Here is a 56,826-nt window from a genome sequence, read left to right as displayed (position 1 = left end):
TCGGTGACAGCTTCGGTGAAGCCTTCGCCAAGGCCCAGATGGGAGCCAGCGAAGTGCTGCCGACCGGCGGTACCGCGTTCATCAGCGTGCGTGACGACGACAAGCCGCAAGTGGCTGGCGTTGCCCGCGACCTGATCGCCCTGGGCTTCGAAGTGGTTGCAACTGCCGGCACTGCCAAGGTTATCGAGGCGGCCGGCTTGAAAGTGCGCCGTGTGAACAAGGTGACCGAAGGTCGCCCGCACGTGGTCGACATGATCAAGAACGACGAAGTGTCGCTGATCATCAACACTACCGAAGGCCGCCAGTCGATCGCCGATTCCTACTCGATTCGTCGCAATGCGCTGCAGCACAAGATTTACTGCACCACTACCATTGCGGCCGGTGAAGCCATCTGCGAGGCGCTGAAATTTGGTCCGGAAAAGACCGTTCGCCGCCTGCAGGATCTGCACGCAGGATTGAAAGCATGAGCATTACCAAGTACCCGATGACCGTCCAGGGCGCTCGCGCCCTGGAAGAGGAGCTGCTGTTCCTGAGCAAGACCGAGCGTCCGCGCCTGAGCCAGGCTATTGGCGAAGCGCGCGAACTGGGTGACCTGAAGGAAAACGCCGAATACCACGCTGCTCGTGAAGAGCAGGGCATGGTCGAGGCGCGTATCCGCGATATCGAAGGTCGCCTGCAGAACTCGGTGGTGATCGACGTGACCACCATCGCTCACACCGGCAAGGTGATTTTTGGCACTACCGTGGTGCTGGCGAACACCGAAACCGATGATGAAGTGACCTATCAGATCGTTGGCGAAGATGAAGCCGATGTGAAGAAAGGCAAGCTGTCGAGCAGCGCGCCGATCGCCCGTGCCATCATTGGCAAGGAAGAAGGGGATACCGTTGTCGTGAAGACGCCAAACGGTACGGTCGAGTACGAGATTGTCGAAGTCAAACACATCTGACCGGCGCCTGCGGGCGCCATCCCTCGAGGGGATCCTCTGGCAGCTGGCCCAGGTTTTCTGGGTCGGTGGCCTGTGGGTGTTCCACGTGGGGCTGGTGCCTGCGCTCAAGGTCAGTGGCCTGGCACCGCTTCTGGTACAGGACATCGCCGGGCAGATCGACCGCTGGTTGATCGGTGTGGCGATGCTTGGCTTGCTTATCCAGTTGGTCGTGCTGGCCAAAGTGGACGGCCTGCCGGCCTGGTGGCGGCAGTTCCGGGGGCAGATGCTATTGCTCGGCCTTGGCGCCTGCGTGGGGTATTACACCTTGCGCTACGGTATTTCCGTGGGCGAGCGCTGGCAGATGTTCTGCTTTCTGGTACTGGGCTTTTCCGGCATCGTGCTGGTGGCCCAGCCGGTTCCGGTCAGGGCCCGTCGCTAGCCCAGGCGGCCGCATTCCTTGTGGGAGCGGCCTTGTGTCGCGAAAGGGCTGCAAAGCAGCCCCAGCAATATCTGCCAAATGCTGATATCCGGGGCCGCTTTGCGGCCCAATCGCGACACAAGGCCGCTCCCACAAGTGCCGGCATCAGGCTGAAAGCCCGGGCCGTTACTTGTAACGGTGGATGTTGGACAGCTGCTTGTTCGGCTGTGGGTTCTTGCGGTAGATCAGGGCTTTCTTGCCGATGGTCTGCACCAGCTCGGCACGGCCGGCCTTGCACAGTTCGGCAATGGTCTCGGCGCGCTCTTCGCGGTCTTCCGAGCGAATTTCGACCTTGATCAGCTCATGGTCGACCAGAGCACGCTCCAGTTCGGCGATGACGCCTTCATTCAAACCGTTGCCAGCAACGATCAGGACCGGCTTCAGGTCATGACCAATGGACTTGTATTGCTTCTTCTGCTCGTTATTGAGCGGCATAATCTGACCCTTTCCGTCTGATTCTGTAAAATTGACCGGCATTTTACCCGAGGGCCACCGGCTCCGCCCAGTCAATCACGACGCATATCATCGAGGTGCCCCGTGGTACAACGTTCCAAAAGCAGCGCAAACTGGCTGCGAGAGCATTTCAACGATCCTTTTGTGAAACAGGCGCAAAAGGATGGCTACCGCTCGCGTGCGAGCTACAAATTGCTGGAGATCCAGGAAAAGGACCGGCTGATCCGCCCAGGCATGAGCGTGATCGACCTCGGCGCGGCTCCTGGGGGCTGGTCGCAGGTGACCAGTCGTCTGATTGGTGGCCAGGGCCGCCTGATCGCGTCGGACATCCTGGAGATGGACTCGATCCCCGATGTGACGTTCATCCAGGGCGATTTCACCCATGATGAAGTGCTGCAGCGCATTCTCGAGGCGGTCGGCGATTCGCACGTAGACCTTGTGATTTCCGACATGGCCCCCAATATGAGTGGTACGCCTGCGGTGGACATGCCGCGGGCCATGTTCCTCTGCGAGCTGGCGCTCGATCTGGCAACCCGCGTGCTTAAGCCCGGCGGCGATTTCCTGATCAAGATTTTCCAGGGCGAAGGTTTTGACGTGTACCTCAAGGACGTGCGCAGCAAGTTCGACAAGGTACAGATGCGCAAGCCATCGTCGTCGCGTGACCGTTCCCGCGAGCAGTACCTGCTGGGCAGGGGTTTCAAAGGGGCATGAAAGGCGTGAAGCGTGGTGGACGATAGTTATTTCCAATCGGCCGCTGCGTCAGGATCGTCCGAACTTCGTGTAGTCTACCTTTCACAAAGGGTTACAGACGGTGCCTGCGGCTGCGTAGGTAATGTAGTAAGTTAGGGCGATGAATATCATGCGAGGAACGGCTGCGTCGTGCGCCGGCCTCAGAGGGTAGCGAATTGAACGACATGGCAAAGAATCTGATCCTGTGGTTGATCATCGCAGCTGTCCTGGTGACAGTGATGAACAACTTCTCCAGCCCTAACGAGCCGCAGACCCTCAACTATTCCGACTTCATCCAGCAGGTCAAGGATGGCAAGGTCGAGCGTGTGACTGTCGACGGCTACATCATTACCGGCAAGCGCGCCGACGGCGACAATTTCAAAACCGTTCGCCCGGCCATTACCGACAACGGCCTGATCGGCGACCTGGTCGATAACCACGTCATCATCGAAGGCAAGCAGCCCGAGCAGCAGAGCATCTGGACCCAGTTGCTGGTGGCGAGCTTCCCGATCCTGGTGATCATCGCCGTGTTCATGTTCTTCATGCGCCAGATGCAGGGCGGTGCGGGCGGCAAGGGCGGGCCGATGAGCTTCGGCAAGAGCAAGGCGCGCCTGCTGTCCGAAGACCAGGTCAAGACGACCCTGGCTGACGTCGCCGGTTGCGACGAGGCCAAGGAAGAGGTTGGCGAGCTGGTCGAGTTCCTGCGCGATCCGGGCAAGTTCCAGCGCCTGGGTGGTCGTATCCCGCGTGGCGTGCTGATGGTCGGCCCGCCTGGTACCGGTAAGACCCTGCTGGCCAAGGCCATCGCCGGTGAGGCGAAAGTGCCGTTCTTCACCATTTCCGGCTCGGACTTCGTGGAAATGTTCGTCGGTGTTGGCGCCAGCCGTGTGCGTGACATGTTCGAGCAGGCCAAGAAGCACGCCCCATGCATCATCTTCATCGACGAGATCGACGCCGTTGGTCGCCACCGTGGCGCTGGCATGGGCGGTGGTCACGACGAACGTGAGCAAACCCTCAACCAGTTGCTGGTGGAGATGGATGGCTTCGAGATGAATGACGGCATCATCGTCATCGCCGCTACCAACCGTCCGGACGTGCTCGACCCGGCGCTGCTGCGTCCCGGCCGCTTCGACCGCCAGGTGGTGGTCGGCCTGCCGGACATTCGTGGTCGCGAACAGATTCTCAAGGTGCACATGCGCAAGGTGCCGGTCGGCGAGAACGTCAATCCGGCGGTCATCGCCCGTGGTACCCCCGGCTTCTCCGGTGCCGACCTGGCCAACCTGGTCAACGAAGCCTCGTTGTTTGCTGCGCGCTCCAACAAACGCCTGGTCGAAATGAAAGAGTTCGAACTGGCCAAGGACAAGATCATGATGGGTGCCGAGCGCAAGACCATGGTCATGTCCGAGAAAGAAAAGCAGAACACCGCTTATCACGAAGCTGGCCACGCCATTGTCGGCCGCCTGGTGCCAGAGCACGATCCGGTCTACAAGGTTTCGATCATTCCGCGTGGCCGTGCCTTGGGCGTGACCATGTTCCTGCCGGAAGAAGACCGCTACAGCCTGTCCAAGCGCGCACTGATCAGCCAGATCTGCTCGCTGTACGGCGGTCGTATCGCCGAAGAAATGACCCTGGGCTTCGACGGCGTCACTACCGGCGCGTCCAACGACATCATGCGTGCCAGCCAGATCGCCCGTAACATGGTGACCAAGTGGGGCCTTTCGGAAAAACTTGGCCCGCTGATGTACGCCGAGGAAGAAGGCGAGGTGTTCCTGGGCCGCAGTGCTGCCAGCCAGCACGCCAGCGTTTCCGGCGAAACCGCCAAGCTGATCGACTCGGAAGTGCGCAGCATCATCGACCAGTGCTACGCCACAGCCAAGCAGCTGCTCACCGATAACCGTGACAAGCTCGATGCCATGGCCGAAGCGCTGATGAAGTACGAGACCATCGACGCCGAGCAGATTGACGATATCATGGCCGGCCGTACCCCCCGCGAACCGCGCGACTGGGATGATGACTCGGCTTCGGGCAAGCCTGCTGCCCAGGGTGATCGCCCGGAATCGCCGATCGGCGGTCCAGCGGCTCAACACTAAGGGCATCTATGAGCTCAGTGCAGTACCCGACCCGGTTGCCTTGCGGCAACCGGGTTCTTGATTTGTCGCGTACCCATGTCATGGGTATTCTCAATATCACTCCTGATTCCTTCTCCGATGGCGGGCGCTTCAATCAGCGCGACGAGGCGTTGCGTCATGCCGAAGCGATGGTTGCCGCAGGCGCCACGCTTGTCGACATCGGCGGCGAGTCCACGCGGCCGGGGGCGCGCGCGGTATCGGTGACCGAGGAGCTGGAGCGGGTGGCCCCCATGGTCGAGGCCATCAACAGCCGCCTCGATGTGGTCATCTCCGTCGATACCTCCACGCCAGCGGTCATGCGTGAAGCGGCGCGCCTCGGTGCAGGGCTGATCAACGACGTGCGTGCCCTGGAGCGCGATGGCGCGCTGGATGCCGCCGCGGATACCGGCTTGCCGGTGTGTCTCATGCACATGCGCGGCGAGCCGGGTAACATGCAGGACGACCCGCATTACGAAGATGTGACCGCAGACGTTACGCGTTATCTTGAACAGCGAATGGCCGCCTGTGCTGCGGCGGGCATCGATGAAAGCAGAATCATCCTTGATCCGGGCTTCGGCTTCGCCAAGACACTGGCGCACAACCTGAGCCTGTTCAAGCACATGGAAGCGCTCTATCGCCTTGGGCGCCCGCTGCTGGTGGGTGTTTCACGCAAGAGCATGATCGGCCTGACGCTGGAACGTCCGGTCGGCGAGCGGTTGTACGGCAGCCTTGCGCTGGCGGCGTTGGCCATGACCAAGGGGGCGAGCATCCTTCGTGTCCATGACGTGGCCGAAACCGTTGATGTGGTGCGCATGATCGCTGCGGTGCAAAGCGCCGAATAAGAACATTGGAGTCCCTATGAGCAGAAAATACTTTGGTACCGACGGCATTCGTGGCCGCGTCGGCGAATACCCGATCACGCCGGACTTCATGCTGAAGCTTGGCTGGGCGGCCGGCATGGCCTTCCGCAAGCAGGGCCACTGCCGGGTGCTGGTTGGCAAGGACACGCGTATCTCCGGTTACATGTTCGAGTCCGCACTCGAAGCCGGCCTGTCCGCAGCAGGTGCCGATGTGATGCTGCTCGGGCCAATGCCTACGCCGGCCATCGCCTACCTGACGCGTACCTTCCACGCCGAAGCCGGCATTGTCATCAGTGCCTCGCACAACCCGCACGATGACAACGGCATCAAGTTCTTCTCGGGCCAGGGGACCAAGCTGCCGGACGAAGTCGAGCTGATGATCGAGGAATTGCTCGACCAGCCGATGACTGTCGTCGAATCGGGCAAGCTGGGCAAGGTATCGCGCATCAATGATGCTGCCGGCCGCTACATCGAGTTCTGCAAGAGCAGCGTGCCGAGCAGCACCAGCTTCGACGGCCTCAAGCTGGTTGTCGATTGCGCCCACGGTGCCACCTACAAGGTCGCGCCAAGCGTGTTCCGCGAGCTGGGCGCCGATGTGACCGTGCTGCATGCCCAACCCGACGGGTTGAACATCAACGAAGGCTGCGGCTCGACACACATCGAATCGCTGCAGGCTGCCGTGCTGGTCGGTCATGCCGATCTGGGTATCGCCTTCGACGGTGACGGCGACCGCGTGCTGATGGTCGACCACACCGGCGCCATCGTCGACGGTGACGAACTGCTGTTCATCATCGCTCGCGACCTCCAGGAACGAGGCAAGCTGCAGGGTGGGGTAGTGGGCACGCTGATGAGCAACCTTGGCCTGGAGCTTGCGCTGAAGGACCTGGATATTCCGTTCGTGCGGGCCAAGGTCGGTGACCGTTACGTCATGGCAGAACTGCAGGAGCGTGAGTGGCTGGTCGGTGGTGAAAACTCCGGTCACGTCGTGTGCTGCAACCACACCACCACGGGTGACGCGATCATCGCTGCGCTGCAGGTGCTGATGGCGCTCAAGCGTCGTGGCGAAACCCTGGCGCAGGCCCGTCAGGCCCTGCGCAAGTGCCCGCAGGTGCTGATCAACGTGCGCTATGGCGCCAGCAAGGTCGACCCGCTGGAGCACCCGGCGGTCAAGGAGGCCAGCGCCAAGGTGACCGATGCCTTGGCCGGCCGCGGTCGCGTGCTGCTGCGCAAATCCGGTACCGAGCCGTTGGTGCGTGTGATGGTCGAGGGCGAGGACGAAAGCCAGGTGCGCATGCACGCAGAAGCGCTGGCCAAACTGGTTGGCGAAGTTTGTGTCTGATGGCGCTTGCCAGCGCAGATAGGGTTGGGTACTATCTGCGCCCACTTTGACCGACGAGGTAAAGCATGCGTCGCCCTATGGTAGCTGGTAACTGGAAGATGCACGGTACCCGCGCTAGCGTCGCTGAGCTTACCGAAGGCTTGAGAAATCTGGCCTTGCCGAGCGGAGTGGAAGTCGCTGTGTTTCCACCGGCCTTGTTCATCAATCAAGTGATCGATGGCCTGGCAGGTAAGGAAATTACTGTCGGCGCACAGAATTCTGCAGTACAGCCCGAACAGGGTGCGCTGACCGGAGAAGTTGCTCCGGAACAGCTGGTTGAAGCAGGTTGCAAGTTCGTATTGATTGGCCATTCGGAGCGTCGCCAGATCATTGGTGAAACCGACGAAGTGCTTAATCGAAAGTTTGCAGCGGCCCAGGCCAAAGGTTTGAAGCCAGTGCTTTGCATAGGGGAAACCCTGGAAGAGCGCGAGGCCGGCAAAACGCTCGAAGTTGTCGGGCGTCAACTAAGCAGTATCATCGAAGCATTCGGTGTTAAGGCTTTTGCCAATGCAGTAATTGCCTATGAGCCTGTATGGGCCATCGGCACTGGCCTTACGGCCACGCCACAGCAGGCTCAGGATGTGCATGCAGCCATCCGCAGCCAGCTGGCGGCAGAAGATGCTGAAGTGGCTGCGAAGGTGCAGCTGCTCTACGGCGGCAGCGTGAAGGCGGCCAATGCGGCCGAACTGTTCGGCATGCCGGATATCGATGGGGGGCTCATTGGTGGAGCTTCCCTGAACGCAGACGAATTCGGTGCAATTTGTCGCGCCGCAGGAAACTGAACAAATGCTGGAAACAGTCATCGTTGTTTTTCATCTGTTGGCAGCGCTGTCGCTTGTAGTGCTGGTTCTGTTGCAACAGGGTAAAGGTGCTGAAGCAGGTGCATCTTTCGGCGCGGGTGCTTCAAATACCGTGTTCGGAAGCCAGGGCTCTGCAACGTTCCTGAGTAAATTAACTGCTATACTCGCTGCCACTTTCTTTTTGACAGCACTTGGGTTAGGATACTTCGCGAAGCAACAAGCTCACCAGCTTAGCCAAGCAGGTCTTCCAGATCCAGCAGTGCTAGAAGTGAAAGAGCCGCAGAAACCGGCAGTTAATGATGATGTACCGGTGCTCCAGCAGCAGAAGAGCGAAACCACTCCGAATACGGGTGATGTACCTCCTCCGGCACAAGAGCAGAAGTAACGGGTTTCAAGTAGTAGTATTGCCGAGGTGGTGGAATTGGTAGACACGCAACCTTGAGGTGGTTGTGCCCATAGGGTGTAGGGGTTCGAGTCCCCTTCTCGGTACCAATTAAAGCTTGAGAGCCCGCTTTAGCGGGCTTTCTTGCAGGTGAAGGTTCGGATTTGACCCTCGTGAGGGTTCGGTCTTATACTTTTGCCCCAGCTTTGTCGCGGGGTGGAGCAGCTTGGTAGCTCGTCGGGCTCATAACCCGAAGGTCGTTGGTTCAAATCCAGCCCCCGCAACCAGCTTCAGCGGAGCCCCTTTTCAGGGGCTTTTTGCTAACCGAACAGTTTTCGGCGTCGTTGTCCAACGGCGCTTTCAGGGATGGGCGCTTCGCCCATTTTTTATTTGCACAGCATGCACGAGGGGGTTCAGGTGTCGAGCAAGCTAGAACAGTTGCAGGCCTTGTTGGCCCCGGTTGTCGAGGGTCTGGGCTATCAGTGCTGGGGGATCGAATACGTTTCCCAGGGTAAGCATTCGGTACTGCGCATCTACATCGACAAGGAAGGCGGCATCCTGGTGGACGACTGCGAAGCAGTCAGCCGTCAGGCCAGCGCAATCCTCGATGTGGAAGATCCGATCAGCAGTGAGTACACCCTCGAGGTGTCTTCTCCAGGCATGGATCGCCCACTGTTCACTTTGGAACAGTTTGCCTCGCATGCCGGCGAACAAGTGAAGATCAAGCTGCGCTCACCCTTCGAGGGTCGTCGTAACTTCCAGGGCCTTCTCCGCGGTGTGGAGGAGCAGGATGTGGTGGTCCAGGTGGACAATCAAGAGTTCCTGTTGCCGATCGACTCGATCGACAAGGCCAATATTATTCCCAGTTTTGACTGAGACGTGCCGGGCCCGGCGGACTATCCGGGCCCAATGGCTTGCGCAAGGCGAGGCGTACGATGAGCAAAGAAGTACTGCTGGTTGTTGAATCGGTATCCAACGAAAAAGGTGTACCGCCCGGCGTCATTTTCGAAGCGCTGGAAGTGGCTCTGGCCACTGCAACCAAAAAACGTTTTGAAGACGAAGTCGACCTGCGTGTGGAAATCAACCGCCACACCGGTAGCTACGAGACCTTCCGTCGCTGGACCGTGGTCGATGAAGCCGATCTTGATGATCCGGCGATCGAGACCTGGCTCGACAAGATCAAGGACACCCACCCTGAAGCCAAGGTAGGTGACGTGATCGAAGAGAAGATCGAGTCCATCGAGTTCGGTCGTATCGCCGCCCAGACCGCCAAGCAGGTCATCGTGCAGAAGGTCCGTGAGGCCGAGCGTGCCCAGGTGGTCGATGCCTACCGCGAACGCGTCGGTGAGATCATTTCCGGTACCGTGAAAAAGGTTACCCGCGACAACGTCATCGTTGACCTGGGCAACAACGCCGAGGCCTTGCTGGCCCGCGAAGACATCATTCCGCGCGAAACCTTCCGTGTCGGCGTGCGCCTGCGTGCGCTGCTGAAGGAAATTCGCACTGAAAACCGTGGCCCACAGCTGATTCTGTCGCGCACCGCGCCGCAGATGCTGATCGAGCTTTTCCGCATCGAAGTGCCGGAAATTGCCGAGGGCCTGATCGAAGTCATGGCCGCTTCCCGTGATCCGGGTTCGCGAGCCAAGATCGCCGTCCGCTCCAAGGACAAGCGTATCGACCCGCAAGGCGCCTGCATCGGCATGCGTGGTTCGCGCGTCCAGGCCGTATCCGGGGAGCTGGGTGGTGAGCGTGTGGATATCGTCCTGTGGGACGATAACCCGGCGCAGTTCGTCATCAACGCCATGTCGCCGGCTGAAGTCGCGGCGATCATCGTTGATGAAGATGCCCATGCCATGGACATCGCCGTCGCCGAGGACAACCTGGCCCAGGCCATTGGCCGTGGCGGTCAGAACGTTCGCCTGGCCAGTCAGCTGACCGGCTGGACCCTGAACGTGATGACCGAGAAGGACATCCAGGCCAAGCAACAGGCCGAAACCGGTGACATCCTGCGCAATTTCATCGATGAACTGGAAGTCGACGAGGAGCTGGCCCAAGTGCTGGTCGACGAAGGCTTCACCAGCCTCGAAGAAATTGCCTACGTACCGTTGGAAGAAATGCTCAACATCGATGGCTTTGACGAGGATATCGTCAATGAGCTCCGCGCTCGAGCCAAGGACCGTTTGTTGACCAAGGCCATCGCTACCGAAGAAAAACTGGCAGACGCCCACCCGGCCGAAGACCTGCTCTCCCTCGAGGGCATGGACAAGGACCTGGCGGCTGAACTGGCGGTGCGCGGCGTGGTTAACCGCGAAGACCTGGCCGAGCAGTCGATCGACGATCTGCTCGACATCGACGGCATCGACGAAGAGCGTGCCGGCAAGTTGATCATGGCCGCCCGAGCCCACTGGTTCGAGTAATTAGGCGCGGCCTGAGGAGAGAAGTGCATGACGCAAGTCACGGTGAAAGAACTGGCCCAAGAGGTCGAGGCACCGGTAGAGCGCCTGCTGCAGCAGATGCGTGAGGCAGGTCTGCCGCACACCGACGCCGGTCAGGTAGTGACCGACAATGAGAAGCAGACCCTGCTGACTCATTTGAAGAGCAGCCACAAGAGCAAGGCGGAAGAACCGCGCAAGATTACCTTGCAGCGCAAAACCACCAGCACCCTGCGTGTCGCCGGTAGCAAGAGCATCAGCGTAGAAGTACGCAAGAAGAAAGTATTCGTGCAGCGCAGCCCGGAAGAAATCCAGGCTGAGCAGAAGCGTGAGCTGGAAGAGCGCCGCGCGGCTGAAAACGCCGCTCGCGACAAGGTCGACGCTGAAGTTCGCCAGCGCAACGAGGAGCAGGCTCGCCGTCAGGCCGCCGAAGCCCCGGCTGCCGCCCCTGCGCCTGCTGCCAAGCCTGAGGCGGCACCTGCTGCTGCCCCGGCCCCGGTAGTTGCCGACGCTCCGGCGTCCGAAGACGCCGCAGCCCGTGCTGCCGAGCGCAAGAAGGACGAAGCCCGTCGCAACGAAGGTCGCACCCGTGACGAAGACCGTCGCCGTGGCGAGGCCCCGCGCGTGTCGATCAAGGTCAAGGTCAAGGAGAAGGAAAAGGCTCCGACTCCTCGTGCCGCGCCGCGCACCACCGATGAAGAAAGCGATGGCGTACGCCGTGGCCGCGGTGGCAAGAGCAAGCTGAAGAAACGCAACCAGCACGGCTTCCAGAACCCGACCGGTCCAGTCATTCGTGACGTGACCATCGGCGAGACCATCACTGTCTCGGAGCTGGCCCAGCAGATGTCGGTCAAGGCCGCTGAAGTGGTCAAGTTCATGTTCAAGCTGGGTACCCCGGTCACCATCAACCAGGTGCTCGACCAGGAAACCGCTCAGCTGGTCGCCGAAGAACTGGGCCACAAGGTGACCCTGGTCAGCGATACCGCCCTGGAAGACTCCCTGGCCGAATCGCTGAAGTTCGAAGGTGAAGTCGAATCGCGTGCGCCGGTCGTTACCGTCATGGGTCACGTTGACCACGGCAAGACCTCGCTGCTCGACTACATCCGTCGTGCCAAGGTTGCCGCTGGCGAAGCCGGTGGTATCACCCAGCACATCGGTGCCTACCACGTGGAAACCGACCGCGGCATGGTCACCTTCCTCGACACCCCTGGCCACGCTGCGTTCACCGCAATGCGTGCCCGTGGTGCCAAGGCCACCGACATCGTCATCCTGGTGGTGGCGGCGGACGACGGCGTGATGCCGCAAACCCGCGAAGCCGTTCAGCATGCCAAGGCAGCTGGCGTTCCGCTGGTGGTCGCGGTGAACAAGATCGACAAGCCGGGTGCCGACCTCGACCGCATCCGCAACGAGCTGGCCGTCGAAGGCGTGACCTCCGAGGACTGGGGTGGTGATACTCCGTTCGTCAAGGTTTCGGCGAAGATGGGTACCGGCGTCGACGAGCTGCTCGAAGCTGTCCTGCTGCAGGCCGAGATTCTCGAGCTGACCGCTACCCCGACCGCCCCAGGTCGTGGTGTGGTCGTCGAATCGCGCCTGGACAAGGGCCGTGGCCCGGTGGCGACCATCCTGGTTCAGGACGGTACCCTGCGTCAGGGCGACATGGTCCTGTGCGGTTCCAACTATGGCCGCGTGCGCGCCATGCTCGACGAGAACGGCAAGCCTGTGAAGGAAGCCGGCCCGTCGATCCCGGTCGAAATCCTCGGCCTGGACGGTACCCCGGAAGCCGGTGACGAGCTGTCCGTGGTTGCCGACGAGAAGAAGGCCCGCGAAGTTGCCATGTTCCGTCAAGGCAAGTACCGCGAGGTCAAGCTGGCCCGTGCTCACGCCGGCAAGCTGGAAAACATCTTCGAGACCATGGGTCAGGAAGAGAAGAAGACCCTCAACATCGTCCTCAAGACCGACGTGCGTGGTTCCCTGGAAGCACTGCAGGGTTCGCTGTCGGGCCTGGGCAACGACGAAGTTCAGGTGCGCGTGATCGGTGGTGGCGTCGGTGGTATCACCGAAAGCGACGCCAACCTGGCGCTGGCTTCGAATGCAGTACTGTTCGGCTTCAACGTGCGTGCCGATGCCGGCGCGCGCAAGATCGTCGAGCAGGAAGGTCTGGATATGCGTTACTACAACGTGATCTACGACATCATCGAAGACGTTAAGAAGGCCCTGACCGGCATGCTCGGCAGCGATGTTCGCGAGAACATCCTGGGTGTTGCCGAAGTCCGTGACGTGTTCCGTTCGCCGAAGTTCGGCGCCATCGCTGGCTGTATGGTCATCGAGGGTACCGTCTACCGCAACCGTCCGATCCGCGTACTGCGCGAAGACGTTGTTATCTTCGAAGGCGAGCTGGAATCGCTGCGTCGCTTCAAGGACGATGCCTCCGAAGTGCGTAACGGCATGGAGTGCGGTATCGGCGTGAAGAGCTACAACGACGTCAAGGTCGGCGACAAGATCGAAGTCTTCGAGAAAGTCCAGGTGGCTCGTACCCTTTAAGGGCGAGCGAGCCGCAAGCGCCCGCTGCAGGGCGGCTTGCGGTACCTCTTCAGGTAGCGCCCGGTCAGGCCATTGGTCTGTCCGGGCGTTTGCCGCTTTAAGTTACAGGTAGCAAGAATGGCCAAAGAATATAGCCGTACCCAACGTATCGGCGATCAGATGCAGCGCGAGCTGGCCGAGCTGATCCGTCGCGAAGTCAAAGACCCGCGTGTCGGTCTGGTTACCATCACTGCCGTCGACGTCAGCCGTGACCTGGGCCATGCCAAGGTGTTCATCACCGTCATGGGCGAGGAAACCCCGGACGCCGTTCAGCAGTCGCTGAAGGCGCTGAACAGCGCCGCAAGCTTCCTGCGTTTGCACCTGGGGCGCTCGATGCAGCTGCGCAGCGTGCCGCAACTGCACTTCCACTTCGATGAAAGTGTCAGCCGCGGTGTACACCTGTCGGCACTGATCGAGCGTGCAGTGGCCGAAGACCGCCTGCACAAGGATGCCGACAAGCCGGACGCCGAGGAGTAAGCGGTGGCCCAGGTCAAACGTATCCGCCGCAACGTCAGCGGCATCATCCTGCTCGACAAGCCGCTGGGCTTCACCTCCAACGCCGCGCTACAAAAGGTGCGCTGGCTGCTCAATGCGGAAAAGGCCGGCCACACCGGCAGCCTCGACCCGCTGGCAACCGGCGTGCTGCCGCTGTGCTTTGGCGAAGCGACCAAGTTTTCGCAGTACCTGCTCGATTCGGACAAGGGCTACGAAACAGTCATGCAGATGGGGCAGACTACCAACACCGGCGATGCCGAAGGTGAGGTGCTGCAGACCCGCGAGGTGACCGTTGGTCGCGCCGACATCGAGGCCCTGCTGCCGCGTTTTCGTGGCCAGATCAGCCAGATACCGCCGATGTACTCGGCGCTCAAGCGTGACGGCCAGCCGCTGTACAAGCTGGCTCGTGCAGGAGAGGTAGTGGAGCGCGAGGCGCGTTCTGTTACTATTGGCCGCTTGGAGTTGCTCGAGTGCGAAGGCACCCGTGCACGGTTGAGCGTAGGATGCAGCAAAGGCACCTATATCCGCACCCTGGTGGAGGATATCGGCGAGGCCCTTGGCTGCGGCGCCTATGTCGCCGAGCTGCGCAGGACCCAGGCCGGGCCCTTCGCGCTGGCACAGACGGTCACCCTCGAGGAACTCGAACAGGCCCACGCCGAAGGCGGCAACGAAGCGCTCGACCGCTTCCTGATGCCCTCGGACAGCGGCCTGCAGGACTGGCCACTGGTGTGCCTGTCCGAGCACAGTGCGTTCTACTGGCTGCATGGGCAGGCAGTACGCGCGCCGGACGCGCCACAATTTGGCATGGTCCGGGTACAGGATCACAATGCCCGCTTCATCGGTATCGGTGAAGTGAGCGAAGACGGGCGCATTGCGCCGCGTCGGCTGATTCGGTCGGAATGACCGAAACCGCGGGGAAAGGCAATTGCCTGGTCCCACGGCACCAAGGGTGGCTGTCAGTAGGCACGGTCACACCTTTTTTATTAATACAGGGATTTGTCCCTGGCCTATTGGACCCCGCATGCGGGATCCGTTATCAGGAGAAGCCAAATGGCCCTCAGCGTTGAAGAAAAAGCTCAGATCGTTGCCGAATACCAGCAAGCCGCCGGCGATACCGGTAGCCCGGAAGTGCAGGTTGCTCTGCTGACCGCCAACATCAACAAGCTGCAAGGCCACTTCAAGGCCAACGACAAAGACCACCACTCCCGTCGTGGTCTGATCCGTATGGTCAACCAGCGTCGTAAGCTGCTGGATTACCTGAAGGGCAAAGACACCACTCGTTACAGCGCCCTGATCGGTCGCCTGGGTCTGCGTCGCTAATAGCGGCCTGGCCAGTGGTGTGCATGGCGTGTCGCAGGCTTCGGCAGGGCTGTTTTGCAGCGCTGTCGTTGGACACGCCACGCGTATCTCCGAGGTTGGCAGCCTGGCAATGCTGAGCGGATTTTCCGCTTGGTGCCAGGCTCCCAGCCTCGTGTTGTATCTGGACGGTCAACGGGGCCGATTCCCTGTTCTGCCCAAGAATTCGCAAGAAACCAGTTCCCCCAGAGCCACTGAAAAAAGGTAGGAAACCGTGAACCCGGTAATCAAGACTTTCCAGTTCGGTCAATCGACCGTTACTCTCGAAACGGGCCGTATTGCCCGTCAGGCAACCGGCGCCGTGCTGGTTACCGTCGACAACGACGTCACCGTGCTGGTGACTGTGGTAGGTGCCAAACAGGCTGATCCAGGCAAGGGTTTCTTCCCGCTGTCGGTTCACTACCAGGAAAAAACCTACGCCGCCGGCAAGATCCCGGGTGGCTTCTTCAAGCGTGAAGGCCGTCCTTCCGAGAAAGAGACGCTGACCTCGCGCCTGATCGACCGTCCGATCCGTCCGCTGTTCCCGGAAGGCTTCATGAACGAAGTGCAGGTCGTCTGCACCGTGGTTTCCACCAGCAAGAAGACCGACCCGGACATCGCTGCGATGATCGGTACCTCGGCTGCCCTGGCCATTTCCGGCATTCCGTTCGAAGGCCCGATCGGCGCCGCTCGCGTTGCCTTCCACGAAAGCACCGGCTACCTGCTGAACCCGACCTACGAGCAACTGGCTGCCTCGAGCCTGGACATGGTCGTTGCCGGTACCGAATCGGCTGTACTGATGGTCGAATCGGAAGCCAAAGAGCTGACCGAAGACCAGATGCTGGGCGCCGTGCTGTTCGCCCACGACGAATTCCAGGCCGTGATCCAGGCCGTCAAGGAACTGGCCGCCGAAGCCGCCAAGCCGACCTGGGACTGGCAGCCAGCTCCGGCCAACGTCGAGCTGATGAACCTGGTCCGTGGCGAGTTCGGCGAAGCCGTTTCGCAGGCCTATACCATTACCCAGAAGGCTGACCGCTACAACCGCCTGGGCCAGCTGCGCGACGAGGCCATCGCCCGTCTGAGCAACGAAGAGACCGGCCCGTCCGCCAGCGCCATCAAGGAAATCTTCGGCGAGCTGGAATACCGCACCGTCCGCGAGAACATCGTCAACGGCAAGCCGCGTATCGACGGCCGTGACACCCGCACTGTGCGCCCGCTGAACATCGAAGTCGGCGTACTGCCGAAGACTCACGGTTCGGCGCTGTTCACCCGTGGCGAGACCCAGGCCCTGGTCGTCGCGACCTTGGGTACCGCCCGTGACGCCCAGCTACTGGACACCCTGGAAGGCGAGAAGAAAGACCCGTTCATGCTGCACTACAACTTCCCGCCGTTCTCGGTGGGTGAGTGCGGCCGCATGGGCGGTGCCGGCCGTCGTGAAATCGGCCACGGTCGCCTGGCCCGTCGTGGCGTGCAGGCCATGCTGCCGAGCGACAGCGAATTCCCGTACACCATCCGCGTGGTTTCGGAAATCACCGAATCCAACGGTTCCAGCTCCATGGCTTCGGTCTGCGGTGCTTCCCTGGCGCTGATGGACGCCGGTGTGCCGATGAAGGCACCAGTTGCCGGTATCGCCATGGGCCTGGTCAAGGAAGGTGACAAGTTCGCCGTCCTGACCGACATCCTGGGTGACGAAGATCACCTGGGCGACATGGACTTCAAGGTAGCCGGTACCGCCAAGGGTGTTACCGCGCTGCAGATGGACATCAAGATCAACGGCATCACCGAAGAGATCATGGAAATCGCCCTGGGCCAGGCCCTGGAAGCGCGCCTGAACATCCTCGGCCAGATGAACCAGATCATCGCCCAGTCGCGTAGCGAGCTGTCGGCCAACGCCCCGACCATGATCGCCATGAAGATCGATACCGACAAGATCCGTGACGTCATCGGTAAAGGCGGCGCCACCATTCGCGCCATCTGCGAAGAGACCAAGGCTTCGATCGACATCGAAGACGACGGCTCGATCAAGATCTTCGGCGAAACCAAGGAAGCGGCAGATGCTGCCAAGCAGCGCATCCTGGGCATCACCGCCGAGGCCGAGATCGGCAAGATCTACGTCGGCAAGGTCGAGCGCATTGTCGACTTCGGCGCCTTCGTCAACATCCTGCCTGGCAAGGACGGCCTGGTGCACATTTCGATGCTGAGCGATGCTCGCGTCGAGAAAGTCACCGACATCCTGAAAGAAGGCCAGGAAGTTGAAGTACTGGTACTGGACGTGGACAACCGCGGCCGTATCAAGCTGTCGATCAAGGATGTTGCCGCAGCCAAGGCTTCGGGCGTCTGAGGATTGCCTCGCAGTAGCTCGCAGTAGAAAGAAGGGCCCCGCAAGGGGCCCTTTTTTTATGCCGGTACGGAACCTTTTGCGGACTTGCATCTTGCATGCAGGTTTATCGTGCAGATTGCAGAATGCACGACGCCGCCGGGATGGCTATTTTCCTAAGTTGTTGTTTTAAAAGGAAACAAGCGAAACGGCAAAGCTGGCACAGCGCATGCAACTATCCTGATACCTGACGCCAGGAGATACGGCGCAGACCTTTCGATAAACAGGAGTGACTCACATGAAGAAGTTCGCCATTGCTGCCGCTACTGCTACCGCTCTGACCCTGACCATGGCCAACGGCGCGTTCGCTGCAGAGCCAACCCAGGCTCCAGTCATGTTGGCCGCGAACACCGTGGACAACGCCAAGCAGGAAGGTTCCGACACCTGGATCACCACCAAGGTGAAAGCGGACTTGCTGACTGAAAAAGGTATTCCAGGCAGCGACATCAAAGTCGAGACCAGCCAGGGCGTCGTCTCGCTGTCGTCTGACGTGGCAGTGACTCAGTCCCAGAAAGAAGAAGCCGTTCGCATTACCAAGAACATCAAAGGCGTCAAGAGCGTCATGTCCGACGGCCTGAAAGCCGAGTAAGGAATGTCCCGTCGGCCAAACGGATTTGGCCACCTTTGCTCCAGGCCCCGGCTTATTGCCGGGGCTTTTCATTGTGTGCCTAGTAAACCGGATTGCGCGCAACCACATCACTTTCAAAGCATTCCTGCTCGACTATCAGCGGCTCGACCAATGGTCGGCTATCGCGAAAGTGCGCGGTTTGGGTATGCGCTTCATACGCCGCATCGTCGCGGTAGATCTCGTACAGGTAGATCACGTCCGGGTCGACCCGATCTTGCGACACATCGAACACCAGGCAACCGGGTTCGGTGGCGACGGAAGCCGCCGCATTGACCTTGATCGCGTTCAGAAAGTCTTCTGCGCAGCCGGGCTTCACCCGAGTCTTGATGAACAGGCTATACACAAGTCGCTCCATTTGTTTTAAATTCGATTATGAATTGTATACAAAAATGGAGCTTCGCCAATGTCCGAATTGCCTGCCCGCCCTGGTCGCCTGAACGGCCTTCGCCATATCGCCTTGCTGGTACCGAACCTTGAGGAGTGCGAACGCTTCTACGTCGATGTGCTGGGCATGGAAGTGCTGAACCGCGCCAATGAAGACCTGGTGTACCTGACCTGCGGTAACGACAATCTGTCGCTAGGGCGTGGGGCCGGGGCGGCCAATGGTTTGCAGACCTTGGACCACTATGGATTCATCGTCGATAGCGTGGAGGAGCTGGAGGCTTGGTACCAGTACTTCAAGGCCCATGGCGTGACCTTGCTGGATCGGCCGTTCAATCATGGTGACGGTGCGCGCAGCTTCCACCTGCTGGACCCGGCGGGTAACATGGTGCAGCCGCTGTATCACCCGGCAGTGTCGGGGCAGCGGTTGGTGTGAAGCCTGTACCGGCCTCTTCGCGGGTAAACCCGCTCCCACAGGGATCGCGCACTGCTCAAGGCCTGTGCAGTACCTGTGGGAGCGGGCAAGCCCGCGAAGAGGCCAGACCTGCTCTCACAGGGATCGCGCACTGCTCAAGGCCTGTGCAGTACCTGTGGGAGCGGGTTTACCCGCGAAGAGGCCAGACCTGCTGGTAGAGATTACTCGGCATCCAGATGCATCGGCGTCACCACCCGCCCATCGCTCTCGGCCTGCCCCAGGCTGGTATCGATGAAGTACACCCGGTCATCTTCCAGCTGGCCCTTGTCGACCAGGTAATCCTTGATGCTGCTGGCCCGCTCCTGGCCAAGTGTACGCAGCAGCGCGGTACTTTCGGCCCAGGACTTGATCACCGCCTCGCGCAGCTTGGCGGTGCGCTCGTCGCGGCCCAGTTGCTCCCATTCGGCAGGCGGCTGCTGCTTCAGGCGGTTACGGTAGATGCCTTCGAGCATCGCCGGTTTGTCGCTGTTGTCGACCACCAGCATCGAGGCATTGGCCGGCACCTTGTCACCGCGACGCTGCAGGATCTTGTACCAGGTGGCCTGGTACTCACGCTCCAGGCGCTGCTGGGCGATCAGCGGGCCGTCACTGGCCTGGGCGCTGGTGCCTTCGATTTCCAGGCGCAGTTCCGGGCGTTCCTTCAAGGCCGACGCCAGCTTGTCCAGCGATGCCTGGGCGTCGCCATTGAGCTCGCTGGAGCCCGGGGCGAAGGACACATTGCCGAGGTCTTCCGAGCCACCGCCGGCAACCAGCCCGCCAATGAACTTGAACGGTGCCTGCGCCGCACGCAACACCAGGTTGCGCAGGGTTTGCCAGACGATCGGCATCACGCTGAACTGCGGGTTGTTGAGGTCGCCCGACACCGGCAGCTCGATCGAGATCTTGCCTTCGGTATCCTTCAGCAGTGCCACCGCCAGGCGAATCGGCAGGTCCACTGCGTCCGGACTGTCGACCTTCTCGCCCAACTGCAGCTGCTCTACCACTACCTTGTTCTCGGCCTTCAGCTGGCCATTGGTGATCAGGTAGTGCAGGTCGAGGTTGAGCCGGCCCTTGCGGATACGGAAACCGGCGAACTTGCCAGAGTAGGGGGTGAGCGTGGTCAGCTCGACCCGCTTGAAGCTGGTGGCGATATCCAGGCTGGCCAGCGGATTGAACGGGTTCAGGGCGCCTTTGATGGTGACCGGCGCATAGCGGTCGACCTTGCCCTTGACGTCGACCTTGGCCGGCACCGGCTTGCGGTTGTCGATGGTGCCGACCCGGCCGTTGAGCTGCTGGATAGCCGTGGCGAAGTTGGGTGTGAGGGACAGGTCGGCGAAGTTGGCCGAGCCGTCGTTGATGTCGATCTGGCCGATGTGGATACCCAGCGGCTTGTCATTGCTGGCCGCGGCCGGCTTCGCCTGGCTGGCCGCCGGGGCGTCGGCCGGCTGCGGGATCAGCAGGTCGTTGATGTTGGTGGTGCGGTCTTCGTTGATGATGAAGCGTGCATAGGGCTGCAGCAGTGTCACCTTGTCGATCGACAGCGCATCGCCGTGAACGTAGGACAGGCCGTCGACGTTCACCTGCTGCCATTTGACGAAGTCGCGGCTCTTGATGGTGTCGAGGGTGTGCAGCTGGCTGACCTGAGCCTTGCCGGTGACACTGAAGGCCAGCGGTGCGGTGTTCTTCAGGTCGACCTTGAGGTCGCTGGCGAGCATGCCGCTGCGCAGCTCCAGCAGGATGAACGGGCTGATATAGGCCTGGGCCACCCGCAGGTCGATGTCGCGGCTGCTTACGTCCAGCTTGGCCCAGATGGGCGCCAGATTGACCTGGCCGGCCGCCTGCAGTTTGCCCTGCTTGCCCACGCCGGTATCGAGCTTGAGGGTGAAGGGCGACTTGTTGAGGCTGTCGAACCCTTGCAGGTCGGCATTGAGCGGGCCGACGTCGAGGGCCACTGGCTCCTTCTGGGTACGGTCTGCCAGGTGCACCAGGTAGTTACGCAATTGCACGTCCTTGAGCAGTACCTGCCAGGGTTTGCTCGGCTCCTTGGCGGCTTGCTGTTCAGGCGTGGGCTCGGCGGTGGCTGGTTCGGCCTTTTCCTTCGGCGTGGCCTTGGCCGGCTGGCTGGCGAACAGCTTCTGCCAGTCGAGTTGGCCGTCCTTTTCCAGCGCGGCCCAGGTTTCCAGTTTTTCGCTGCGGATCTTGCCCACGGTGACCAGCTGCTTGACCAGGTCGACCGAGGTCTCGCTCACTTCCAGGCTGGCCAGGCGTGCCAGCGGGCGGCCATCCGGGGCCTTGATGGCGAACGGTGCAATGCGCACCGACGCGTTGTCCAGCAATAGCTCGGTCTGCTTGGCGAGGTTGAGCTTGTAGTGTGTGTCGAGGCTGACCACGCCGTCTTCCAGCACCAGTGGCACCGCATCGCGCACATAGGGCCAGAACGCCTTCATCCTGCCTTCGGTGATTTTCAGTGTGCCTTCAGAGGCGATCGGCGCCAGGCTCAGGGTGCCTTTCCAGTCGATGCGCCCGCCGTTGGGGCCGATGGCCACCAGGGCCATGTCGGCATTGTCGTTGGGCAGGGTGCTGAGGTTCTTCAACTCCAGGTTCATGTTGTCGTAGAGGAACTCGATCGGCTCGCTCGGACGCAGGTCCTCGAAGTGCAGATAGCCGTCGCTGAGCTTGATGCTGCCGATGCGTAGCGGGAACGGGTCGCTGGGCGGCTCGTCAGGCTTGGCTTCGCTGGCTGGCAGCTTGAACAGGCGGGTCAGGTTTAGAGTACCGTCCTTGGCGAACAGCACTTCGTTGCGAGGCTTGACCAGTTCCACTGCGTCCAGGTGCAAGGCGCCGCTCCACAGGCTGTCGAGCGAGAGGTTGGCGTAAAGCCGGTCGAAGCCGACCTGCTCCTTGCCCGGCTCGCCGATCTGCAGGCCCCACAATGTCAGCTCGAGGCTGAAGGGGTTGAGCTCGATCCGTTCGAGGTGGGCAGGTACGGTTGCGTACTGGGCCAACTGCTGATTGGCGATGCGCAGCGTGACACCGGGGAGAACGAGAAAGCCGAGAAGGCTGTAGAGGGCTACGAGGGCCAGAAGTGCGCCAGCGGCGCGAGTCAATCCTTTGTACATGTGTCGCTTCGTCTGTCTAAGCAGGAGAGCTTGGAGTATGGCACGTTAAATCAGTTCCGCTGAGGCGACCATTCGACTTCATTCGATGCCCATGCGCCGTTTGGCACGGTGCGCCGAGCCGTCACGCATCGCCCAGCGCAGTACTGGCGCGGTGCGTTGCAGGCCCAGGCGGATCATGCGCCGCTGCAACGGGCCGTGCTGTAGCCCGAGCATGGCCTGGGCCCAGCCCGGCAGCAGGTCGATACCGGCGTGCAGCATCAGCTTGCCCACCGGCTGTGCCAGGCGGCTGGGAGCGGGGGCATCGAGCAGGATGCCGACCACCTCATGGCTGCGTGCGTCGCAGTGCAACTGCGGGCGCATGTGCTGCAGGTAGTCCTCGACCTGCTGGCATGAGCGCGGCACATCGCAGGCGCCAAGGCGCTCGGCAATCAATGCGATTTCTGCGTAATAGGCATCCTGCTCGGCGCGCGCAAGCTGCGGGTTGCGGTAACGCAGGTGGGCGGCGAGGAAGCTACTGACTTCCGCCACATGCACCCAGGTCAGCAGGTCCGGGTCGCTGGCCGCATATGGGCGACCATCCGGCGCGGTGCCGGTCACCTGCAGGTGGATGGTGCGCACCTTGTCGATCAGCCACTCGGCATCGCGGGTGGCGCCGAAGGTGGTACCGGAGATGAATTGGCTGGTACGGCGCAGGCGGCCGAGCAGGTCTTCACGGAAGTTGGAATGGTCCCACACCCCGGCCAGGGCCAGCGGGTGCAGCAACTGCAGCATGAGGGCACTGATGCCGCCGACCAGCATGCTCGGGAAGTCGCCATGTACCCGCCAGCTGATGCTGTGCGGGCCGAACAGGCCCGGGTCGCCCTTTGGCGACTCCAGGTCGAGCTGGCCGAGGGCCAGCCCGGTAAGGCTCATGACCTGGGTTTCGATGCGGCGGCGAAGGGCTTCCATGGCGACCTGTGGTTCAGGGCGGCCATGAACAGCGGCCGCCGGTTACTGGTTGAGGCGTTTGTCGATCAGGCCCTGCACCACGCTGGGGTCGGCCAGGGTCGAGGTATCGCCCAGGTTGTCCAGCTCGTTGCAGGCGATCTTGCGCAGTATACGCCGCATGATCTTGCCTGAGCGTGTCTTGGGCAATGCCGGGGCCCACTGGATCAGCTCGGGTTTGGCGAAACTGCCGATTTCCTTGCTGACCAGGGCCAGCAACTCGGCTTTGAGCGCGTCGTCCGGCGTTACGCCATTCATGGGCGTGACGAAGGCGTAAACGCCTTGGCCCTTGAGGTCGTGGGGGTAACCGACCACCGCCGCTTCGGCGACACTGTCATGCAGTACCAGCGCGCTTTCCACTTCGGCGGTACCGATGCGGTGCCCGGAAACGTTGATCACGTCGTCGATACGCCCGGTGATCCAGTAGTCGCCATCGGCGTCGCGGCGGGCACCGTCGCCGGTGAAGTAATAGCCGGGCATCGGTTTGAAATAGGTGTCGACCATGCGCTGATGGTCGCCGTAGACGCTGCGGATCTGCCCCGGCCAACTGGCCTTGATCGCCAGCAAGCCAGCGCCGGGGCCTTCGATGAGCTTGCCCTTTTCGTCCAGCAGCACGGGTTGCACGCCGAACATGGGCTGGGTGGCACAGCCGGGCTTGAGCGACTGCGAGCCGGGCAGCGGGGTGAGCATGATGCCGCCGGTTTCGGTCTGCCACCAGGTATCGACGATGGGGCAGCGCTTTTGCCCTACTTCCTCGAAATACCACTCCCAGGCTTCGGGGTTGATCGGCTCGCCGACGCTGCCCAGCAGGCGCAGGCTCTGGCGTGAAGTGTTCTGTAGCGGCGCGGAACCCTCGCGCATCAGCGCGCGCAGGGCGGTTGGGGCGGTGTAGAAGATGTTCACCTGGTGCTTGTCCACCACCTGCCAGAAACGTGAGGTGTCCGGGTAGTTGGGCACGCCTTCGAACATCAGCGAGATCGCGCCGTTGGCCAGCGGGCCATAGACGATGTAGCTGTGGCCGGTGACCCAGCCGACATCGGCGGTGCACCAGAACACCTCGCCTTCACGGTAGTCGAACACCACCTTGAAAGTGAGGGTGGCCTGTAGCAGGTAGCCGCCGGTGGTGTGCAGCACTCCTTTGGGTTTACCTGTGCTGCCGGAGGTATAGAGGATGAACAGCGGGTCTTCGGCGCCCATCGGCTCGGGAGCGCAGTCGTCGCCGGCCTTTTCCGTTGCCTCGTGGTACCAGAGGTCACGGCCTTCGGCCCAGGCGACATCGCCGCCGGTGCGGCGCACCACGAATACGCTGCTGACCGCGGGGCAACTGGCCAGGGCCTTGTCGACGTTCTGTTTCAGCGGGATACGTTTGCCGCCGCGCACGCCTTCATCGGCGGTAATCACCGTACGGCAGTCGGCATCTAGGATACGGTCGCGCAGGGCATCGGGCGAGAAGCCGCCGAACACTACCGAGTGGATGGCACCGATGCGGGTGCAGGCGAGCATGGCGAAGGCGGCCTCGGGAATCATCGGCATGTAGATGCACACCCGGTCGCCTTTCTTCACCCCGCGTGCTTTCAGTGCATTGGCCAGGCGACAGACCTGGCGGTGCAGTTCGCGGTAGGTGATGGCCTTGGAATCCTTGGGATCATCGCCTTCCCACAGCAGGGCGATCTGTTCGCCGCGTCGTGCCAGGTGGCGGTCGATGCAGTTGTAGCTGACGTTGAGCTGGGCGCCGTCGAACCAGCGGGCGTTGCCGGTCTTCAGGTCGCATTGCTGCACGCTCGACCAAGGCTTGATCCAGTCCAGGCGCTTGGCCTGTTCGGCCCAGAAGGTGTCGGGGTCATCCACCGACTGGCGGTAGAGGCGGCGGTACTCGTCGGGGGTGATGGCGGCGGACTGGCTGACGGCCAGGGCCTGGGGGTAGTTGCGGATATCGAACATGGCGGGTGGTCCTGCTCTTGTAAGGGGCGATGGACTGCAACGGCTATTCGATAGGACAGTGTAGCTGGGAGAGGTGTTCAACCTGTACCGGCCCCTTCGCGGGCTCGCCCGCTCCCACAGGGGCCGCACAGTTTTCGAAGCCTGTGCAGTACCTGTGGGAGCGGGCAAGCCCGCGAAGAGGCTGGCGAAGGTTTCAGATCACCCGCGGTGACGGCCGCGGAAGTAGTTGATCAGGCCTTGGGTGGAACCATCTTCGGCGCTGTCTTCCAGGCTGCCGACAAGGCGTTGGTAAACGCCCTTGCCCAGCTCCTTGCCCAGCTCCACGCCCCACTGGTCGAAGGCGTTGATGCCCCAGATCACGCTCTGTACGAAGACCTTGTGCTCGTACATCGCCACCAGCGCGCCCAGGCGGCGCGGGCTGATGCGTTCCACCACCAGGGTGTTGCTCGGGCGGTTGCCCGGGATCACCTTGTGCGGTGCGAGCTTTGCAATGTCCGCTTCGTTCAGGCCCTTGCCGCGCAGCTCGGTTTCGGCTTCCTCGCGGGTTTTGCCCAGCATCAGCGCCTGGCTCTGCGACAGGCAGTTGGCGTACAGCCACTGATGATGGTCAGCCACCGGATTGAAGCTCACCACCGGCACGATGAAGTCGGCCGGAATCAGCTGGGTGCCCTGGTGCAGTAGCTGGTGATAGGCATGCTGGCCGTTGCAGCCGACGCCGCCCCAGATCACCGGGCCGGTGTCGGTTTTCACCGGGGTGCCGTCCTGCAGCACGCTCTTGCCGTTGGACTCCATGTCCAGCTGTTGCAGGTGCTTGGTAATGTTGCGCAGGTAGTGATCGTACGGCAGGATCGCGTGGCTGCTGGCGCCCCAGAAGTTGCCGTACCACACGCCCAGCAGGGCCAGCAGCACCGGCATGTTCTTTTCGAACGGCGCGGTCTGGAAGTGCTGGTCCATGGTGTAGGCACCGGACAGCAGTTCCTTGAAGTTGGCGGTACCGATGGCCAGGGCGATCGGCAGGCCGATGGCCGACCACAGCGAGTAACGCCCGCCTACCCAGTCCCACATCGGGAAGATGTTTTCTTCGCGGATGCCGAAGGCCACGGCGGCAGCCTTGTTGCTGGAAACGGCGATGAAGTGGCGGTACAGCTCGGCTTCCGAGCCGCCCTGGGCCAGATACCAGGTACGCGCGGCCATGGCGTTCTTCAAAGTCTCGAGGGTGTTGAACGATTTCGACGAGACGATGAACAGGGTGGTTTCGGCGCGCAGGTTGGCCGACAGCTCGTGGAACTCACTGCCGTCGATGTTCGCCAGGTAGTGGCAGCGCACACCGCGCTGGGCATAGGGCAGCAGCGCCTCAGAGACCAGCTCGGGGCCGAGGAACGAGCCACCGATACCGATGTTGACCACATCGGTGATCGGTTTTTCGCTGTAGCCGCGCCACAGTCCGTCGTGGATACGGCCGACCAGTTCGGTGATCTGATTGAGCACCTTGTGTACTTCCGGCATGACGTTCACGCCGTTGACGCTGAGCTTGTCGCCTACCGGCCGGCGCAGGGCGGTGTGCAGCACCGGGCGGCCTTCGGAGGCGTTGATGATTTCGCCGGCGAACATCGACTTGATGGCGTCCTGCAGGCCCACTTCGTTGGCCAGGTTCACCAGCAGGTCGCGGCTTTGTTCAGTGATCAGGTTTTTCGAATAGTCGAGGAACAGGCCACAGGAGCTCAGGGAGAACTGATCGAAGCGCTTGGCATCGGCGGCGAACGCTTCGCGCATGCTGAAGCCTTGCATGGCGTCGCGGTGTTGCTGGAGCGCCTGCCAGGCGGGCAGGGCCGTGACATCGTGGGGTGTACGGTAATACGCCATTGCGCGGGGTTCCCTTGGTGCGTGGTGAGACCTTGGACACGGCACTCATTGCCGGGTTCAGGCTGGCACCATTATAGGCAAAGGCCACTTGCAGGGAATGGGTATGGCGGGGAATTTGGGGGGGCGCTTTGCGCCCCATTCGCAGCACAAGGCTGCTCCTACAGGAGATAGTATTCCTCTGTAGGAGCAGCCTTGTGCTGCGAATGGGCTGCAAAGCAGCCCAGGCCGTTACGCGGTCTTCTCTTCCACATGCAGGTACAGGTTGTCGATCAACCGTGTGTTACCCAGGTAAGCCGCCGCAATCACCACCAGATCTCGATCATCGATCACTGCCGGGCGCAGGCTCACGGCATGACGCACTTCCAGGTAATCCGGGCGGAAACCAGCGGCGGTCAACTGCGCCTGGCCTTCGGCAACCAGCGCGGCAAAGTCTCGCTGGCCACGGCCGATACCAGCAGCGATATGCTGCAGCGTGCGGTACAACGCTGGCGCCGCAGTACGTTGCTCAGGTGTGAGGTAACCATTGCGCGACGACAGCGCCAGGCCGTCCTCGGCCCGCACGGTGGGCTCGCCGATGATCTGGATCGGCATGTTCAGGTCGCGCACCATGGCACGTATGACCGCCAACTGCTGAAAGTCCTTTTCACCGAACACGGCAAGGTCGGGCTGGACCATGTTGAACAGCTTGCTGACCACGGTGGCCACGCCTTCGAAATGCCCGGGCCGGCTGGCGCCGCACAGGCCTTCGGAAAGGTGAGGCACGCTGACGCGGGTTTGCACGCTCATGCCGTCGGGGTACATCTCTTCGACGCTGGGCGCGAACAGCAGATTGCAGCCTGCCTGGAGCAGGCGCTCCTGGTCGGCGGCCAGGGTGCGCGGGTATTTGTCGAGGTCTTCGTTGGCGCCGAATTGCAGCGGGTTGACGAAGATGCTGGCGACCACGAAATCGGCGCGCTGCGCAGCCTTGGTCACCAGCGCGGCATGGCCGCTGTGCAGGTTGCCCATGGTTGGCACGAAGCCGATGCGCTTGCCTTCACCGCGGGCGCGGGCGACTGCGGCGCGCAGTTCGCGGACGGTCTTGACTGTATTCATGCACTGAACCCGTGTTCGCTGCCTGGGAAGCTGACTTGCTTGACCGCCTCGACGTAAGCGACGAGGGCGCTGTGGATATCCGGCTGGCCTTGCATGAAGTTCTTCACGAACTTCGGTACGCGGCCGCTCAGCGACAGGCCGAGCATGTCGTGCAGGACCAGTACCTGGCCATCGGTGCCGCTGCCCGCGCCAATGCCGATCACCGGGATGGCTACGGCACTGGTGATTTCCGCCGCCAGTTCGCTGGGCACGCATTCGAGCAGCAGCATGGCCGCACCGGCCTGTTCCAGGGCGATGGCGTCGGCGCGCATCTGCCGGGCCTGGGCTTCCTGGCGGCCCTGGACCTTGTAGCCGCCCAGCACGTTGACAGTCTGCGGGGTCAGGCCCATGTGCGCGCATACCGGCACGCCACGCTCGGCCAGCAGGCGGATGGTCTCGGCCAGCCAGGCAGCGCCTTCGATCTTGATCATGTGGGCGCCGGCCTGCATCAGCGTGGCGCTGTTGGCAAAGGCCAGCTCCGGGGTGGCATGCGCCATGAACGGCAGGTCGGCGAGGATCAGCGCGCCGTCATTGCCACGTTTGACGCTGGCCGTATGGTAGGCCATGTCCGCGGTGGTTACCGGCAGTGTGCTGTCGTGGCCTTGCAGGACCATGCCCAGCGAGTCGCCCACCAGCAACACTTCGACACCGGCCTGGCTGGCGGCCTTGGCGAAGGTCGCGTCGTAGCAGGTCAGCATGGTGATTTTTTCACCCTTGGCCTTGAGGCCATTGAGGGTGGTCAGGGTTACTTCAGGCATGTAGGAAATTCCTCGTTCAGGCGCTGTAAGAAACGACTGCATTCAACGCGTGTAGTCATCTTCCGGAGCGGCACATCATCGCGCGTGATGTTCGGGCACAGGTCCGTCCGGGCCTAAATACGGGTATGCGGCACTTTGGTGCCACACGGGACGCCTATAGTCGTGAGCGAGGTGGGGGAAGTCAATGACCCTGTTACCGCATTGTTACGATCAGGGTGTTACTGGCGTTACCGCGCCAGTGCGCAAGGCTGGAACGCCCGGTTTACAGGCGTTCCAGGCCGACGAACGGGCAGTCGGCGAGCAGTTGCGCGAGGGCGCGGCCATCGGCCAGGCGAAAATCGCCCGGTACCAGTTCCGCCAGCGGGTACAGCACGAAAGGCCGGGCATGCATGTGGTAATGCGGCACTTTCAGGCGTGGCTCGTCGAGCACCTGGTCGCCGAACAGCAGGATGTCCAGGTCCAGTGTGCGCGGGCCCCAGCGCTCCTTGCGCACGCGGCCCTGTTCGTTCTCGATGGCCTGCAGGGCATCGAGCAGGGCAAGCGGCGCCAGGGCGGTGTCCAGGGCAGCGACGGCGTTGGTGTAGCGCGGCTGGCCGGGCAGCAGCGAATCGCTGGTGTACAGGGCCGAAGCCGCCACCAGGCGTGTGGCTTCGACCTGGTCGAGGGCCTGCAAGGCGCTGCGCAACTGCTCCGCAGGTGCGTCCAGGTTGCTGCCCAGGCCGATATAGGCGCGGGTGCTCACTCGAACGCCTCGTCGCCACTGCGCTTGCGTTTGCCACCGCTGCGCTTGCGTTTGCGCGGGCCGGCACCGGTGCCTTCGTCACGGCTGCCCAGCTCTCGGATCATCTCGCGGCGCTCGCTGTCGTTGGCATCCTGGTAGTCGGTCCACCACTGGCCAAGGTCATCGGTTTCTTCCCCGGCGCTTTCCCGCAGCAGCAGGAAGTCGTAGCCGGCGCGGAAGCGCGGGTTGTCCAGCAGCATGTCGGCGCGCTTGCCGCTGCGGCGTGGCAGGCGCTCCTGCATGTCCCAGATCTCGCGGATCGGCAGGGTAAAGCGCTTGGGGATGGCGATGCGTGCGCATTGCTCGGCAATCAGGTCGTGGGCCGCACCGTTCATGGCAGGGATCGGCGGCACGCCCTGGTTCTGCAGGTGCAGCACGCGGGCGGGCAGGGCTGGCCACAGCAGCGCGGCGAAGAGGAAGGCCGGGGTTACCGGTTTGCCTTGCTTCACGCGCAGGTCGGTGTTGTTCAGCGCCTGGCTGATCAGCGTGTGGGTATAAGTCGGGCGCTCGTCCAGGGCATGCGAACTGGCCGGGAACAGCGGCTCGAACAACTGCAGATCGACCAGCATTTCGAAGACCATGGCGCCCTGGCCGGAGAGGAACAGCTTGAGGCTCTCTTCGAACAGGCGCGCTGGCGGAATCTCGCGCAGCATTGGGGCCAGCTCGCGGATCGGCTGGACGGTATGCTTTTCGATGCCAAAGTCGAGCTTGGCGGCGAAGCGCACCGCGCGCAGCATGCGCACCGGGTCTTCCTGATAGCGGTGGGTAGGGTCGCCGATCAGGCGCAGCAGGCGGTTGCGGATATCGTGCACGCCGTTGGCGTAGTCGAGGATGCGCTCGCTGACCGGGTCGTAGTACAGGGCGTTGATGGTGAAGTCGCGACGTTGCGCGTCCTCTTCCAGGGTGCCGTACACGTTGTCCCGCAGGATGCGGCCACTGGCATTGTGCGACGAACGGTGGCTGTCGCCCTGGTCGTCTTCCGAATGGTGCGCGCGGAAGGTGGCGACCTCGATGATCTCACGGCCGAAATGCACGTGGACCAGCTTGAAGCGGCGGCCAATGATGCGCGCGTTGCGGAACTCGGCGCGGACCTGTTCGGGGGTGGCACTGGTGGCGACGTCGAAGTCTTTCGGCGTGATGCCCAACATCAGGTCGCGGACACATCCACCGACCAGGTAAGCCTGGTAACCGGCGCTCTGCAGGCGTTCCACGATGTTCACCGCATGGCGGCTGAACTGGTGGCGTTGCAGCGAGTGCTGGCTCTTGTTGATCACCTCAGGCGTGGTGCGCCTGTGGTGCGGGCCCGGTACGGGCGGGCGGAACGACTGGAACAGCTTCTTCAGCATGGGATGCACTGTTTGAAGGAATGTTCGGCCAAGAATAGGAGAATGGCCGCATGATGGGCGGGGATTCTAGCATTTACTCAAGGAATGGTGTAGGCGGGTAGCAGGATGCCTGCCGGAAGGGTAGAAACGACAAGGGGAGCCTAAGCTCCCCAAGAAGTCGTTGCGTGCTCTTATTGTTTTTCTGCTGGGCTTCTTGTTTTTGTTGAGTGCCCTGTCCACAAATCTCGAAGCTTGTGGACGACCCCCAAGCCAGGGGTTAAGAGCAAACGGATTGCTTTGGTCGCTGATGTCACGTTGATCTGTCGATCCAACCAATTCAGGCGCTGCTTTTTAGTGCAGTTTTTATTGTTCTCTGCCTGGTTGTGGGGCAAGCCCCAAACACGCATCCTCTCCAAAAGAATCAGTTAGCTGCGCCTCCGCCGTCTTGTTTTTATTGTGCGTGAGCCGTTTCGTCTTGTTCTTATTCTGAGTTGCAGTGCTTGTTATTGTTCTTGTACCAGACATATAGCAGGTGCCGTGCCAACTTTTGCAAACCCAGTAAAATCAAAGGGTTGGAGGTGGCTAGCAGTTTTTCAGCGGTCGAAAATGTCGAAATTTCGTTACCGTACGCCTCGGGAACTGTTACGGCGGAAAGCTTGGGTAACAGATTTTTGCGGGGGCTGATGTGTTACCTGGGGTGTGTGCGCTGGCCTTGCCGGCCCTTTCGCGGGTAAACCCGCTCCCACAGGTAATTCACTCTCCTCGAGGGGGTAATACCTGTGGGAGCGGGTTTACCCGCGAAAGGGCCGGCGAGGCTGTGTAGAAGAGGCAGGAGGAACCTCCCGCCCCGGCAGATCGCTTATTCGCTGGTAGCGTTGCTCTTGCGCCGCGGGATGCCCAGGCGCTGGCGGCGTTCCCACAGGCACTTGCGGCTGACCCCGAGCTTGCGAGCCAGCTCGGTCTCGGTCATGTGGTCCTGGTGTTCGAGCACGAAGTGCTGGAAATAGTCCTCCAGCGACAGGTCCTCGGTCGGCTCATGGCTGGCATTCGCCGCACTGGCCACGACCAGGGCGTTGTCGAGGATTTCATCATCCTCCAGGTCACCCAGCTCGATGTCGATGCCCAGCAGGTCGGCGGAAATTTCTGCGCTCTCGCTGAGTATCACCGCACGCTCCACGGCGTTTTCCAGCTCTCGCACGTTACCCGGCCAGCTGTAGTGACGGATGGCTTGCTCGGCTTCGGCCGAGAAGTGCAGGTCGTCGCGGCCGATGCGCGCGCTCTGGCGGGCGAGGAAGGCGCTGGCGATTTCGTTGACGTCGCTGCCGCGCTCGCGCAGGGCAGGCAGTTTCAGGGCGATCACGTGCAGGCGGTAATACAGGTCTTCACGGAACTGGCCGGCCTTGGCCAGGTTCTTCAGGTCACGGTGGGTCGCGGCGATCAGGCGTACATCAACCTTTTGCGACTGTACCGAACCCACCCGGCGAATCTCGCCTTCCTGCAGCACGCGCAACAGGCGGGCCTGGGCTTCCAGCGGCAGTTCGCCGATTTCGTCGAGGAACAGGGTACCGCCATCGGCAGCTTCCACCAGGCCGGCGCGCCCGGCGCTGGCGCCGGTGAACGCGCCTTTCTCGTGGCCGAACAGTTCGGACTCGATCAGTGTCTCGGGGATGGCCGCGCAGTTCACCGAAATCATCGGCGCCTTGGCCCGGCGCGACAGGTTGTGCAGGGCGCGTGCCACCAACTCTTTACCGGTGCCCGACTCGCCCTGGATCAGCACGTTGGAGTCGGTGGGCGCGACCTTGCGGATCTTGCTGTACATGTCTTGCATCGGTGGGCACGAGCCGATGATGCCGATTTCGCCATTGGCGGCTGCCGCGCTGCCTTTGTCGGCTGGGGCGGCCTTGCCGTTGGTGGCCCGTGGCTCGGCCACTGGAGCAGCAGCCGGGGCGTTCTGCCGGTCACGCAGGATACGCGCCACCGCTTGCAGCATCTCGTCATGGTCGAAGGGCTTGGCGATGTAGTCCACCGCGCCCATTTTCATCGAGTCTACTGCCGAGCGCAGGCTGGCGTAGCTGGTCATGATCAGCACCGGGGTGCCTTGGCCGAGCTTGATCAGTTCGGTGCCGGGCGCGCCTGGCAGGCGCAGGTCGCTGACGATCAGGTCGAAGGTGGCAATGCTGAAGCGTTCCTGGGCTTCCTGCACCGAGCCGGCTTCGCTGACCTGGTACTGGTTCCGTTCGAGCAGGCGACGCAAGGCCGAGCGGATGATGGTTTCGTCTTCGACGATCAGAATGTGCGGCATTGATTCAATTCTCTCGACGGTCTCGAATTTCAGGGGACGTCGCTACGACATGCCGGGGCAGGGTCACGCGGATCCGGGTGCCACGTTGCCGTTCGATATCGGCCGGGCTGTCGATGGTGATTTGCCCATAATGCTCTTCCACGATGGAATAGACCAGAGCGAGCCCCAGTCCGGTTCCTTCGCCCGGGTCCTTGGTGGTGAAGAAGGGTTCGAACAGGCGGTCCATGATGCTCTTCGGGATCCCGCTGCCCTCATCCTCGACGATCAGGTCGACGGTGTGCTCGCTGACTTCGCTGCGCACGCGCACGGCGCTGCCAGGCTTTGATGCGTCGCGGGCGTTGGAGAGCAGGTTGATCAGCACCTGGGCCAGGCGCTGCGGGTCCCCTTCGGCCCAGTGCTCCGGGTCGCAGAGGTTGAAGAACTGTACTTCGAAATTGCGCCGGTTCAACGCCAGCAGACCGATGGCATCCTGCGCCACTTCGGCCAGGCATACCGGCTCTTCGCTGTTCTGGTGGCTGCCGCCGGCATGGGCGAAGCTCATCAGCGACTGGACGATACGTGATACCCGCTTGGTCTGTTCGAGAATCTGGCTGGACAGCTCGATGATTTCGCCATCGCCCTCACGCTCCTCGCGCAGGTTCTGCGCCAGGCAGGCGATGCCGGTGATCGGGTTGCCGATCTCGTGGGCCACCCCGGCGGCCAGGCGGCCGATGCTGGCCAGGCGTTCGGAGTGCACCAGCTTGTCTTCCAGCGCCTGGGTTTCGGTAAGGTCCTCTACCAGCAACACCAGGCCGCTGTTACCCGGGGCCAGAGGCTCGTCGATGGCCGCCTTGTGCAGGTTCAGCCAGCGCGGCTGGCCGTCCAGCGCCAGGCGCTGCTTGTGCAGGTGCTCGTCGGGCACATTGATGAAACCTTGCAGCAGGCCGCGCCAAGGTTCGCTGATGGTAACCAGGCGTGAGCCGACCACGTGCTTGGCGGCGATGCCGGTGAGCTCTTCCATGGCCTTGTTCCACATCAGGATTTCCTGGTCCTTGGCCAGCGAGCAGACGCCCATGGGCAGCTCCTGCAGGGTCTGGCGGTGGTAGCGGCGCAGGGCGTCGAGCTCGGCGGCCAGGCCAGTCAGGCGCGAGTGGTAGTCTTCCAGGCGGCTTTCGATGAAGTGGATGTCCTCGGTCACGTAGTTTTCGTTACCGGACTTGTACGGCAGGAAGGTCTCGACCATGTCCTGGGCCACGCTCGGCCCCATCAGGCCGGACAGGTTGGCCTCGATGCGGTCGCGCAGCCGACGCAAGGCGTAGGGGCGGCGCTCGTCGAAAGGCAGGTAGAGGTCACGCAGGGCCTGTTCCACTTCCTTCTGTGCAGCCTTGGCGCCCAGCGGTTTGGCCAGCTGGGTGGCGAACTCCTGTGGCGAGGCCGCGTGCAGCTCGCGGCGTTGCGGGCGGCGCACGTTGTCCACCGCGCAGGCTTCGGCGGCGCTTACTTCTTCGGTACTGGCGTTGGTGAACAGCGAGATCAGGGTGAACAGCAGCACGTTAGCCGCCAGCGAGGCGATGGCCGCCATGTGCCAGCTGGTGTCGTCCAGCACGTAGATCATGTCCAGCAGCGGGATGTAGAAGCCCTGCAGGTTGCCCAGCAGTGGCAGCAGCATGGTCACCATCCACACCAGGGTGCCCGCCAGCAGGCCGGCGATGAAGCCACGGCGGTTGGCAGTCGGCCAGTACAGCACCGACAGCACGCCCGGGAGGAACTGCAATGTGGCCACGAAGGCGACGATGCCCAGGTTGGCCAGGCTCTGGTGGTTGTTCTGGGTCAGGTAGAACATGAACCCGGCGGTGATGATGGCGACGATCAGCGCGCGGCGCGTCCACTTCAGCCAGCGGTAGATGTTGCCTTCGGCCGGCGGCTGGTACAGCGGCAGCACCAGGTGGTTCAGGGCCATGCCCGACAGCGCCAGGGTGGTGACGATGATCAGCCCGCTGGCGGCCGACAAGCCGCCGATGTAGGCCAACAGCGCCAGTGCCTGGTTGTTGGCGGCAAGCCCCAGGCCCAGGGTGAAGTACTCGGGGTTGGTGGTGGCGCCCAGGCGCAGGCCGGCCCACAGCACCAGCGGCACTGCCAGGCTCATCAGCAGCAGGAACAGCGGCAGGCCCCAGCTGGCGCTGACCAGCGAGCGCGGGTTGAGGTTTTCGGTGAAGGCCATGTGGTACATGTGCGGCATGACGATGGCCGAGGCGAAGAACACCAGCAGCAGGGTGCGCCATGGGCCTTCCTGCAGCGGCGTATGCAGAGCGGCCAGGGCGGTCTGGTTCTGCAGCAGCCACACTTCCAGTTCGTGCGGGCCGCCGAACACGCCATACAGGGCGTACAGGCCGATACCGCCCAGGGCAAGCAGCTTTATCACCGACTCGAAGGCGATGGCGAATACCAGCCCTTCGTGTTTTTCGCGTGTGGCGATGTGCCGCGAGCCGAAGAAGATGGTGAACAGGATGATCAGCGTACAGAAGGCGAAGGCGACCCGCGCCTTGACCGGCTCACCGGTGAGGATGCTTATCGAGTCGGCCACGGCCTGGATCTGCAGGGCCAGCAAGGGCAGCACGCCAATCAGCATGAAAATGGTGGTCAGCGCGCCGGCCCAGGTACTGCGGAAGCGGAATGCCAGCAGGTCCGCCAGCGATGACAGCTGGTAGGTGCGGGTGATCTTGAGGATCGGGTAGAGCAGCACCGGCGCCAGCAGGAACGCGCCGGACACCCCCAGGTAACAGGCTAGGAAGCCGTAGCCGTACTGGTAGGCCAGGCCCACCGAGCCATAGAAGGCCCAGGCACTGGCGTACACGCCCAGCGACAGGGTGTAGGTGAGCGGGTGGCGAATGATCGAGCGCGGAATCAACCCCCGCTCGCTGATCCAGGCCACGCCGAACAGCACCATGAGGTACGCGGCGCTGATCAGGATCATCTGGGTCAGGCTAAAGCTCATCGGCATCTCGTTGGCTCTGCAGGATGAAGGTGACGACGATCAGGATCAGCCAGAGCAGGTAAGGGCGATACCAGGCTCCGGTCGGTTCGATCCACCAGTCCATGATGGCCGGGGAGAACAGGTAGATCCCCACGACCAGAAGCAGGACCAAACGATAGATGTACATGCTGGCCTCGATGGTTGGGCGCTGCGGGCTTGGACTTATTATTGGCGCAAATGGCTGGGGGGATGCTAGCGGGAATCCATGGTGTTCGCCAAGAGGTTGAATTTATTGGGCTTTTGTTTTTTGCGGGGTGGGTTGCCTGTTCTGGCCCTATCGCCGGCAAGCCAGCTCCCACAGGATCGCCACAGGATCTGAACGCTCCCCTGTACCTGTGGGAGCTGGCTTGCCGGCGATATGGCCGGTAATGCCTCAGCGCAAATCAGCCTCTGGCACCGTGGTCCGCTGCGCAATCGCCTCGGGCTTCCACTGCTTGCGAGCTACCGCCAGCACCTCAGCCGGCGTTGCCAGCAGCAACTGAGGGTCTGCCTCCTGCCCCAACGCTCGCAGCGCCCGCAGCAACAGCGGTGTCGCCTGGTCCGCCTGCAACGGCGGCGAGCGGTACGACTTGCCCAACTTGTGCCCGTCCGGCTGCACGATCAACGGGATATGCAGGTAACGCGGCTGCGAGAAGCCCAGCAGTTCTTGCATGTACAGCTGGCGCGGGGTGTTGTCGAGCAGGTCGGCGCCACGCACGATGTCGGTAACACCTTGCCAGGCATCGTCCAGCACCACCGCCAGCTGGTAGGCATACAGCCCGTCGCGACGCTGGATGACGAAGTCGCCTACTTCACGCCCCAGGTGCTGCTGGAACTCGCCCTGCACCCGGTCGGTAAAGCGGTAGATCAGTTCCGGCACGCGCAGGCGGATCGCAGCGCCTTCACGCGCATGCCCGGCATTGCGGCAAAGGCCAGGGTAGACGCCGTGGTAACCCTCAAGCTGCTTGCGCGAGCAGGTGCAGGCGTAGGCCAGGCCCATGTTGAACAGGCGGTCGACGACTGCAGCATAGGCATCGTGCCGCTGGCTCTGGAACACCACTTCGCCGTCCCACTCCAGGCCGTAGCGCTCCAGGGTCTGCAGGATGGCATCGCGTGCACCGGGCATTTCCCGAGGCGGATCGGTGTCTTCCATGCGCAGCAGCCAGCGGCCGTTCACCGCGCGGGCATCGAGCCAGGAGGCGAGGGCGGCGACCAGCGAGCCGAAGTGCAGGAAGCCGCTGGGGGTGGGGGCGAAACGCCCGATGTAGCTTGAGTCGGTCATGTTCAGGCTGGGCATATAAAATGAAACGGGGCGCATGATGCGCCCCGTTCAGGTGGAAAGAAAGATCAGCCTTTGCCGACTGTCTTTTCCTTTTTCTCGGCGATTTCCTTGCAATCGAAGCACAGGTCGGCGGTAGGGCGCGCCTCCAGGCGGCGCAGGCCGATCTCGATGCCGCACGATTCGCACCAGCCGTATTCGTCGGCCTTGATCTTGTCGAGGGTCTTGTCGATTTTCTTGATCAGCTTGCGCTCGCGATCGCGGTTGCGCAGCTCCAGGGCGAATTCTTCTTCCTGGCTGGCGCGGTCGGCCGGGTCGGGGAAGTTGGCTGCCTCGTCCTTCATGTGGTCCACAGTGCGGTCGACACTGTTCATCAGCTCTTGCTTCCAGGCGCCGAGAAGCTTGGTGAAGTGCTTTTTCATGGGCTCGCCCATGTACTCTTCACCCTTGGTTTCTACGTAGGGCTCGACACCGTACATGGTCTGGGCTTTTTGCTTTTCTACGGTGGACATGAATAGACCGCCTCTCACTCATCTGATCCAATGCGCAGGCTGCTCCATCTCCGGCACCCGCCGGCCCTGCGACTGCGAGCCGCCGAACTTACCAGATAGATCGGGGGTGCGCTACCCCGCCCGATCCTGGTAATTGACAGCGGCGCGAGCCGCACGTTCGGTGGCGTGCAGAGGTAGAATCTCCAGTTTAGACCCAATTGAGAGAAGGTCATGGCCCACACCTACAGTGCGCGCAGCCGCGCCATCGAACCCTTCCACGTCATGGCGCTGCTGGCCCGGGCCAACGAGTTGCAGGCGGCCGGACACGACGTGATCCACCTGGAAATCGGCGAGCCGGACTTCACCACGGCCGCGCCCATCGTTGCCGCCGGCCAGGCAGCACTGGCTGCCGGGCACACCCGCTACACCGCCGCACGCGGCCTGCCGGCGCTGCGCGAAGCCATCGCCGGTTTCTACGGCCAGCGTTATGGCCTGAGTATCGACCCTGAGCGGATTCTCATCACTCCGGGCGGCTCCGGTGCGCTGCTGCTGGCCAGCAGCCTGCTGGTCGACCCAGGCAAGCACTGGCTGCTGGCCGACCCAGGCTACCCGTGCAACCGTCACTTCCTGCGCCTGGTCGAGGGCGGGGCGCAGCTGGTGCCGGTGGGCCCGGAGGTGAATTACCAGCTGACCGCCGACCTTGTCGACCGCTACTGGGACAAGGACACGGTCGGTGCCCTGGTCGCCTCGCCGGCCAACCCGACTGGCACCGTGCTGGGTCGTGACGAGCTGGCCGGCCTGTCCCGCGCCACCCGCGAACGGCATGGCCACCTGGTGGTGGACGAGATCTACCACGGGCTGACCTATGGCATGGACGCGCCCAGCGTGCTGGAAGTGGACGACTCGGCATTCGTGCTGAATAGTTTTTCCAAGTATTTCGGCATGACCGGTTGGCGCCTTGGCTGGTTGGTGGCGCCTCCTGGCGCGGTTGCCGACCTGGAGAAGCTGGCACAAAACCTGTACATCAGTGCGCCAAGCATGGCCCAGCATGCCGCGCTGGCGTGTTTCCAGCCCGAAACCCTGGCCATTTTCGAGGAGCGCCGCGCCGAATTCGCCCGCCGCCGCGACTACCTGTTGCCCGCCCTGCGCGAACTGGGCTTCCGCATTGCTGTCGAGCCTCAGGGCGCGTTCTACCTGTATGCCGACATCAGTGCCTTTGGCGGTGACGCATTCGCCTTCTGCCGGCACTTCCTGGAGACCGAACACCTGGCCTTCACCCCGGGGCTGGACTTCGGCCGTCACCTGGCCGGCCACCATGTGCGCTTTGCCTACACCCAGAGCCTGCCACGCCTGGAAGAGGCGGTGCAGCGGATTGCTCGTGGCCTGCGGAGTTGGCAAGGCTGATGCAGTTCCATCCCCCACTCGAACAAGGCCGCCTGCTGCGCCGCTACAAACGCTTTCTGGCGGATATCGAACTGACCGGCGGCGAACAACTGACCATCCACTGCCCGAACACCGGCTCCATGCTCAACTGCATGCGTGAAGGCGGGCAGGTGTGGTTCAGCCGCTCCAACGACCCCAAGCGCAAGCTGCCGGGCACCTGGGAAATCAGCGAAACTCCGCAGGGGCGGCTGGCCTGTGTGAACACCGGGCGGGCCAATACGCTGGTTGAAGAGGCCCTGCGTGCCGGCATCATCGCCGAACTAGCCGGCTTCAGTGCTCTAAGGCGTGAAGTGGCCTACGGCGAGGAAGGCAGCCGCATCGACTTTCGCCTGGAGTTCGACGGTGCCCCGGCCTATGTCGAGGTCAAGAGCGTGACCCTGGGCTACCCAGGCAGCACGGTTGCGGCCTTCCCTGATGCGGTGACCCAGCGCGGTGCCAAGCACCTGCGCGAGCTGGCGAAGCTGGCCAGGCAGGGCGTGCGGGCGGTACAGCTGTATTGCGTGAACCTGACCGGCATCGACGCGGTGCGCCCGGCCGAGGAGATCGATGCGGCCTATGCCCAGGCCCTGCGCGCGGCGGTGGCGGAAGGGGTGGAGGTGCTGGCCTACGGCACACGCCTGGACGCCGAAGGTATCGTCATCGACCGCCGCCTGCCGGTGCTACTTACCCCTTGAACCAGATGCCCTGGCTGTCCTCGTGGCAGCCTAGGGCCTGCAGTTGTTCGCCCTCGCACGGCCCGGCCACGCATTCGCCGTTTTCGATCAGGAACAGCGCGCCATGATGGGCGCAGTGGATCAGGCTGGCGCTGTCATCGAGAAATGCATCTTCCGCCCAGTTCAGCGGGATGCCGCGGTGCGGGCAACGGTTGCGGTAGAGATACACTCGGCCTTGGCGGCGCACGCCGAACAGTTCGATGCCGTCTACGCTGAAGGCGCGGCTTTGGCCTTCGGTCAGACCGTGGGAGGTACAAAGGAAGTGCATGGCAAGGACGACTCGTGAAACAAGTGTTGGCTTGACGCTTCAATGCGAATAATTATCAAATTGCCCGCATTCGCTGCGCCCGGCTGCCTATGGTGCGCAGTTCCGTCGCTCGCCACAAGGCGCGCGGCCCGCCTGCAGAAGGAACCCGATGATGCGCCGTCCCGTCGCCTTGCTCGCCCTGTGCGCGAGCCTTGTGCTCTCTACCCAGGCCCTGGCGGCCGAGCTGCCGCAGCGTTGGGTCAGTGCTGGTGGTGCACTGAGCGAATGGATCAGCGCGCTGGGTGGTGAAGCGCGGTTGGTGGGTGTGGACACTACCAGCCAGCATCCGCCATCGCTGAAATCACTGCCCAGTGTCGGCTACCAGCGGCAGCTGTCTGCGGAAGGCATTCTCAGCCTGCGCCCGGATGTGCTGGTGGGCACCGAGGAAATGGGGCCGCCACCGGTACTGGCGCAAATCCGCAAGGCTGGCGTGCGGGTCGAGCTGTTCTCCAGCAAGGCCGAGCTGGCGGCGGTGGATGAAAACCTCAAGCACTTGGGGCAATTGTTGGGCGCAGAGCAGCAGGCCGCCGTGTTGGCGTCGGGCTACCACCAGCAGCTCGATGCCATGCAAGCCAAGGTCAGGCAGGCCCAGGCCGGGCAAAAGGCGCCAGGGGTATTGCTGCTGGTCGGGCATGCCGGCGCCAAGCCGCTGATTGCTGGGCAGGGCACCGCCGGTGATTGGCTGCTGAGCCGGGCAGGTGGGCGCAACCTGGCAGAACATCAGGGCTACAAGAATTTCTCCAGCGAAGCACTAGCGGCTCTGGACCCGGATGTGATCGTGTTTTCCGACCGGGCTCTGGCCGATGAGCAGGCTCTGCAGGCGTTGCTGAAAGAAAACCCTGCGCTGGCCGCCTCGCGCGCCGTACGCGAGAAGCGCCTGGTATCGCTTGATGCAACGCTGCTGGTCGGCGGGCTCGGGCCACGCTTGCCGGCAACCCTGCAGGCCCTGACAGCCACCTTCTACCCGGCTGCCAAGGCCAGTCTCGCCCAATGAAGCAGCGGGTCCGGCCACGCACGCTGTTCGTTTGCCTGAGCCTGTTGTGCCTGTTGGCGGTGTGGTTGTCATTGGCCTTGGGGCCAGTCAGCCTGCCGCTGTTCGATACCCTGCGTGCCGGCCTGCGCCTGCTGGGGCTGCCCATTGCCGCTGATGGCCTGCAGCAGGCCGAGATGATCCTCGGCCAGATTCGCCTGCCGCGCACCTTGCTGGGGCTGGCGGTGGGCGCGGTGCTGGCGTTGTCCGGTGTGGCCATGCAGGGGCTGTTCCGTAATCCGCTGGCCGACCCCGGGCTGGTAGGGGTTGCGGCCGGAGCGGCGGTGGGCGCGGCAGTGGCCATCGTTGGCGGCAGTTGGCTGGGCGGTTTGCCGGATATGCTTGCCCCTTACCTGTTGTCGCTGTGTGCTTTCATCGGCGGGTTGGGGGTGACTGCGCTGGTATATCGCCTGGGCCGGCGTGATGGCCAGACCAACGTCGCCACGATGCTGCTGGCCGGTGTGGCCATGACCGCGTTGGGCGGTGCTGCCGTGGGGCTGTTCTCCTACCTGGCCGACGACGCCACGTTGCGCACGCTGACCTTCTGGAACCTGGGCAGCCTCAATGGCGCCAGTTACCAGCGGCTGTGGCCATTGCTGGTGGTGGCTGCGGGCGTGGCGGTATGGCTGCCACGTCGGGCCAAGGCGTTGAATGCCATGCTGCTGGGGGAGTCGGAAGCGCGTCACTTGGGTATCGATGTGGAGCGGCTTAAGCGCGAGCTGGTGTTCTGCACGGCGCTGGGTGTGGGGGCGGCGGTAGCGGCAGCGGGGCTGATCGGCTTCATCGGGCTGGTGGTGCCGCACCTGGTGCGCTTGCTGGCCGGGCCTGATCACCGGGTGGTGCTGCCAGCTTCCTTGTTGGCGGGCGGCGTGCTGATGCTGTTCGCCGATTTGGCGGCGCGGCTGTTGCTGGCGCCTGCAGAGCTGCCGATTGGCATCGTCACGGCTTTTATCGGTGCGCCGTTTTTCCTGTTCCTGCTGATACGAGGACGCAGCTGATGTTGCAAGCCGAGGGGCTGTACTTGCGGCGAGGCAGCAACGAAGTGCTGCACGGCATTCATCTGCAGCTGAGCCCAGGGCTGGTGGTGGGCGTGCTCGGCCCCAACGGTGCCGGCAAGAGCAGCCTGCTGGGTGTACTGTGTGGTGAACTGGTACCCGATCGAGGGCAGGTGACGCTACAGGGCAGGCCGCTGGCCGACTGGGCCGGACAGGAACGGGCCAGGCGTCTGGCGGTGTTGCCGCAGGTGTCCAGCCTGGGGTTCTCGTTCCGGGTCGAGGAAGTGGTGGGCATGGGGCGCATGCCTCATGGCACCGGGCAGCGGCGCGATGCGGAAATCGTCGAAGCGGCCTTGCGGGCGGCGGATGCCTGGCACCTGGTGGAGCGCAGTTACCTGGCGTTGTCTGGCGGCGAGCGGCAACGCGTGCACCTGGCGCGAGTGCTGGCGCAGCTATGGCCGGGCGAGGCGGGTACCACGCTGCTGCTCGACGAGCCAACCTCGATGCTCGACCCGCTGCACCAGCACACCACCCTGGAAGCCGTGCGCCGCTTTGCCGAGCGTGGCGCTGCAGTGCTGGTGATCCTGCATGACCTGAACCTGGCGGCGCGCTACTGTGACCGTATCCTGCTGCTGGAACAGGGGCACTGCCATGCCTTTGCCGCACCTGAAGCCGTGCTGACGCCGGCGGCGTTGAAGGCGGTTTACGGGATCGATGTACTGGTACAGGCGCACCCGGAGCGTGGGCATCCGCTGATCATCACCCGTTGATGTGAGGATTCAAGACGCCGAGGCGTGCGCGATTTTTGTGGGAGCGGCCTTGTGTCGCGAAAGGGCCGCAAAGCGGCCCCGGATTTTCAGCAGTGATGCACAAATTGCTGGGGCTGCTCCGCAGCCCTTTCGCGACACAAGGCCGCTCCCACAAGAGCCGGTGCAGGCCTATACATTGTTGAGTGACATGGAGGTACTGCCCATGCGACATCCGCTGCTGTCCGCTTTCTCGCTGTGCCTGGTGCTGGTACTGGGTGGCTGCCAGGCCAGCCTGCCACCGCTGCCCGGCAGGCAGAGCAGTGAGGGGCGCAGCCATGCCGAGCTGGGGCATATCGTCGATCTCGCCGATGGCCAGTTGATCAGCCCTGAGCAACTGGTACAGCGCCTGTCTACCGCCCCCAGGGTGCTGGTCGGCGAGAAACACGACAATCCTGACCATCACGCACTGCAGTTATGGCTGCTACGCGCCCTGCAACGCCAACGTGTGCAGGGCAGCCTGCTGCTGGAAATGCTGCAGCCTGAACAGCAACCGCTGCTGGACAAGCTCGCCGGGCAACCTTTGCCGGCAGACCTGGCCCAGGCCCTGGCCTGGCAGGATGGCTGGGATTGGCAGTTGTACGGGCCAATTGTGACCGAGGCTTTGCAGCAGCGAGTACCTTTGCTGGCCGCCAACCTGTCGCCCGGCGAGATGCGCCAGGCCTATCGGCAGCCGGTTTCGTTACCGGGCGAACGGTCCAATGCGCCGAAGGTGAAGGCCGCCTTGCTGGAGCATGTGCGTGCCGGGCATTGCGGGATGCTGCCAGAAAGCCGGTTGCCGGCAATGCTGGCCGTGCAGCAGCAGCGCGACCGGCGCATGGCCGAGCGCTTGCTGGCGGCGCCGCAGCCGGCACTGCTGCTGGCCGGGGCTTATCACGTGCGCAAGGATCTGGGTGTGCCGTTGCACTTGGCTGACCTGAACGCGCAGGGGGAGAGCAAGGTACTGCTGCTGGCCGAGGTCGGTGAGCAGGTCGATGCAGGCGAGGCTGATTTTGTGTGGTACACGGCCGCTATGCCGGAGCAGGACTATTGCGCGCAACTGCGGTGACAGGGCTGAAAAAAGGCAAAAAAAACCCGGCAAATTGCCGGGTCAATAACCGTGATTAGCCTGATGAGGAGATAATCTGAGAGTCCGAACCAGGGGCTCTTAGCTTATCCAACCAGTCTCGCGACCAGTCGTGATAATCATAACGATTCTCATTTCTGCGTCAATCCCCTTCTCGGGATTATTTCTGATTTTTTTGCGCAGGGCTTTTCGCATCCAGTTGTTGATTGAGCGCTTCTTTGCGCTCTAGCGGCAAATCGTTCCAGTGCATGTCCAGCAGGGCGCCTTCAATGGCATACAACAGCACCTTCGATGCGCGGAACCCTCGTGTCTTCACGGCCTGGTAAGCACCCACCGCGCCCAGGCGGCGCAGATCCGATGCACTGTGGATGCCGGCTGCATGCAGCCACTGCGCAGAGGTCTTGCCAAGGTTCTTCAGATGCTGCAATTCATCGTTCATCGAGCCTCCTTGCGATGGCTGAACGGGGATTGGGGGATAAATCGCGAGCAGGTCAGAGAGGAGTGTAGCGGGGGATGGGAAATGCGCGGCCTTTTGCCATGGGGGGCGACGAGATGTCCTGCACTGGCCTCTTCGCGGGCTTGCCCGCTCCCACAGGTGAGGCGCAGCTTCAAGGACTGCGCTGTACCTGTGGGAGCGGGCAAGCCCGCGAAGAGGCCAGCCCAGGAAAACTCTGAACTTACAGCCCAGGCAAGCGCTGGCGAATCTGCTCGATCACCTGGTCCATGCTCCCGGCACTCTGGGTATCGACGCGGGTGCTCTGCACCAGCTCCTGTGCATCCAGTGGCTCACGGCTGGCCTGCTGGGCCTTGACCACTTCCAGGGTGGCATCCGACGGGTCGGTGTTTTCTGCCCGGCGCTGCTCCAGCCAGCTGGCGATGACAGCATCCGGCGCGTGGCAGTCGAGGATCAGGAACGGCACGCCGGTCTGGCTGGCGATGTTCGCCGCGGCCTGGCGCTGATCGCGCTTGAGGTAGGTGGCATCCAGCACCACCGGGAAGCCGGCCCGCAGCACGGTTGCCGCCACCTCGTGCAGGCGCTGGTAGGTCGCGACACTGGCGTCCTGGTCATAGATGCCGCTACTCAGCAAGCCAGCGTCAGCCTGCTGCTGTTCGCCGAACAGGCGTTTGCGCTCCACATCCGAACGCACGCGGACGGCGCCCAGCGCCTCGACCATTCGCATGGCCACGTGGCTTTTGCCCACTGCCGAAACACCGTGGGTAATGGCCAGCAGGCGCGACGGGATGGCGCTGTAGCTTTCTGCCAGGTTGGCATAGTTGCGGTAGGTGCGCAGGGTGGTGGCGCGCTGCACGCCATCGGCATCGGCCGGCATGCTGAACAGCGCCACCTTGGCCCGTACCAGCGCTCGGTAGGCTTTGTAGAAGTTGAGCAGTTCCAGGCCTTCGTAGTCGCCGGTCAGTTCCAGATACTGGCTGATGAAACGGCGGGCCAGGCATTTAAGGCCGCGGTCTTCCAGGTCCATGGCGAGGAAGCCGGTATCGGCGTAAACGTCGGTCAGGCGGAACGGTTCGTTGAACTCGATGCAGTCGAAGATCACCACCTTGCCGTCGATCAGGGTGGCGTTGCCCAGGTGGATGTCACCGTGGCATTCACGGATGAAACCGTTGGCCTTGCGCTTTTCCAGCAGGCCATGCAGGCGCTCGAAGCTGCTGCGTGCCCAGGCCTGCAGGGCGTCGAGTTGTTGCAGGTCGGCCTTGTCGCTGAGGAACGGGCGAATCTGCTCGAAGTTCTGCTCCACCGGTGCCATCACGCTGTCCGGCGTGCCCAGCGGGTGCTCCACCGGCACGCGTGGAGCCTGCAGGTGGAACTCGGCGATCTGCCGGGCCATCTGGTCGATGTGCGCGGCGTTCAGTTCGCCGTTGGCCTGCAGGGTGTTGAGCATCTGCCCCTGGGGGAACTGGCGCATCTTCAGCACGTATTCAATGGCTTCGCCTTCACCACCGATCTGCGGCGCGTCGACGCTACCGGTGATCGGCAGCACTTCCAGGTACAGGCCGTCGGTCAGGCGCTGGTTCAGGCGCAATTCTTCGTTACAGAAATGCTGGCGCTGGTCCAGGCCGGTGAAGTCGAGGAAGCCGAAGTTCATCGGTTTTTTGATCTTGTAGGCATACTCGCCGGTGAGCAGGACCCAGGAGATATGCGTCTCGATGAGCTGGAACCCATCCACGGGGTGAGGGTACAGGGCTGGGTTCTGCAACGCAGTGATAAGGGCTTGGCTCACGGGAAATCCTTCCGGGGGCAGGGAATTCGAATGCGCCATTATGGTCAATGGTGCCGTCCCTGCCTACCGCCGGGGGCGTCTGCCCAGCCTTTATAAAGTGCGTATAATCCGCCGCCATGACCCGAACCCGAAATCCCCGTACCCCTCAGAAACGCCCGACCGGCCGCTCCCGCGCCTGGCTGGGCTGGGCTTTGAAGCTCAGCCTGGTCGGCCTGGTGATCGTCGCTGGCTTCGCGGTTTACCTCGATGCCGTCGTCCAGGAAAAGTTTTCCGGCAAGCGCTGGACCATTCCCGCCAAGGTGTATGCCCGGCCGCTGGAGCTGTTCACCGGCCAGAAGCTGAGCAAGAACGACTTCCTCACCGAGCTGGATGCGCTTGGCTACCGGCGTGAAAGCGCGGCCAACGGCCCGGGCGCGGCGGCAGTCAACGGCAATACCGTCGAGCTCAATACCCGTGGCTTCCAGTTCTACGAGGGCATGGAGCCGGCGCAGTTCGTGCGTGTGCGCTTCTCCGGCGATTACGTGGCGGGCCTTTCCGGCGCCAACGGCAAGACGCTCGACGTAGTGCGCTTGGAGCCGCTGATGATCGGCGGCATCTATCCGAAAAACCTCGAAGACCGCATCCTGATCAAGATCGACCAGGTGCCGCCGTATCTGCTCGAAACCCTGGTGGCGACGGAAGACCGCGACTTCTATAGCCACTTCGGGGTGTCTCCGAAGTCCATCGCCCGGGCCATGTGGGTCAACACCTCGGCAGGTTCCATGCGCCAGGGTGGCAGTACCCTGACCCAGCAGTTGGTGAAGAACTTCTACCTAACCAGCGAGCGCAGCCTCAGCCGCAAGCTGACCGAGGCGATGATGGCCGTGCTGCTGGAATTGCACTACGACAAGCGCGAGATCCTCGAGGCCTACCTGAACGAAGTGTTTGTCGGCCAGGATGGCCAGCGTGCGGTGCACGGCTTCGGCCTCGCCAGCCAGTTCTTCTTCAGCCAACCGCTGTCGGAGCTGAAATTGCACCAGATCGCCTTGCTGGTGGGCATGGTCAAGGGGCCGTCCTACTACAACCCGCGTCGCTACCCCGACCGCGCCCTGGCCCGCCGCAACCTGGTACTCGACCTGGTGGCCGAGCAGGGCGTGGCCAGCCAGGCAGAAGTCGATGCAGCGAAGAAGATGCCGCTGGGCGTGACCAAGCGCGGCAGCCTGGCCGACAGCTCGTTCCCGGCGTTCCTCGACCTGGTCAAGCGTCAGCTGCGCCAGGACTACCGCGATGAAGACTTGACCGAAGAAGGCCTGCGCATCTTCACCAGCTTTGACCCGATCCTGCAGATGAAGGCCGAAACCTCGATGAGCGAGACCTTCAAGCGCCTGGCGGGCCGCAAGGGGGCGGACGAGGTTGAGTCGGCGATGGTCGTGACCAACCCGGAAACCGGTGAGGTGCAGGCACTGATCGGCAGCCGCCAGGCCGGCTTCGCCGGGTTCAACCGCGCGATCGATGCCGTGCGGCCGATCGGCTCGCTGGTCAAGCCAGCGGTGTACCTGACCGCGCTGGAGCAGCCGACCAGGTACACCCTGACCAGCCTGGTGCAGGACGAACCGTTCTCGGTAAAAGGTGCCGACGGCCAGGTCTGGCGCCCACAAAACTACGACCGCCGCCCGCACGGCACCATCTACCTGTACCAGGGGCTGGCCAACTCCTACAACCTGTCGACTGCCAAGATCGGCCTGGATGTGGGCGTGCCCAATGTGATCAAGACCATTGGCCGGCTGGGTGTGAATGTCGACTGGCCAGCCTTCCCGGCCATGCTGCTGGGTGCCGGTGGCATGTCGCCGATGCAGGTCGCGACCATGTACCAGACCATCGCCAATGGCGGCTTCAACACCCCGATGCGCGGTATCCGCAGCGTGCTGACCGCCGAGGGCGAGCCGCTCAAGCGCTACCCGTTCCAGATCCAGCAAACGTTCGACCCGGGGGCTATCTACCTGGTGCAGAACGCCATGCAGCGGGTGATGCGCGAAGGTACCGGCCGCTCGGTGTACAACACGTTGCCGCGCAATCTCACCCTGGCGGGCAAGACCGGTACCAGTAACGATTCGCGTGACAGCTGGTTCTCCGGCTTCAGTCAGGACCTGCTGGCCGTGGTATGGATGGGCCGCGACGATAACGGCAAGACGCCATTTACCGGTGCTACCGGTGCCCTGCAGGTGTGGACCAGCTTCATGAAAAAGGCCGACCCGCTGCCGCTGGACATGCCGCAACCGGACAACGTGGTGCAGGCCTGGATCGACCCATACAGTGGCCACGGGTCTGATGGCAGCTGTCCGGGAGCGGTGCAGATGCCGTATATTCGCGGGAGTGAACCGCCCGCCGGCGCGGCCTGTGGCGGCGAGCAGGATCCAGTTGAATCGGTCATGGACTGGGTCAAGGGCTGGATGAATTAAGCACAGGCTGCATTGATGAGGTGTGACGTGAACAAGTGGCTGTTTCCTGCCGTGACGGCGCTGGCTGTGCTCCAGGGGTGCGCCAGCGTCCCGCGCGGCAATATTCCGGTGGTCGACTCGAGCACCCGCGTGTCCAACAGTGAACGCGTGACGGCCAACCGCTCTGCCGGTGGCTATAACGCGGGCACCGCGCAGGCACAAACGCTGCCTGAGGACTCGGGCGTCACCGTGATGATCCCGCAGGGCGCGGGCGCTTCGAGCATTCAGACGTTCCCGGCGGCAAATGGCGCGGCGCCGATCAGCACCTCGCCGATTACCCCGGGGCCGATCACTCCAGGACCGATTACCACCGAACCGGTCAGTTCGGCACCTATGACCACCAACCCCAACCCGATCGCCGACGAACCCTTCGACATCGCGGCGATGAACAGCGCCCCGCAGAGCACCAGCGCGCCAACTGGCATTCCGCGTAGCAGCGCCGCTGCAGGTGGCCTGTCGGCCGACGAGCAGCTGGACGGCCCGGTGCTGGCGCTGCTGACCACTGCGAAGACCCAGCAGGGCAGTGGTGACTTCAACGGTGCCGCCTCGAGCCTGGAGCGTGCCCAGCGCATTGCCCCACGCGAGCCGCAGGTGCTGTACCGCCTGGCCCAGGTGCGCCTGTCGCAAGGTGATGCGCCGCAGGCCGAGCAGTTGGCGCGTCGTGCCCTGACTTACGCCAATGGCCGCCCGAGCCTGCAGGCCGAACTGTGGAACACCATCGCCCAGGCCCGCGAGAAGCAGGGTGACAGCGCTGGTGCCGCCCTGGCCCGGCAAAAGGCACGGGTCAATTCGTGATGATCGAGCAGCGCATTCTGGATATTGCCGACCATCTGCTGCTGATCGAGCGTGAGCTGCAGGTGCAAGGCTGGTGGGATGACGAGCCGCCAAGCGACGAGGCACTGGCCAGTGCTGTGCCTTTCGCTGTCGATACCCTCAGTTTCGAGCAGTGGCTGCAATGGATCTTCCTGCCGCGCATGAAGATCATCATCGAGCTGGGCCACCCGCTGCCCAACGCCTCTGGCATCCTGGTCATGGCCGAAACCGTGTTTACCGACCGGCCAGAGCAAAGTCGCGAGCTACGCCGCCTGTTGGCAGCATTTGATCAATTGATTGCTCCTTCCGCCTGATTTCTTCAGTTTTTCCTTCAAGGGCCGCAGATTGTGGCCCTTTTTTGTGGAAATCTTATTTATTCTGCTGCTGAAGCGATTTTTAGTGGTGGCAGGAATTCATCTTGGGGAAAAATTGGCAATAATTTTTCTTGACTTGTTGGCCCCGAATCAGAAGAATCCAATCTCCGCTGTAGAGGGACTGCCAGAAGCAGACCCGCTAAGCAGATCATGAGGCGCACACCCGCGCCGACCTGTTACACCCCGCAACGCGTTACCTCGCGCTGGGTGGGAAAACCCCGCAACACTCTGGGGCGCTCCCAATACTTGCTCAGTCAGTGCTGACGTTCGCTCATGCTCTGCTTGGCAGTAAACCTATTAAGACCCGTCCAGTGAGGACGGTATTCTGGCGTTTTAGAGGTGAACAACGTGGAGCTTTTATCTGGCGCTGAGATGGTCGTCCGCTTCTTGCGTGACGAAGGCGTTAAGCACATCTACGGGTACCCTGGTGGTGCTCTCCTGCATGTTTACGACGCGCTGTTCAAGGAACCGGAAGTCGAGCACATCCTGGTTCGTCATGAGCAGGCAGCTACCCATATGGCGGACGGCTACGCCCGCGCCACCGGCAAGGCCGGCGTGGTGCTGGTAACCTCCGGCCCGGGCGCGACCAATGCCATTACCGGTATTGCCACCGCCTACATGGACTCGATTCCGATGGTCATCCTGTCCGGCCAGGTGCCTAGCACCATGGTGGGTACCGATGCCTTCCAGGAAACTGACATGATCGGTATTTCGCGGCCGATCGTGAAGCACAGCTTCATGATCAAGCATGCCAGCGAAATCCCCGAAGTCTTGAAAAAAGCATTCTACCTGGCGCAATCCGGTCGCCCAGGCCCGGTCGTGGTCGACATTCCAAAAGATATGACCAACCCGGCCGAGAAGTTCGAATACGTCTACCCGAAAAAGGTCAAGCTGCGCTCCTACAGCCCGGCGGTACGCGGCCACTCCGGCCAGATCCGCAAGGCAGCCGAGATGCTGCTGGCGGCCAAGCGCCCGATCGTCTACTCCGGTGGCGGCGTGATCCTCGGTGGTGGCTCCGAAGCCCTGACCGAAATCGCCAAATCGTTGAACCTGCCGGTCACCAATACCCTGATGGGGCTGGGTGGCTTCCCGGGTACCGACCGCCAGTTCCTCGGCATGCTGGGCATGCACGGCAGCTTCACTGCCAACATGGCCATGCACAATGCCGACGTCATCTTCGCCGTCGGTGCTCGCTTTGACGACCGCGTGGTCAACGGCCCGGCCAAGTTCTGCCCGAACGCCAAGATCATCCACATCGACATCGACCCGGCGTCGATCTCCAAGATGATCAAGGCCGACGTGCCGATTGTCGGCCCGGTCGACAGCGTGCTCAGCGAAATGCTCGGCATCCTCAAGGAAATCGGCGAGCAGCCTGACAAGGCGGCGCTGGATGCCTGGTGGAAGCAGATCGACGAATGGCGTGGCGATGGCGAGCTGTTCCCCTACGACAAGGGCGACGGCAATGTCATCAAACCGCAGAAAGTCATCGAGACCCTGTGCGAAGTGACCAATGGCGATGCCTTCGTCACCTCCGACGTTGGCCAGCACCAGATGTTCGCTGCGCAGTACTACCGCTTCAACAAGCCGAACCGCTGGATCAACTCCGGTGGCCTGGGCACCATGGGCTTCGGCTTCCCGGCGGCGATGGGCGTCAAGCTCAACTTCCCGGACCAGGACGTGGCCTGTGTGACCGGCGAAGGCAGCATCCAGATGAACATCCAGGAGCTGTCCACCTGCATGCAGTACGGCCTGCCGGTGAAGATCGTCAACCTGAACAACGGTGTGCTGGGCATGGTCCGCCAGTGGCAGGACATGGCCTACAACGGTCGTCACTCGCACTCGTATGTCGAGTCGCTGCCTGACTTCATCAAGCTGGCCGAGGCCTATGGCCATGTGGGTATCCGCATCACCAGCCTGAAGGACCTCAAGCCGAAGCTGGAAGAAGCGTTCGCGATGAAGGACCGCCTGGTGTTCATCGACATCGCGGTTGACCGCAGTGAGCACGTCTATCCGATGCAGATCAAGGATGGCTCGATGCGTGACATGTGGCTGAGCAAGACGGAGCGTACCTGATATGCGGCACATCATCTCCCTGCTGCTGGAAAACGAACCAGGTGCGTTGTCCCGCGTGGTCGGCCTGTTCTCCCAGCGTAACTACAACATTGAAAGCCTGACCGTGGCGCCGACCGAAGACCCGACCCTGTCGCGTCTGACGCTGACCACCGTTGGCCATGACGAAGTGATCGAACAGATCACCAAGAACCTGAACAAGCTGGTCGAAGTGGTCAAGCTCGTCGACCTGTCGGAAAGCGCTCACATCGAGCGTGAACTGATGCTGGTCAAGGTCAAGGCCACCGGTGCCCAGCGCGCCGAGATCAAGCGCACCACGGATATCTTCCGTGGCCAGATCGTCGATGTGACCGCCAGCGTGTACACCGTACAGCTGAGCGGCACCAGCGATAAACTGGACAGCTTCATCCAGGCGATCGGCACCGCATCGATTCTCGAAACCGTGCGCAGCGGCGTTACCGGCATTGCCCGTGGCGACAAAGTGCTCAGCATCTAAATTCAAAAATTAGCGATGGCTCCGCAGGGGCCGAGATATAACCAGGGGTATTTTCATGAAAGTTTTCTACGATAAAGACTGCGACCTTTCCATCATCCAGGGTAAGAAAGTCGCCATCATCGGTTACGGTTCCCAGGGCCACGCTCAGGCGTGCAACCTGAAGGACTCCGGTGTAGATGTCACCATCGGTCTGCGTAAAGGTTCGGCCACCGTTGCCAAGGCAGAAGCCCACGGCCTGAAAGTGACCGACGTTGCCTCTGCCGTCGCTGCTGCCGACCTGGTCATGATCCTGACCCCGGACGAGTTCCAGGGCCAGCTGTACAAGCAGGAAATCGAGCCGAACATCAAGAAGGGCGCTACCCTGGCCTTCTCCCACGGCTTCGCGATCCACTACAACCAGGTCGTTCCGCGTGCCGACCTCGACGTGATCATGATCGCGCCGAAAGCACCTGGCCACACCGTGCGCTCCGAGTTCGTCAAAGGCGGAGGTATCCCTGACCTGATCGCCATCTACCAGGACGCTTCGGGCAATGCCAAGAACGTTGCACTGTCTTACGCTTCGGGCGTAGGCGGCGGCCGTACCGGTATCATCGAAACCACCTTCAAGGACGAAACCGAAACCGACCTGTTCGGTGAGCAGGCCGTTCTGTGCGGCGGTACCGTCGAGCTGGTCAAGGCCGGTTTCGAAACTCTGGTCGAAGCTGGCTACGCGCCGGAAATGGCTTACTTCGAGTGCCTGCACGAGCTGAAGCTGATCGTTGACCTCATGTACGAAGGCGGCATCGCCAACATGAACTACTCGATCTCCAACAACGCCGAGTACGGTGAGTACGTAACCGGTCCGGAAGTCATCAACGAAGAATCCCGCAAGGCCATGCGCAACGCCCTGAAGCGCATCCAGGACGGCGAGTACGCGAAGATGTTCATCTCCGAAGGTGCTACCAACTACCCATCGATGACTGCCAAGCGCCGCAACAACGCCGCTCACGGCATCGAAATCATCGGCGAGCAACTGCGCTCGATGATGCCGTGGATTTCGGCTAACAAAATCGTCGACAAGACCAAGAACTGAGTCTTATCGAAAGATGAAAAACGCGGCTTTGGCCGCGTTTTTTCGTTCTGACAGTCAGCTTCTGGTATAAAGCAGACCAGTGGCCTGCCGTCAGAACCTGTTTTGCAGGCCCGTGTCGAACATTTTCCATCCTGTTGCAAGGTACCCTCCATGAGCGAACGTCCCGAAGAGCCGAACAAGCCCTCCGACGCCGAAAGCCTGCTACCTGTCGATGAGCACGTTGAAGAAGGGCATGACGCCGAAGGGCGCAAGGTGCGCCACCGTGGCATCTACCTGCTGCCCAACCTGTTTACCACCGCCAACCTGTTTGCCGGTTTCTATTCCATCATCAGCTCGATGAGCGCGCAGAGCGCCCTGAGTGCCGGTGACCCGCGCGAGGCGAGCAAATACTTTGCCTTCGCCGCCATCGCCATCTTCGTGGCCATGGTGCTCGACGGCCTCGATGGCCGTGTCGCGCGTATGACCAACACCCAAAGCGCCTTTGGTGCCGAGTACGACTCGCTGTCGGACATGGTTGCCTTCGGTGTGGCTCCGGCTTTGCTCGCCTTTGGCTGGGCGCTTGGCGACATGGGCAAGGTCGGCTGGATGGTCGCCTTCATCTATGTGGCCGGTGCAGCACTGCGCCTGGCACGTTTCAATACCCAGGTCGGCACCGCCGACAAGCGCTACTTCATCGGCCTGGCCAGCCCGGCTGCTGCGGGCGTGGTCGCTGGTACCGTGTGGGCGTTCAGCGACTACGGCATCCAGGGCTCCAAGCTGTCGTTCCTGGTGGCGCTGCTGGTGGCCGCTGCCGGCATGTTGATGGTCAGCAATATCAAGTACAACAGCTTCAAGGAGCTGGACCTCAAGGGCCGTGTGCCGTTCGTGGCGATCCTGGCCGTGGTGCTGGTGTTTGCCGTGGTGTTCAGCGACCCGCCCCGCATCCTGCTGCTGATCTTCCTCGCCTATGCGGCTTCGGGGCCGATCCAGTTCCTGCTGAAGTCGCGCCGTCGTAAAGCGTGACAATCATTTAATGCTGGAATAACCCGCCGGCTCCATAGTCTTACTGGTACATCCGTTATCCAGTGCTGTGGAGCCGCTCATGCTCATCAAGCTACCCAGGTCTTCCGAGTGCAAGGCATCGGAGATCACCCCCGAAGGTATCTACCTCTCCCGTCGTACTCTGCTGGGTGGCTCGTTGGCTGGCTTGGCCCTGGGCGCCTTGCCGGGCATGGCGCGTGCAGCTGAAGCCAGCCGTTACGCCGATGTCGAGGCGGGCAAGGCGCCTGGCTGGTTCAATGAAAAGCTTGCGGCCGCCCGATGGCAGGCGGTAACGGTCACGGGTGAAGCAATCACACCGTTCAAGGATGCCACCCACTACAACAACTTCTATGAGTTCGGGCCCGACAAGGGCGACCCGGCAGCCAATGGCGACAGCCTGAAAACCGAGCCGTGGAGTGTTGTGATCGATGGCGAGGTAGGTAAGCCCGGGCGCTATGCACTGGAAGACTTCGTCAAGCCGTACCAACTTGAGGAGCGCATCTACCGGCTGCGTTGCGTGGAGGCTTGGTCGATGGTCATTCCGTGGCTGGGCTTCCCCTTGGCGCAGGTGCTCAAGCAGGTCGAGCCGACGTCCAAGGCGCATTATGTGCGCTTCGAAACCCTGAAAGACCCAGAGCACATGCCAGGGCAGCGTTCGGGTTTCGCCCTGATCGACTGGCCTTATAGAGAAGGCTTGCGCCTGGATGAGGCTATGCATCCGTTGGCGATCCTGGCGGTGGGTATGTATGGCCGCGAGCTGCCCAACCAGAATGGCGCGCCGTTACGGCTGGTGGTGCCGTGGAAGTATGGTTTCAAGAGCATCAAGTCGATCGTGCGTATCAGCCTGGTTGCCGAACGCCCCGGTACCACCTGGGAAGGGCTGGCACCGGATGAGTATGGGTTTTATGCCAACGTGAACCCGACGGTCGACCACCCGCGTTGGAGCCAGGCGCGTGAGCGGCGGCTGCCCAGCGGGCTGTTCAGTCCCAATGTGCGCGAAACCCAGATGTTCAATGGCTATGCCGATGAAGTGGCGTCGCTGTATGCCGGGCTCGATCTACGGAAGAACTATTGATGCGTCACCCATGGTTTCGTCTGGCCATCTTCATCGTGGGGTGCCTGTTCCCGGCGTGGTGGTTGTATGAGGCGGCGATGAGTCTGCTGGGGCCTGATCCCGGGAAGATCATGATGGATCGTCTCGGGCTCGGCGCGCTGACCTTCCTGCTGGTTACTTTGGGTATGACGCCGCTGCAGAAGCTGACGGGGTGGTCGGGCTGGATCGTGGTCCGGCGGCAGCTGGGGTTGTGGGTGTTTGCCTATATCGTGCTGCACATCCTGGCTTATCTGTTCTTTATCCTTGGGCTGGATTGGGGACAGCTGGCGGTGGAGTTGCGCAAGCGGCCCTACATTATTGTGGGGGCGCTGGGGTTTCTTGGGTTGCTGGTGTTCGCGGTTACCTCGAATCGGTATAGCCAGCGGCGGTTGGGAGCGCGTTGGAAGAAGCTGCACCGGTTGGTGTATGCCGTGCTCGGGTTGGGGTTGTTGCATTTCTTGTGGATCGTGCGTTCGGATCTGCGGGAGTGGGCGATCTATGCGGGTATTGGGGTGGTGTTGATGGTGTTGCGGGTTCCGGCGGTTTCGCGGGTGCTGCCCAAGGTTGGGCGGAGGCAGGGGCGGGCGGTTTGAGAGTGGGTGGGGCTGCTAGGGGGCTGTCTTGGGATGGCATTGGCTTTGAGAGGTGCCTGTCTTAGGTTCTCTGGCGCCTGTGAGATCGAGCGCCGCCCGCGCGGCGCTTCGCAGCACAAGGCTGCTCCTACATCTGTTTCGGGCCAGTCTCTCCTGTGCCTGGCGCGCGCGACCGCCTTGTCTGTCCCATTCAAATATCGAAGGTTGCGCCTGCTGCTCTTCAGCAATCTCCAGCCATACACCTAGGGTACGCGCGCCAATGGCGCAGGAATGATTGGCCCGAAACAGATGTAGGAGCAGCCTTGTGCTGCGAAGCGCCGCGCGGGCGGCGCTCGATCTCTCAGGCGCAGAATGTGTTGTGGCGGTCACCTGGCGGCCTTGATAGTGTCTTCGCCTGGAATATTTCGAATATATGAAATTAAAGGTTGACGCCCCTCCGAATCCCCTTATAATGCGC

Annotated in this window: 51 protein-coding genes and 2 tRNA genes (1 of these 53 only partly in view); 35 read left to right on the top strand and 18 right to left on the bottom strand. The window is 62.3% G+C overall.

The features are described from left to right. The 3 genes in view from carB to JV551A3_RS27380 are tightly spaced (each overlapping or abutting the next) and all read left to right on the top strand, a layout consistent with a single transcriptional unit that may run on beyond the window. On the top strand, positions 1–467 hold the end of the coding sequence (carB, locus tag JV551A3_RS27390) for a carbamoyl-phosphate synthase large subunit (RefSeq protein ID WP_112250004.1). 2,755 nt of this gene lie to the left of the window's left edge; the window shows 467 of its 3,222 coding nt (coding positions 2,756–3,222); its start codon lies off the left edge, out of view; its stop codon occupies positions 465–467. After that, positions 464–946 carry a transcription elongation factor GreA gene (gene greA, locus JV551A3_RS27385; RefSeq protein WP_085625697.1) on the top strand — a complete coding sequence of 161 codons (483 nt, stop codon included), beginning with the start codon at positions 464–466 and terminating at the stop codon, positions 944–946. Before carB ends, greA begins: the two co-directional genes overlap by 4 nt. Then, on the top strand, positions 924–1,364 hold the full coding sequence (locus tag JV551A3_RS27380) for an MFS transporter (protein WP_133975558.1): 441 nt from the start codon (positions 924–926) through the stop codon (positions 1,362–1,364). Before greA ends, JV551A3_RS27380 begins: the two co-directional genes overlap by 23 nt. Positions 1,365–1,529: 165 nt before the next feature. Here the strand turns inward: JV551A3_RS27380 and yhbY are convergent, their stop codons facing one another. Further along, entirely contained in the window at positions 1,530–1,838 is a 309-nt protein-coding gene (gene yhbY / locus JV551A3_RS27375) for a ribosome assembly RNA-binding protein YhbY (protein WP_003249945.1), read from the bottom strand. A gap of 102 nt (positions 1,839–1,940) precedes the next feature. Here yhbY and rlmE point away from each other — a divergent pair, with 102 nt between their 5' ends. The 16 genes from rlmE (at position 1,941) to JV551A3_RS27290 (ending at position 17,921) form a co-directional block, all read left to right on the top strand. Further along, on the top strand, positions 1,941–2,567 hold the full coding sequence (rlmE, locus tag JV551A3_RS27370) for a 23S rRNA (uridine(2552)-2'-O)-methyltransferase RlmE (protein ID WP_025340705.1): 627 nt from the start codon (positions 1,941–1,943) through the stop codon (positions 2,565–2,567). Positions 2,568–2,770: 203 nt separating this feature from the next. Beyond that, positions 2,771–4,675 (top strand): ATP-dependent zinc metalloprotease FtsH, encoded by a 1,905-nt coding sequence (gene ftsH / locus JV551A3_RS27365; RefSeq protein ID WP_112250010.1) that lies wholly within the window; start codon positions 2,771–2,773, stop codon positions 4,673–4,675. An 8-nt stretch (positions 4,676–4,683) separates the two neighbouring features. Then, positions 4,684–5,535, top strand: coding sequence for a dihydropteroate synthase (gene folP / locus JV551A3_RS27360; protein WP_133975555.1), 852 nt, complete (start codon positions 4,684–4,686; stop codon positions 5,533–5,535). A 16-nt stretch (positions 5,536–5,551) separates the two neighbouring features. Next, positions 5,552–6,892: a phosphoglucosamine mutase gene (gene glmM, locus JV551A3_RS27355; protein WP_133975553.1), complete on the top strand. Its 1,341-nt coding sequence runs from the start codon at positions 5,552–5,554 to the stop codon at positions 6,890–6,892. A gap of 65 nt (positions 6,893–6,957) precedes the next feature. Beyond that, positions 6,958–7,713, top strand: coding sequence for a triose-phosphate isomerase (gene tpiA, locus JV551A3_RS27350; RefSeq protein WP_133975551.1), 756 nt, complete (start codon positions 6,958–6,960; stop codon positions 7,711–7,713). A 4-nt stretch (positions 7,714–7,717) separates the two neighbouring features. Beyond that, positions 7,718–8,116, top strand: coding sequence for a preprotein translocase subunit SecG (secG, locus tag JV551A3_RS27345; RefSeq protein WP_015271857.1), 399 nt, complete (start codon positions 7,718–7,720; stop codon positions 8,114–8,116). 21 nt (positions 8,117–8,137) lie between these two features. Continuing rightward, positions 8,138–8,223: transfer RNA gene (locus tag JV551A3_RS27340), tRNA-Leu, on the top strand. Between the two features lie 100 nt (positions 8,224–8,323). Further along, positions 8,324–8,400, top strand: a tRNA-Met gene (locus JV551A3_RS27335). Between the two features lie 130 nt (positions 8,401–8,530). Then, positions 8,531–8,989: a ribosome maturation factor RimP gene (rimP, locus tag JV551A3_RS27330; protein ID WP_003249960.1), complete on the top strand. Its 459-nt coding sequence runs from the start codon at positions 8,531–8,533 to the stop codon at positions 8,987–8,989. A 59-nt stretch (positions 8,990–9,048) separates the two neighbouring features. Further along, complete coding sequence (nusA, locus tag JV551A3_RS27325) at positions 9,049–10,530, top strand: transcription termination factor NusA (RefSeq protein WP_009685349.1); 1,482 nt, start codon at positions 9,049–9,051, stop codon at positions 10,528–10,530. 27 nt (positions 10,531–10,557) lie between these two features. Then, positions 10,558–13,086 carry a translation initiation factor IF-2 gene (infB, locus tag JV551A3_RS27320; protein ID WP_112250015.1) on the top strand — a complete coding sequence of 843 codons (2,529 nt, stop codon included), beginning with the start codon at positions 10,558–10,560 and terminating at the stop codon, positions 13,084–13,086. A gap of 117 nt (positions 13,087–13,203) precedes the next feature. Then, positions 13,204–13,602 (top strand): 30S ribosome-binding factor RbfA, encoded by a 399-nt coding sequence (gene rbfA, locus JV551A3_RS27315; RefSeq protein ID WP_025340699.1) that lies wholly within the window; start codon positions 13,204–13,206, stop codon positions 13,600–13,602. Between the two features lie 3 nt (positions 13,603–13,605). Next, on the top strand, positions 13,606–14,523 hold the full coding sequence (gene truB, locus JV551A3_RS27310; protein ID WP_013974284.1) for a tRNA pseudouridine(55) synthase TruB: 918 nt from the start codon (positions 13,606–13,608) through the stop codon (positions 14,521–14,523). Positions 14,524–14,670: 147 nt separating this feature from the next. Next, positions 14,671–14,940, top strand: coding sequence for a 30S ribosomal protein S15 (rpsO, locus tag JV551A3_RS27305; protein WP_003249971.1), 270 nt, complete (start codon positions 14,671–14,673; stop codon positions 14,938–14,940). Positions 14,941–15,190: 250 nt separating this feature from the next. Then, positions 15,191–17,296: a polyribonucleotide nucleotidyltransferase gene (pnp, locus tag JV551A3_RS27295; RefSeq protein WP_114170431.1), complete on the top strand. Its 2,106-nt coding sequence runs from the start codon at positions 15,191–15,193 to the stop codon at positions 17,294–17,296. Between the two features lie 274 nt (positions 17,297–17,570). Then, positions 17,571–17,921: a BON domain-containing protein gene (locus JV551A3_RS27290; RefSeq protein WP_025340697.1), complete on the top strand. Its 351-nt coding sequence runs from the start codon at positions 17,571–17,573 to the stop codon at positions 17,919–17,921. Positions 17,922–18,000: 79 nt separating this feature from the next. On the opposite strand, the gene JV551A3_RS27285 is transcribed toward JV551A3_RS27290, so the two are convergent. After that, a complete protein-coding gene (locus JV551A3_RS27285; protein WP_133975547.1) occupies positions 18,001–18,303 on the bottom strand; it encodes a putative quinol monooxygenase in 303 nt (100 codons plus the stop codon). Between the two features lie 60 nt (positions 18,304–18,363). Between JV551A3_RS27285 and JV551A3_RS27280 the strand changes: the two genes are divergently transcribed. Beyond that, a complete protein-coding gene (locus tag JV551A3_RS27280; RefSeq protein ID WP_133975545.1) occupies positions 18,364–18,777 on the top strand; it encodes a VOC family protein in 414 nt (137 codons plus the stop codon). Positions 18,778–18,977: 200 nt separating this feature from the next. Here the strand turns inward: JV551A3_RS27280 and JV551A3_RS27270 are convergent, their stop codons facing one another. From JV551A3_RS27270 to dksA, 13 genes are all read right to left on the bottom strand, one after another. Next, complete coding sequence (locus JV551A3_RS27270; protein ID WP_133975543.1) at positions 18,978–21,914, bottom strand: DUF748 domain-containing protein; 2,937 nt, start codon at positions 21,912–21,914, stop codon at positions 18,978–18,980. Positions 21,915–21,992: 78 nt separating this feature from the next. After that, complete coding sequence (locus tag JV551A3_RS27265; RefSeq protein ID WP_133975542.1) at positions 21,993–22,862, bottom strand: oxygenase MpaB family protein; 870 nt, start codon at positions 22,860–22,862, stop codon at positions 21,993–21,995. Between the two features lie 42 nt (positions 22,863–22,904). Then, positions 22,905–24,839: an acetate--CoA ligase gene (gene acs, locus JV551A3_RS27260; RefSeq protein ID WP_133975540.1), complete on the bottom strand. Its 1,935-nt coding sequence runs from the start codon at positions 24,837–24,839 to the stop codon at positions 22,905–22,907. 198 nt (positions 24,840–25,037) lie between these two features. Further along, positions 25,038–26,702: a glucose-6-phosphate isomerase gene (pgi, locus tag JV551A3_RS27255; protein ID WP_133975538.1), complete on the bottom strand. Its 1,665-nt coding sequence runs from the start codon at positions 26,700–26,702 to the stop codon at positions 25,038–25,040. Positions 26,703–26,930: 228 nt separating this feature from the next. Next, entirely contained in the window at positions 26,931–27,794 is an 864-nt protein-coding gene (gene panC / locus JV551A3_RS27250; RefSeq protein WP_133975536.1) for a pantoate--beta-alanine ligase, read from the bottom strand. After that, a complete protein-coding gene (gene panB / locus JV551A3_RS27245; protein ID WP_133975533.1) occupies positions 27,791–28,591 on the bottom strand; it encodes a 3-methyl-2-oxobutanoate hydroxymethyltransferase in 801 nt (266 codons plus the stop codon). The genes panC and panB overlap by 4 nt, the downstream gene beginning before the upstream one ends. Positions 28,592–28,853: 262 nt before the next feature. Beyond that, entirely contained in the window at positions 28,854–29,333 is a 480-nt protein-coding gene (gene folK, locus JV551A3_RS27240; RefSeq protein WP_133975531.1) for a 2-amino-4-hydroxy-6-hydroxymethyldihydropteridine diphosphokinase, read from the bottom strand. Then, positions 29,330–30,718: a polynucleotide adenylyltransferase PcnB gene (locus JV551A3_RS27235; protein WP_112250039.1), complete on the bottom strand. Its 1,389-nt coding sequence runs from the start codon at positions 30,716–30,718 to the stop codon at positions 29,330–29,332. The genes folK and JV551A3_RS27235 overlap by 4 nt, the downstream gene beginning before the upstream one ends. Before the next feature lie 838 nt (positions 30,719–31,556). Beyond that, positions 31,557–32,999 (bottom strand): sigma-54-dependent transcriptional regulator, encoded by a 1,443-nt coding sequence (locus JV551A3_RS27225; RefSeq protein WP_133975527.1) that lies wholly within the window; start codon positions 32,997–32,999, stop codon positions 31,557–31,559. A gap of 4 nt (positions 33,000–33,003) precedes the next feature. Then, positions 33,004–35,979 carry a sensor histidine kinase gene (locus JV551A3_RS27220; RefSeq protein ID WP_166674308.1) on the bottom strand — a complete coding sequence of 992 codons (2,976 nt, stop codon included), beginning with the start codon at positions 35,977–35,979 and terminating at the stop codon, positions 33,004–33,006. Then, complete coding sequence (locus JV551A3_RS27215; RefSeq protein ID WP_003250005.1) at positions 35,963–36,139, bottom strand: hypothetical protein; 177 nt, start codon at positions 36,137–36,139, stop codon at positions 35,963–35,965. The genes JV551A3_RS27220 and JV551A3_RS27215 overlap by 17 nt, the downstream gene beginning before the upstream one ends. 246 nt (positions 36,140–36,385) lie before the next feature. Continuing rightward, positions 36,386–37,273, bottom strand: a complete 888-nt coding sequence (gene gluQRS, locus JV551A3_RS27210; protein ID WP_133979300.1) for a tRNA glutamyl-Q(34) synthetase GluQRS — start codon at positions 37,271–37,273, stop codon at positions 36,386–36,388. A 65-nt stretch (positions 37,274–37,338) separates the two neighbouring features. Then, positions 37,339–37,782 carry an RNA polymerase-binding protein DksA gene (gene dksA / locus JV551A3_RS27205; RefSeq protein ID WP_025340685.1) on the bottom strand — a complete coding sequence of 148 codons (444 nt, stop codon included), beginning with the start codon at positions 37,780–37,782 and terminating at the stop codon, positions 37,339–37,341. A gap of 210 nt (positions 37,783–37,992) precedes the next feature. On the opposite strand from dksA, the gene JV551A3_RS27200 reads away from it, so the two are divergent. Next, entirely contained in the window at positions 37,993–39,165 is a 1,173-nt protein-coding gene (locus tag JV551A3_RS27200; protein WP_133975522.1) for a pyridoxal phosphate-dependent aminotransferase, read from the top strand. Beyond that, positions 39,165–39,878: a DNA/RNA nuclease SfsA gene (gene sfsA / locus JV551A3_RS27195; RefSeq protein ID WP_133975520.1), complete on the top strand. Its 714-nt coding sequence runs from the start codon at positions 39,165–39,167 to the stop codon at positions 39,876–39,878. The genes JV551A3_RS27200 and sfsA overlap by 1 nt, the downstream gene beginning before the upstream one ends. Here sfsA and JV551A3_RS27190 read toward each other — a convergent pair. Then, the gene (locus JV551A3_RS27190; protein ID WP_133975518.1) at positions 39,868–40,185 is read right to left on the bottom strand and encodes a Rieske (2Fe-2S) protein; all 318 of its coding nucleotides are present in this window, start codon (positions 40,183–40,185) and stop codon (positions 39,868–39,870) included. The two genes, sfsA and JV551A3_RS27190, sit on opposite strands and share 11 nt — an antisense overlap. 148 nt (positions 40,186–40,333) lie before the next feature. Here JV551A3_RS27190 and JV551A3_RS27185 point away from each other — a divergent pair, with 148 nt between their 5' ends. From JV551A3_RS27185 to JV551A3_RS27170, 4 genes are all read left to right on the top strand, one after another. Further along, entirely contained in the window at positions 40,334–41,218 is an 885-nt protein-coding gene (locus JV551A3_RS27185) for a heme/hemin ABC transporter substrate-binding protein (protein WP_133975516.1), read from the top strand. Positions 41,219–41,268: 50 nt separating this feature from the next. Next, a complete protein-coding gene (locus JV551A3_RS27180) occupies positions 41,269–42,252 on the top strand; it encodes a FecCD family ABC transporter permease (RefSeq protein ID WP_166674309.1) in 984 nt (327 codons plus the stop codon). Then, positions 42,252–43,019: a heme ABC transporter ATP-binding protein gene (locus JV551A3_RS27175; RefSeq protein WP_133975512.1), complete on the top strand. Its 768-nt coding sequence runs from the start codon at positions 42,252–42,254 to the stop codon at positions 43,017–43,019. The genes JV551A3_RS27180 and JV551A3_RS27175 overlap by 1 nt, the downstream gene beginning before the upstream one ends. Before the next feature lie 202 nt (positions 43,020–43,221). Continuing rightward, positions 43,222–44,103: a ChaN family lipoprotein gene (locus tag JV551A3_RS27170; RefSeq protein ID WP_133975510.1), complete on the top strand. Its 882-nt coding sequence runs from the start codon at positions 43,222–43,224 to the stop codon at positions 44,101–44,103. Positions 44,104–44,281: 178 nt separating this feature from the next. On the opposite strand, the gene JV551A3_RS27165 is transcribed toward JV551A3_RS27170, so the two are convergent. Continuing rightward, positions 44,282–44,560: a TfoX/Sxy family protein gene (locus JV551A3_RS27165; RefSeq protein ID WP_013974260.1), complete on the bottom strand. Its 279-nt coding sequence runs from the start codon at positions 44,558–44,560 to the stop codon at positions 44,282–44,284. Between the two features lie 238 nt (positions 44,561–44,798). Continuing rightward, a complete protein-coding gene (locus JV551A3_RS27160; RefSeq protein ID WP_133975508.1) occupies positions 44,799–46,361 on the bottom strand; it encodes a bifunctional aminoglycoside phosphotransferase/ATP-binding protein in 1,563 nt (520 codons plus the stop codon). A gap of 116 nt (positions 46,362–46,477) precedes the next feature. Here JV551A3_RS27160 and mrcB point away from each other — a divergent pair, with 116 nt between their 5' ends. From mrcB to msrQ, 9 genes are all read left to right on the top strand, one after another. After that, entirely contained in the window at positions 46,478–48,799 is a 2,322-nt protein-coding gene (gene mrcB / locus JV551A3_RS27155; protein ID WP_112250061.1) for a penicillin-binding protein 1B, read from the top strand. Between the two features lie 15 nt (positions 48,800–48,814). Further along, positions 48,815–49,633 (top strand): tetratricopeptide repeat protein, encoded by an 819-nt coding sequence (locus tag JV551A3_RS27150; protein WP_133975506.1) that lies wholly within the window; start codon positions 48,815–48,817, stop codon positions 49,631–49,633. Beyond that, positions 49,633–49,965: a YqcC family protein gene (locus JV551A3_RS27145; protein WP_112250065.1), complete on the top strand. Its 333-nt coding sequence runs from the start codon at positions 49,633–49,635 to the stop codon at positions 49,963–49,965. Before JV551A3_RS27150 ends, JV551A3_RS27145 begins: the two co-directional genes overlap by 1 nt. A gap of 408 nt (positions 49,966–50,373) precedes the next feature. Next, complete coding sequence (locus JV551A3_RS27140) at positions 50,374–52,098, top strand: acetolactate synthase 3 large subunit (protein WP_133975504.1); 1,725 nt, start codon at positions 50,374–50,376, stop codon at positions 52,096–52,098. Position 52,099: 1 nt separating this feature from the next. Further along, positions 52,100–52,591 carry an acetolactate synthase small subunit gene (ilvN, locus tag JV551A3_RS27135; RefSeq protein WP_003250040.1) on the top strand — a complete coding sequence of 164 codons (492 nt, stop codon included), beginning with the start codon at positions 52,100–52,102 and terminating at the stop codon, positions 52,589–52,591. 55 nt (positions 52,592–52,646) lie between these two features. Then, positions 52,647–53,663, top strand: coding sequence for a ketol-acid reductoisomerase (ilvC, locus tag JV551A3_RS27130; RefSeq protein ID WP_054885606.1), 1,017 nt, complete (start codon positions 52,647–52,649; stop codon positions 53,661–53,663). Between the two features lie 150 nt (positions 53,664–53,813). Further along, the gene (gene pssA, locus JV551A3_RS27125) at positions 53,814–54,665 is read left to right on the top strand and encodes a CDP-diacylglycerol--serine O-phosphatidyltransferase (protein WP_009685387.1); all 852 of its coding nucleotides are present in this window, start codon (positions 53,814–53,816) and stop codon (positions 54,663–54,665) included. A gap of 79 nt (positions 54,666–54,744) precedes the next feature. Then, a complete protein-coding gene (msrP, locus tag JV551A3_RS27120; protein WP_133975502.1) occupies positions 54,745–55,758 on the top strand; it encodes a protein-methionine-sulfoxide reductase catalytic subunit MsrP in 1,014 nt (337 codons plus the stop codon). Continuing rightward, positions 55,758–56,369 (top strand): protein-methionine-sulfoxide reductase heme-binding subunit MsrQ, encoded by a 612-nt coding sequence (gene msrQ / locus JV551A3_RS27115; protein ID WP_133975500.1) that lies wholly within the window; start codon positions 55,758–55,760, stop codon positions 56,367–56,369. Before msrP ends, msrQ begins: the two co-directional genes overlap by 1 nt. The last annotated feature ends 457 nt before the right edge of the window (positions 56,370–56,826 follow it).

The organism is Pseudomonas inefficax (assembly GCF_900277125.1).
In the GTDB taxonomy this organism is placed as follows: domain Bacteria; phylum Pseudomonadota; class Gammaproteobacteria; order Pseudomonadales; family Pseudomonadaceae; genus Aquipseudomonas; species Aquipseudomonas inefficax.
This window is presented reverse-complemented; position numbering and strand designations above follow the sequence as displayed.

Excerpts from the sequence above, each read along its gene's own strand:
- secG (WP_015271857.1), top strand. The coding sequence starts at position 7,718 with ATGCTGGAAACAGTCATCGTTGTTTTTCATCTGTTGGCAGCGCTGTCG.
- JV551A3_RS27165 (WP_013974260.1), bottom strand. The coding sequence starts at position 44,560 with ATGAACGATGAATTGCAGCATCTGAAGAACCTTGGCAAGACCTCTGCG.
- folP (WP_133975555.1), top strand. The coding sequence starts at position 4,684 with ATGAGCTCAGTGCAGTACCCGACCCGGTTGCCTTGCGGCAACCGGGTT.
- msrQ (WP_133975500.1), top strand. The coding sequence starts at position 55,758 with ATGCGTCACCCATGGTTTCGTCTGGCCATCTTCATCGTGGGGTGCCTG.
- pgi (WP_133975538.1), bottom strand. The coding sequence starts at position 26,702 with ATGGCGTATTACCGTACACCCCACGATGTCACGGCCCTGCCCGCCTGG.
- acs (WP_133975540.1), bottom strand. The coding sequence starts at position 24,839 with ATGTTCGATATCCGCAACTACCCCCAGGCCCTGGCCGTCAGCCAGTCC.
- JV551A3_RS27280 (WP_133975545.1), top strand. The coding sequence starts at position 18,364 with ATGTCCGAATTGCCTGCCCGCCCTGGTCGCCTGAACGGCCTTCGCCAT.
- panC (WP_133975536.1), bottom strand. The coding sequence starts at position 27,794 with ATGAATACAGTCAAGACCGTCCGCGAACTGCGCGCCGCAGTCGCCCGC.
- ilvN (WP_003250040.1), top strand. The coding sequence starts at position 52,100 with ATGCGGCACATCATCTCCCTGCTGCTGGAAAACGAACCAGGTGCGTTG.
- tpiA (WP_133975551.1), top strand. The coding sequence starts at position 6,958 with ATGCGTCGCCCTATGGTAGCTGGTAACTGGAAGATGCACGGTACCCGC.
- JV551A3_RS27215 (WP_003250005.1), bottom strand. The coding sequence starts at position 36,139 with ATGTACATCTATCGTTTGGTCCTGCTTCTGGTCGTGGGGATCTACCTG.
- glmM (WP_133975553.1), top strand. The coding sequence starts at position 5,552 with ATGAGCAGAAAATACTTTGGTACCGACGGCATTCGTGGCCGCGTCGGC.
- yhbY (WP_003249945.1), bottom strand. The coding sequence starts at position 1,838 with ATGCCGCTCAATAACGAGCAGAAGAAGCAATACAAGTCCATTGGTCAT.
- ftsH (WP_112250010.1), top strand. The coding sequence starts at position 2,771 with ATGGCAAAGAATCTGATCCTGTGGTTGATCATCGCAGCTGTCCTGGTG.
- dksA (WP_025340685.1), bottom strand. The coding sequence starts at position 37,782 with ATGTCCACCGTAGAAAAGCAAAAAGCCCAGACCATGTACGGTGTCGAG.
- greA (WP_085625697.1), top strand. The coding sequence starts at position 464 with ATGAGCATTACCAAGTACCCGATGACCGTCCAGGGCGCTCGCGCCCTG.
- JV551A3_RS27265 (WP_133975542.1), bottom strand. The coding sequence starts at position 22,862 with ATGGAAGCCCTTCGCCGCCGCATCGAAACCCAGGTCATGAGCCTTACC.
- rpsO (WP_003249971.1), top strand. The coding sequence starts at position 14,671 with ATGGCCCTCAGCGTTGAAGAAAAAGCTCAGATCGTTGCCGAATACCAG.
- ilvC (WP_054885606.1), top strand. The coding sequence starts at position 52,647 with ATGAAAGTTTTCTACGATAAAGACTGCGACCTTTCCATCATCCAGGGT.
- JV551A3_RS27145 (WP_112250065.1), top strand. The coding sequence starts at position 49,633 with ATGATCGAGCAGCGCATTCTGGATATTGCCGACCATCTGCTGCTGATC.
- panB (WP_133975533.1), bottom strand. The coding sequence starts at position 28,591 with ATGCCTGAAGTAACCCTGACCACCCTCAATGGCCTCAAGGCCAAGGGT.
- pssA (WP_009685387.1), top strand. The coding sequence starts at position 53,814 with ATGAGCGAACGTCCCGAAGAGCCGAACAAGCCCTCCGACGCCGAAAGC.
- nusA (WP_009685349.1), top strand. The coding sequence starts at position 9,049 with ATGAGCAAAGAAGTACTGCTGGTTGTTGAATCGGTATCCAACGAAAAA.
- mrcB (WP_112250061.1), top strand. The coding sequence starts at position 46,478 with ATGACCCGAACCCGAAATCCCCGTACCCCTCAGAAACGCCCGACCGGC.
- JV551A3_RS27220 (WP_166674308.1), bottom strand. The coding sequence starts at position 35,979 with ATGCCGATGAGCTTTAGCCTGACCCAGATGATCCTGATCAGCGCCGCG.
- infB (WP_112250015.1), top strand. The coding sequence starts at position 10,558 with ATGACGCAAGTCACGGTGAAAGAACTGGCCCAAGAGGTCGAGGCACCG.
- JV551A3_RS27190 (WP_133975518.1), bottom strand. The coding sequence starts at position 40,185 with ATGCACTTCCTTTGTACCTCCCACGGTCTGACCGAAGGCCAAAGCCGC.
- JV551A3_RS27150 (WP_133975506.1), top strand. The coding sequence starts at position 48,815 with ATGAGGTGTGACGTGAACAAGTGGCTGTTTCCTGCCGTGACGGCGCTG.
- JV551A3_RS27175 (WP_133975512.1), top strand. The coding sequence starts at position 42,252 with ATGTTGCAAGCCGAGGGGCTGTACTTGCGGCGAGGCAGCAACGAAGTG.
- JV551A3_RS27170 (WP_133975510.1), top strand. The coding sequence starts at position 43,222 with ATGCGACATCCGCTGCTGTCCGCTTTCTCGCTGTGCCTGGTGCTGGTA.
- JV551A3_RS27200 (WP_133975522.1), top strand. The coding sequence starts at position 37,993 with ATGGCCCACACCTACAGTGCGCGCAGCCGCGCCATCGAACCCTTCCAC.
- JV551A3_RS27270 (WP_133975543.1), bottom strand. The coding sequence starts at position 21,914 with ATGTACAAAGGATTGACTCGCGCCGCTGGCGCACTTCTGGCCCTCGTA.
- sfsA (WP_133975520.1), top strand. The coding sequence starts at position 39,165 with ATGCAGTTCCATCCCCCACTCGAACAAGGCCGCCTGCTGCGCCGCTAC.
- gluQRS (WP_133979300.1), bottom strand. The coding sequence starts at position 37,273 with ATGACCGACTCAAGCTACATCGGGCGTTTCGCCCCCACCCCCAGCGGC.
- rbfA (WP_025340699.1), top strand. The coding sequence starts at position 13,204 with ATGGCCAAAGAATATAGCCGTACCCAACGTATCGGCGATCAGATGCAG.
- JV551A3_RS27290 (WP_025340697.1), top strand. The coding sequence starts at position 17,571 with ATGAAGAAGTTCGCCATTGCTGCCGCTACTGCTACCGCTCTGACCCTG.
- JV551A3_RS27185 (WP_133975516.1), top strand. The coding sequence starts at position 40,334 with ATGATGCGCCGTCCCGTCGCCTTGCTCGCCCTGTGCGCGAGCCTTGTG.
- JV551A3_RS27235 (WP_112250039.1), bottom strand. The coding sequence starts at position 30,718 with ATGCTGAAGAAGCTGTTCCAGTCGTTCCGCCCGCCCGTACCGGGCCCG.
- JV551A3_RS27225 (WP_133975527.1), bottom strand. The coding sequence starts at position 32,999 with ATGCCGCACATTCTGATCGTCGAAGACGAAACCATCATCCGCTCGGCC.
- msrP (WP_133975502.1), top strand. The coding sequence starts at position 54,745 with ATGCTCATCAAGCTACCCAGGTCTTCCGAGTGCAAGGCATCGGAGATC.